Here is a 57,671-nt window from a genome sequence, read left to right as displayed (position 1 = left end):
AGCTTGAAATTTCATCCAATAGTCGGCTGAAATACCTAAGGCTTTTTCTAGTAAGATTGCCATGTCGGCAGTAACAGGTCTTTTGCCTTTGATAATTTCATTTAAAAAAGAGGGTTTTACACCAAGTTCGTTTGCTAATTCCCTTTGATTTAAGTCGGGTCTGGCATCTATTTCATCCTTGATTAAGATACCCGGGTGAGTCGCCTGTGCCGGTATTAATATGTTTTCTTTTGTTTTCATTATTTTCGGTTTTACTTGTAATGATTGCTTAATTCAATGATTGAGCAAATGGTAATAGTATCAGGTTCATTCCCTTCTACAGAACTGATAAATTCTATTCGGTATTTTTTATCTACTCTGACCGATTCAAGGCCATTTTTGTCACCGGAAAGTTTTTCATAGTTCAAACTTTTAATAGGGAATAGTTCTTCAATGCTGTTAGCTACCCTTAATTTGTCGATGGTTTGTATATACTTTTTTATGACTCCCGGTTGAAACCGATACTTTTTATTTCGGGATTTTCCGTCTTCGTATAGTTCTTTTAAGTATTCTTTTTTAAATACAATTTTCATTTTTGTAAAAGTCGTAGTGCAAATATACGAATAATAAAGATTAAAAAATTCACTATTTAAGTGAATTTTGATGATTTCCCGGAGATGTAACTGATTTGATATGTGGGAAATAATTTAAAAATTTCTTTTTGGTTGTCAATTGAGCCCAATACCTAAAAAAATATTCCTGTTATAATGTGGTTAAAGCTCCGATAATCAAAGGGTTTAAAGAGATGGGGTTTCAAATTAAAGGAAATCGGCGGCTGAAATAGAATCTGTAAAATTACAGGTCGAAAAATCCCCTAACACTAAATTGAAAAGAAGTATCGTACCTCAGTCGTTCCTGACAGAACCGGATGACTCACTACATTTGCATTAGGAATTTTGGGTTCAGGAAATGTCTATTTGGGGGTGGCAAAAAGGGGGAGGGGTACAGGGTTATAATACCTTTTTGTGGTAAAATAAATTCCCGAGGTTCAATATCTTTTGTAAAAGAGGTTGTTTAGAAAAATGGAACAATCTCTATCAAATGATGTAGCCTCTTTTATTATATTCTTCCTGTTCCCTCATTCATTAATCTCAAATTGAAATTCCTCTTACCTTTTTGTCGTATAGGTCGTTAAACCATAATTGTTTAAACATTGTATTGGCGCGATCTTCGGAAAGTTTATTGTAAAATTCAAGTTTGGTATTGATGAAATTGAGTAACTCACTATCTATCTCTTCATTGAATTTTTCCTGAATATTTTCTTTCGTGTTATTAGGATTAAAGAAACTCATTAATTCTTCGTTTGAATAGATGTTATCTTTCATTTTTTCAAAATCCACACGGTCCTCCTCTGTTAAATCTAACCCAAAGGTGTCGTTCAACACTTTAATGATATTTGTTAACAAGTCGTATTCTTCTTCAGGTTTTCGACCTCCACCGCCGGGAGTCATGCCTTTCATTTCACCATCCCCAGAAACCAATTTTAAATCAGTGGTGTATTTGTGTTGAATTTTATAGCTGTGTAGTTCCACTTCGCCTAATACATCTAAAGGCATACTTGATTTGATGTAGGGAAGTTTCTTTATTAATGCCGTTAGGAAAACGTAGTACTTTTCTAATTCCACATCAGTGAAAGTAATGATACCCCTTAAAAAGCGATATAGCTTGACAAAAGACTTGGCATCGCCCTTAAAGCCTGCTTGTTGGTCGTCGTCCAATTCTTCCTCGTATCGGCGGCATACCTCATTTAAAATGGGTTGTAATTTTTCGTAGTTGTCACCTTTACGGAAAAATATATTAGCAAAAGCATCAATCTCTTTTTTATACAACAAATTGTAAGAGTCGATTTTGTTTTGGACATCATACAAGGCATTAGGGTCGGTTTGATGTTCTTCTTCCATGTAGTTTTTACCATAAAACCTTTGAAAATCCTCCAGAACCATTTCCGGGTCGTTTACAAAATCAAGCACCATTGTTGAGTCTTTCCCTACGGTAGTTCTATTTAAACGACTGAGGGTTTGTACCGTACTTGTACCACCCAATTTTTTATCGACAAACATAGTATGCAGTAAAGGTTCATCGAAACCAGTTTGAAATTTATCGGCTACAATTAATATGCGGTATTTGGGTAATTTCAGGGCTTCCGGAATACTTATTTTACCTTGTAGATTATTCATGTTAACCTCGGTATAATCTTCGCCTGTTTCATCGTCACGAACGGTACCCGAGAATGCCACCAAAGCGTTGTACGGTAATTTCATCTCGCGCATGATATCATCAAACTTGCGTTTGAATCTAACGGCATGCAAGCGAGAACGAGTAACCAACATTGCCCGTGCTTTGCCCTGTATTTCATTTTGGGTTTGAGACACAAAATGTTCTATCATTATTCGGGCTTTTTTCTCAATGGCATGGTCTTGTAAATCGACATACGAACTTAATAGCTGCACTGTTTTTTTCTTCTCGTATTCTTTATCGGGTATTTCGTTCCGCTTAACAATTTTAAAGTATCGTTTAAACGAAGTGTAGTTCTTTAATACATCAAGGATAAAACCCTCTTTAATCGCTTGCTCCATTGAATAAATATCAAAAGGCGCTTTTGAACCATCCTCCTGAACAGTCCCAAATAGTTCTATTGTTTTGGGTTTTGGCGTAGCGGTAAAGGCAAAAAAGGAGATATTTTTTTGAATACCTTTACTCTTTATTTCATCGGCAATAATTTCGTCTAAATCTTTATTTTTTGATTCCAGTTCTTCGGCAACTTCCAGGGAAAGGGATTTACGTAGATGTCCGGCAGCTTCGCCCGATTGCGAACTATGCGCCTCATCAATAATTACCGCATAATTTTTATTGGGCAGTTTGGTAATGGTGTCGGAAATAACAGGAAATTTTTGAAGTGTTGTTACGATGATACGTTTCCCTTCAAGAATTGCCTGTTTTAAATCCTGGGCAGATTTTTTCTCGTCAATATAAGCCACCACACCCGGGGTGTTGTCAAGTTGTCTTATGTTTTCCTGGATTTGAGAATTAAGCACTCTTCGGTCGGTAACCACAATGGTAGAATCAAATAGCGCTTTATTATCGGTGTAGTTTTGGTAAAAACCCGATAAACGATAAGCCAACCATGTGATACTATTTGATTTTCCAGAACCGGCAGAGTGCTGCCCTAAATATTTTCCACCTACGCCATCTTTACGAACCGCTTCTAACATACGGTGAACCACTCTACGTTGATGGAAACGAGGGAATAACAGTTTTGTCGATATTTTTTGCTTTAATGTTTTTGTTTTTTCATCGTAGTAGGTCTCCTTATCGGTTTGAACACTTATAAAGTTCTGAATTAAGTCCAATAAAGAATCTTTTCGCAAAACATCTTCCCACAGGTAAGAAGTGGCAAAACCATTGGCGTTACTGTTTTCCAGTCCTTGATTAAAAGGTAGGAAAACGGTGGAATCGCCTTTTAGCTGGGTGGTCATAAATACTTTTTCGGTACCTACCGCAAAATGAACCAAACAGCGTTTAAATTCCAGAAAAGCTTCTCCTTTCGGATTACGGTCTTTGATATACTGTTTTATGGCATTGTGGTGGGTCTGACCAGTAAGCGCATTTTTAAGCTCCATGGTAACCACCGGAATGCCATTGATAAAAAGCACAATATCAATTTTATGGTTGTTTTTGTTTGAGTATTGCAACTGGCGAACAATGGCAAAACGGTTTTTTTTGTACCATTCTTCGTGTTCCGGGGTTTTGTTATTGGCAGGTTTAAAATAAACCATATTCAGCAACTGGCCACGGTCTTTTACCTTGTTGTGAAAAACATGCAGCGTTTTGTTTTTATTCAGATTACGCGCAATATTGTTCACTATTTGCTTATCCACATTAGCACCGTATTGTTCTTTCAATGCCTTGTATTTTTCGTGCTGAGTATCTTTTACAAAAGCAATTATTTCGCTTGGAATTACGCACAACTCTTTACTATATTCCTGAGGCGATATCACATGATATTCTTTTACCTCATTTACCAAATAATTTTCGATATGTTCTTCAAAATGTATCTCTTTTGTTCCTGTAGCCATAATCGTCTGAACTTTTATTTGATATTGGGATTCCCCTGATTTTTTTGTTTATACTTCTTATTTACCAGCCGTTTAAATTGTAAACTTTTTGCTCCGAAATTGTCTTGAACTATGATTTCTCTTGATTGAATGAAAACTATGATTTTGGTTTCATTACCCGTTTGAATTGTAGCTTTGTGCTCCCAAAATTAATTAATAAGCCGATATCAATTTTGTAAGCTTCCAAATAATTAATTGCCTGAGCCAGGTGAACGTCTTCCAATTGTTTAACTGCTTTTATTTCGACCATTATTTTTCCCTCCACAAAAAAGTCAACCCGGCGCGTACCTATATCATAACCTTTATAGCTAAGGGGCATTTCCTTTTCGCGCTCGTGTTCCAGACCTTGTTTATGCAATTCGATGGATAGCGCTCTTTGGTATATCACTTCTTGAAATCCATTTCCTAATATGCGATGGACTTCCATGGCAGCACCAATAATTTTACCTGTCAGTTCAGAATATTTGTATTCTTTTTTAATCCTAGTATTCATGCTCAACATTTAAATCATAGTTCAAACATTTTTCAAAGGTTCAGACATTTTCCCACCCCCTTACATCTATTTTTCCGGTTACTGCTTCGGATATGAGGGATTGGCGATAGAGTTTGAGCTTTTCGATGGATAGCTCAAGTTTTTGAATTGTTTTAAATAGACTGCTTGTTTTATTATCTATATAGTTTGAAATTTCTTTTTGCTCTTTTTCAGGAGGGCAGAAAAGGAATGCTCCTTTAAGTATTTTATTCGTAATGCTAAATACTTTTACGCCTTTTACTTGTTTTCTAATTTGAGTTCTAAATGCTAATGAATCGAAAAAATATGCGAAGTACCGATAATGTATTGAGTTTTTTAATCTTGCAATTATTGTATGGTATCCTGCAAATGTTGGTAATTCTGAATTTAAATAAGTAAAATTACCTGACCCTTCTAAATCCTCTGAAGTGTCAGCAAAGACAAAGTCACCTTTTGATAATAAGGCATTTTCATTCGTTTGAAGAAAATCTTCAGTGACACATCCTAACTTATCTTTCTCAGGGTTCACTTCAAATCCATATTTAGAATGTATTTCGCCATAATTTACACAAGGTATACCCGTTTCACTAAGAGCTTCTTTTGTAATACTTAAACCTTTGGTAAAAGAAAAACAATGACGCATTTGAATCACGTCCCAATGCTCCGGTATTTCACCCAACCACTCAATGCCACTATCTTTCATAGGTACATTAGGATTTAAACCTTTGGTAACTGCCTCGTTAATGATGGCCTGGCGTTGCAGTTTAAGTTTTTCAATGAGTTGCTCTTTTTTCTCAATAAGGCTGTCTATTTGGGCGGTTTTGTGGTCGAGAAAGGAGGCGATGGTGGTTTGTTCTTCTTTTGAAGGTAATATAAAATAACAAGACCTTACATCTTCTTTATTTAATTTTGGTTGAGCTGAAGATGTTGCTTTGTTAAGTAATTGATTATGTAAATAATCAGAAATTAAAGAAATATATGCAAAATTATTATCTAACTTATTTTTAAATCTTAGAAGAAACATATTAGGTCCTAAAGATGCTTTCCCTTGAAAATTCTTAAATACCCATGCCAAACCAGCATAAGCACCAACATTTGCAAGTAAAACTTCTCCTCCGAAAAGTTCAGATTTGTTAAGGTAATTGTGTGAATGTTCGTTTAAATAAATGCCTTTGTTCTCAAAATTAGCTCTTAAATCAGTTAATCTAATTAGTCTTGAATATCCCTCATCTAAGTAGTCAACGTTTTTAGCTAAATCTCCAAAAGAACCGTTGGCAGTATAATCAGTGAGAGTATTAATTAAATACCTAAAATTTACGATTTGCCAATGCTCAGGGATTTCACCAATCCACTCAATTCCACTATCCTTATATTTTTCGTATTTCTTCATTGTCTTTCACTATGATAATTAATGATGAATAGAATACTATGATATTTTGAGTTCATAGTTTATGACAATAAATCGTTTAATAATTTACTAATATCTTGTTCTAATTCGGCAATTTCGGCTTTAATGGTTTCGGAGCTTTCCAAACCTTTATATTTATAGAAATACCTGGTAAAGTTGATTTCGTAGCCGATGCGTGTTTTGTCAAAATCAATCCAGGCATCAGGCACGTGTGGTTTTACTTCCTTTTCAAAGTATTCTTCAATATCGGCGGTTAAAGGCACATTTTCTTTATCGCGCTTTTTGGGGTCGGGTTTGGGTTCTCCTTTCTTATTGGTTACTATGTTGCCATTTTCATCTAACAGGGGCTGTTCAATGGTTAGTTGATAATAACCAAAGTGGTCGTTGTCGAATATTTTGCAATATTCGCCTTCTTCAAAATTGTTATAAATTTCAGCAATTTGGGCAATAAATTGTTCTTCAATGATGTTACGTTTGTTGCCCAAACTTTTTTTCATGGGGTTGGCAAAAATATATTCCACCTTTTTACTACCATTGGTTCCTTTTTCAATGTGGGCCGCTGCATTTATTAACTGTACCTTGCCTTTGCGTTCCGGTCTTTTTTTATTGGTAATAAACCAAATGTAGGTGTTGATACCTGTGTTATAGAACAGGTCCTTGGGTAATGCTATAATACATTCCAGCCAGTCATTTTCGATTATCCATTTTCGGATTTCGCTTTCGCCACTACCGGCATCACCGGTAAATAGGGGAGAGCCATTGGTGACTACGCCAATACGGCTACCATCACGCTCCATTTTAGAAATCATGTGTTGCAAAAATAACAACTGCCCATCGCTGGTACGTGGCAAACCGGCATAAAAACGCCCTGCTGGGTTTAAGGCTTCGTTTTGAATGAATTTTTGGTCTTTCTTCCAGCTAACCCCGTAAGGTGGATTTGCCATCATATAATGGAAATGCTTTCCGACAAACTGGTCTTCTGAAAAAGAATTACCGTGTTTAATATTATTGGCATCTTCTCCCGTAATTAATGCCTCTGATTTGGCAATGGCAAACGATTGTTCGTTTATTTCCTGTCCGTAGGTTTTAATGGTTGGCTTGTTGGGACTATCGGCAAGCAATACTTCTTTAATGTATTTTTTGCCCAGGTTTAACATACCACCCGTACCACAGGCAGGGTCGTAAATGGTTCGGATAATACCGGGCTGACTTAGTTCTTCTTTTTCGGGTGCGAAAATAATGGCATTCATCAAGGCAATAACATCACGGGGGGTAAAGTGTTCTCCTGCTGTTTCGTTGCTTTGCTCATTTGAGATTCTGATTAATTCCTCAAAAATGTAACCCATGCCGTGGTTGTCAATTTTATCGGTATTCAGGTTCACCTTACAGATGGCATCAATCATTTCGTAAAGCAACTTATTTTTAATCAGGCGAGCTACGATTTTATCGAACTGAAAATGGTCCAGTATTTCACGTACATCCGGGTTAAAACCATTCAGGTAATTATTGAAGTTAATCTCAATATTTTGAGGGTCGTCTTTTAGTGATATTAAAGTATGCTTTGAGGTGTTGTAGAACTTTAATCCTCCGGCAGCCTTGCGAAGGATGGGGTCGAGTTTATCTTCTGCTACTTTATCGTGAAAGTCATTGTAAGCTTTACGAACCTTTTCGTTAACAGCTTCTAAAATACAATCCAGGCGTCTGATAACCACAAAAGGTAACAGCACATCGCCTATTTCATTTTTCTTAAAGGCATTCCAAAGAACATCATTGGTAATTTGCCAAATAAATCCTACTTCTACTTTGCTGTTATTGTTATTGACTTCGTTGCTCATATTTTGATTCGATTTCTGTTGTTTCGTTGATAATGCAAATATAGTTTTATGTGTGCGGTGGTGGTGCGTAGGTTAAAATTTTAAAATTCCAGAAATGTAATCTCCTTTAATTTGTTCTGAATCTTTCCCACCTAAGGCATTTTATTAGCCTGAATATCTTCAATTAATTTATTACTCACTTTACTATTTTCATCCTTTAAGTGACTTGAAAGTTGAATTTCACGTCCTTTTGTTATTTTTTCACCTTTACTGTTGAAATGATTTATCGAATCACCTGTGTAAATACGAAAATAGTTTGTCCAAATAGTTCTATCGTGCTCCGAAAATGATTTTTGTCCTCTTACAACTTACTTCTAAAAATCTTACATCTAAACATCTAAACCGTTATGCCGCCCATTCCAGAACCGGTTGGCTCACTGAATAATGTTTATAGATTGTCCTGTAAAATGTAACTATACCGATGGTTTTCAGCTATTTGCCGATACAAAAGTTCTTAAAGATGTTTCCAAGTACCTCGTCTGTAGTGATTTGACCGGTGATTTCACCCAGGTAGTGTAGAACTTCCCGGATATCCTGGGCGATAAAGTCGCCCGAAATGCCATTAATAAGGCCCTCACGGGTGCGGATGATACCTTCCCGGGCTTTTTTGAGGGCTTCGTAGTGACGGGCGTTGGAAACCACGACCTGGTTATTGTCGATGGCGTTTGTATCGACGGTTTGTAACAAATGACGGATTAGGCTCTCAAGGTTAGATTTGTGTTTAGCAGAAACGGGAATGATGGCGTCTGCTCCTGTTGATTTTCGAAATGCTTCTTCAGAAAACCTTTTTTGCAGGGTTTGAGGGTCCACCAAGTCGGTTTTATTAATGATCACAATGAGCTTTTGGTGGTTGGGATTCATGTGGCTTTTGACATCGGAAACGGTAAGATGAATGTTTTGGTCATTATCCTGAACATCCATCATCAACAAAACCACCGAAGCTTGTTTAATTTTGTTGTAAGTAAGAGAAATACCAATATTTTCCACTTTATCGTGCGTTGCCCTGATACCGGCGGTATCGATAAAACGGAAGGTGAGTCCATTGATGTTCATCACATCTTCGATGGCGTCACGCGTGGTTCCCGGCACATCAGAAACAATGGCGCGATCTTCGTTGAGCAAAGCATTCAGAAGGGTTGATTTGCCGGCATTGGCAGGCCCCACGATAGCGACGGGAATGCCGTTTTTTATGGCATTACCAAGTGAAAAGGAACTGATCAGTTTCTTGAGTTCAGAGTCTATTTGATTGACCAAATCGATCAGCTGTTTTCGGTCTGCAAATTCCACATCTTCTTCGCTGAAATCAAGTTCCAGTTCGATTAGTGAAGTAAATTCCAACAACTTGCTTCTTAAATTGACCAATTCGTTAGAAAAGCCTCCTTTCATTTGCTGAAGGGCGACTCTTCGGGCCGATTCGCTACGAGCGGCAATAAGGTCAGCCACTGCCTCGGCCTGACTCAGATCCATTTTCCCGTTGAGGAAGGCGCGTTGCGTAAATTCTCCGGGTTTGGCCATTCTGGCACCGTTGTCAATGAGAAGATTAAGCATTCTCTGTTGAATGTATACAGCACCATGACAGGAAATCTCAATGATGTCGTCGCCCGTAAAAGAATGGGGTGCACGAAAAATGGCGACAACCACTTCATCAATGTCGTTGATGCCGTCGGATATGGTACCGTAAAGTAAGGTTTGAGCCGGCTGATCACTTATTATTTTGTGTTTGGAGGCCGGGCGGAACACTTTTTCGGCGATGCTAAATGCTTCCGGACCGGCAAGTCTGATAACCGCAATGGCACCGGCTCCGGGCGCAGTGGAAATGGCACATATGGTATCCTGGAGTATCATCTACAAATTTTTTTTTGCAAAGGTACTCATAAAAATATGGCCTGATAAAATAGACATCAATTCTTTTTATCATGGTTTTAGCCGAAGCATGGTCTTAAGGCATCCTACTTTTCTTTATAAATATCTCCTTCTTCCAGGTAACCTTCCGAAACCACCGTTAACTTGATGTTTTGACGATTAACGACCTGAGAGGAGAGAAGAACGGCGGGCACCAGCTTAAATCCGTTATTAACCGTTACATTGGTGTTGATAGGTTCATCCTCTGCGAGTTTCATGGCCATATTTACCGCAGTAGATACTAAAGCATCAATGGGTTTAAATATGGTGATGGTTTGATCGCCCGCTACTATGTTGCGTATGGCTTCCAGCTCGGCATCCTGACCAGCCACCAATACTTTTTTCGTCAGGTTGTGTTGCCTGAGGGCTTGAATGGCACCCGCTGCCAGGTCGTCGTTTCCGGCAATAATCACATCCAGTGGTGTATTGGTTTTGGACAAGAAGCTATCCATTATAGAAAAGGCATCTTTGGCATTCCACTCTTTTACATATTCATCTAAAACAAGGTTGATATCTCCCTTTTCGATCAGTGGCTGAAGCACGTTCATCCATCCAAGATGCAGGAGGGTAGCATTATAATCTTTTGTGGAACCACCCAGAAGCGCATAATTGCCGGAAGGTGCCATTCTCGACAGATAGGACGCTTGTTGTTCCCCAATATGAATATTGTCGGTCGAGACATAATAGTCTACGTTGCAGTCGCGGATCATCCGGTCGTATGAAATAACCGGGACATCATTTTTATGGGCCATTTTAACGATATCCCGTGAGGCATGAAGGTCAACAGGAATAACCACCAAAACATCCACTCCGTCATAAAGCAGCTGGGTGGCTTGGTCAATTTGTGTTGGTGAATCGCCATTGGCAACACGTACCAGAGGAATACCATCCATTTTCTCTACTTGTTCTTCGAAAAGTTCTTTGTCTTTTTCCCAACGGTCCAGACTTATTGTATCCATCAAGAAGCCTATTTTCGGCTTGTTGTTACATCCGGCAATTATTGCCAGAAAAAATATTCCGGTTAATAATCTAAATGCCTTCATATGACTAATTTTTAGTTGGTAAATGCTATTAATTTACAACTATTAGAGGCCGACGTAAAGTGTTTTATATTAGTTTTTCCTTAAACAGGTTGGGGATGCCGGTTATTTTGGGTTGTATTATGTGCCAAATCTTTTGTAGTTTTGGTTGTTTTTGAATAACAGGTTTGAGCGGGGCTTGCATTTTAGGTTCTGTAGAACAGGATCTTAAGGTATGCATTCCCGGTTTGATCTGACATCAAAAAAAGAATTTCATGAAGGTAGATTTATCCAAATATGATAACAGTTGGTATCATCCCGGCCGACACATGATTGTAAGGGGGGCGTGGTACATTGTGAATGGGCTGTTTTTCCTAAATCCGTTTTTTCCGTTTTCCGGGTTAAAAAGAAGGATGCTTCGTTTTTTTGGGGCAAAGATTGGTAAGGGGGTGGTAATAAAACCTCGGGTCAATATCAAATATCCTTGGAGGCTGACAGTGGGCGATTATACCTGGTTAGGAGAGGAGGTATGGATCGATAATTTGGCACAGGTGAATATCGGAGCTCATTGCTGTTTGTCGCAGGGTGCCATGATTTTATGCGGCAATCATGATTTTTCGAAGACGACTTTTGATCTGATGGTTGGCCCTATAGTACTGGAGGATGGTGTCTGGATTGGGGCCAAGTCAATCGTTACAGGCAAAACAACCTGTTTGTCACATTCGGTATTGGCAGTGAATAGTGTTGCCGGTGGAAAATTAGAGGCTTATGGCGTTTATCGCGGCAATCCGGCCGAAAAAGTAAAACAAAGAGAGATTAAAAATAAGGGCAAGCATTAAAAAGTGAGTAGGGAGCAACGGGTTAAGGATCGTCATTGAAAATAATCATAATAAACGTTTCGCAATGAAGTGCGGAATGCCAGGTAAAAATAGTTGCCTTTTACGGTTTCCAGATCATTGGACATTTTACGATAGCGCAAACCTACAGTGACATTCATGTTATTTTTGGGATTGATCAGATAAATAACATTCATTTGGGCCTGGGTGAGCTTTGACTTTAATCCCTGACCAATAAAATGACCATAGTCATCCGGTCGAGTAACATTGGGCTTATGGATATTACCACCATAGCTAATGTCATCGGTGGTGTCCAAACCTTTGGTGGCCAGTTGTAGTTTGGTTTCAAAATTCCACCGTTTGTGCCGATACCTTAAAAATGAGACACTCTCACGAAAGTTGGCCCCCAAAGGATGCGCCAGTTCTTGATAAAAATGCCCATAATTGGTGATGGGTTGGTAATGCGAATAGGTATACGGACGAACCTGGCTGTATTCCGAGATGAAATCCAAATTGTTGATTCCAAAAATATTGAATGTCTTTGTGCCCACAAGAAATCCTTGCTTATTGGCCCACCATTTATTGCCGGAAAAGACTTCATCAAATTTGAATTCTCCCAAAACAAATTGTCCGTAAAGTGCAGCATCCTTCCAGAGGATATATTTCATGCTGATTCCCATGGTCATGTTGTCGGGTGAGCCCAGATTATACTCTACCGGTCGCAAAACAACTAATGGTGTAACATAGTTGACATCAATACCTCGATAACCAATAGTGTCTTCGGCTGCCCAAATCACACTTTCAAAAAGTCCCAGATTAAATCGTTTCCCGATATTCCAGCTGAGATAGTGAAAAGCTCCGTATTTACTTTCAAAACGAGGATCTCCCAAGGTTTCATCTCTTTCGAAATGTTTCAGCTCGCTAATCATCAGCATGTATTTGGCACGAAGAAATGTGGCGGTCATTTTTAGATAGGGATAACTATATGCATTATCCGACAAAAAAAGTGAACGATAGCCTTCTCCAATAAAATGTTTTCCAAAACCCATTTGAAAATTAAACCAGCGCCCTGCGTTATAGGAAAGATAACCGGTTGATTGAGAAAAATCATGGGCATCATCTCCAAAATCCTTATGTCGTCCCTGACCCGGAATAACGTCTCTTTGGTCGATAAACGCATCGATGTATTCCGGGAAGGTGGCCTGATTTTCTAATAAATCGACATAAAAAGCCACATTTTTACCCAACGTACCTTCAATCATGGCACCACGGGTGTTGACGTACCAATTTTTGTTGGCCTGATTATCCTTGCCGACCTCAAAATTAAAAAGAGGACTAACAGTTACAGAAACATCGTTGTCATTCCATTTCAACAGATCGTTAGAGAAGAAACGACCAACGATATTCTGATTTGGTCGGGGGAGGGGAAGGCCTCTTTGAATCAGGGAATCCACGTTGTAATAGTTCGCAACTTCATCCAGTCGCATGGGGCCTATGGCGGTATGCAAGTTTTGTCCCGGGCGGTTGCTGATCCGATCGATGGGATTTAATGCATGATGGTTCCAATGACTATAAAGCTGCCCTGTGGCAAGGGGGCTGGCAAAGATGGAAATTACTATCAACAAACATCGGAAACACATTCTTCTCTTTTTTTCAAAGTCTAAAAATTAATGGCCATAAGCAAACAAGGAAGATGCCTTTACTCTTCTTCATAGTAGCCTTTACCATAGGCATATCCATATCCGTACCCATAACGATATCCATATCCGTATCCATATTTCAGGCCTTTTTTCCCGCGTTTAACCTGCAAATCATTAAACAGAACACCAACATTTTTAATCCCTTCTTCTTCCACATGGTTCAGGGTCTGAATAAATGCATCTTTAATGGTGAAGTTTTGTCTTGCCAAAAAGATTAATGTATCGGCCTTTCTGGCAAGGATAATGGGGTCGGCAACGATCCCTAACGGCGGCGTATCCAGAATGATTACGTTATAACGTTTTTTGAGATCATTGATAAGTTCGTCTGTTTTGGCCGACGAGATCAATTCCGACGGGTTGGGGGGAATGACCCCTGAGGGTATGATATCCAGATTTTCCTGCCCTCCACTATAAATTATGTCATCGAGCGTAACTTTTCCCAGAAAATAGTGGGAGAGACCATCGCTTCCGTCCAGATCAAACAATTTGTTAAGTCCCGGTTTTCTCATATCAAAACCCAACAAAACCGTTTTTTTCCCGGAATAGGCAAAAACTGCCGCAAGATTTAATGCGCAGAATGTTTTTCCTTCGCCCGGCATGGAACTGGAGATAGCTATGATAGGTGTTTGAGCCCCGGCAGTCAGATATTCCAGTCGTGTTCTAACGCGTCGGAAGGTTTCGGCAATAACAGATCTGGGATATTTATGTATAATATTGGCAACTCCTTTTTGGCTGTGAATGATATGGCCAATAATAGGTTTTGTAGATAGACGCTCCAGTTCGTCCGGGGTTGTTATTTTGTTATTCAACAATTGCCGCAGCACGATGAAAGCAAGAGGAATAAATACTCCCAAGAATAAGGCTTTCTGGCGATTCGCAGATTTTTGGGGATATACCATCCCGGAATAACGTGGGGCTTCTAAGACAGAATGATCGGAGGTATTTGAGGCTTTCTGAATTTGGGCTTCCGATCTTTTTCTGAGCAGAAAGGTATAAACTTCGTTGTTAAGGTCGAATTGACGTTCAATGCCAAGAAGTTTTCTCTCTTTTTCCGGAAGCCGGTATAGCTGGCGTGTTATCTGTATCTTTTCATTTCTAAGCCGACTGATGGATTCATTAAAAACATCAATTTGATTAGAAATAGCCTCTAATAAAGTATTGCGGGCAACCAGAATTTGTTTGTCCAGTTCATGTTTATAAGGATTCTGTTGACCGTTTAGAGTTAACCTTTCGTTATTGAGTTCAATAATTTTAGTGATCTGTCCGGAAATAATGGGATTATTAACCTCAAAGGTTGCGGGAGCCAGTCGTTTTTGAAGAATGCTGTCGGCTGAAAAATAGTGATTTAAATAATCAAAATAATTAATGATAAGGGTTTTCTCCGAAATTTGGGTAGAAAGTTCCTGAATTTGGTTAAACAAATGTTCGGCTTCCGAGCTTATGTCCTGGATTTGGTGGTGGGTCCTAAAATTACTGAGCTGGGTTCCTTTCCTGGCAAGCGAATCGGATATAATTAACAGTTGTTCTTCAATAAAATTAATGGTATTGGTCGCAATTTGATTTTTCTTTTCAAGGTTGGTATTAATGAAAGTTTCTGATAATTTTTTGAGAAATGCGATGTTTTTTTGATGATTGGAACCCGTAACCGACAGATGCACAATCGTACTGTTCTCTCCGGCTTTTTTGGCCTGAAGAATACTATAATAGCGGGCAGCCAGACTTTCCGGGTTGTTAAAAATAAAGTAATAAGTGTTTTCTCCGGCCGATCCGTATTCGGATCGAACAATACGGGCTTTCAACCAAGGGGTTTCTATTTTGTCACCAAATTTAAATTTTTGAGAGAAGTCAATGTTCCCGCTGTATTGAGCGGTATTTCCCGATTGAAAGTTCAGAACAGCGTAATTGGTGGTCTTAACAGACAGTTCAAAGTGTTGGTCGTCGAGAATGGTAACATTGACCGGAATGCCGGTTATTTGCGATGCCGAAGAATCAAACTCCACAACAAAGCCCGGATTGGGATAAATTTCTGTATCCTTCAGGCGACCGGCCGCAAAATAGCTGATATGAAAATCTAACTGGTCAATGGTTTTACGAATGATATCGCGAGAGGTAAGAACTGCAATTTGGTTATCAAGATTCCGTTCTCCCGGTGTCAACCCAAATCCTTGCATCATATCTTCCTTTGTACGGTCCGAGCCTCGTTCTTCCATAAGAATGGACATAGATGCCTTATAAATAGGAGTAGAGTATCGATGAAGGATGAATACCAACCCGAAAGAGAGGAGAATCGTAATGGCAAAAAGCCACCAAAAGTTTAAAAGATCATGCAGTAACTTCCGATAATCGAGTATGAACTGCGACGATGAATCTGGTTGGGGCCTGTTATGAGAAGTAGTGCTAAGATTGGATACCCTGTTCATTATATCAGCGACTTAACCGTTAAAAAAAGTTATTGTGTTATGGCTCTAATTGTAAGGTATATGGCAAGAACGGAACTGATCATCCCAAAAGAAAAAGTTTCTCCAATTCCAAAACTTTTAGCTTTCATAGGTCTTACATAGATTATATCATTGGGATAAACGTAAAATTGATCGGAGCCAACAATGTTATTATCCGTAATGTCCAGATATAAGGTTTGATATCCATCTTTCCAAGGCCTGACAATCTTTATTTCCTTTCTTTTACCAAAGGTTTTAATATCCCCAGCCAATCCTATTGCTTCAAAGATGGTGATTTGCTCTTTATCCATTTGAATGCGTCCGGGATTCCCTACTTCCCCGAGAATTACGAAGTAATTATTGGCCAGTCTCATTTTTACATGCGCGTCACTAACCATGGGTTGAAGCACTTTTTGCATCTTATATTTGGCCTGTTGTAAGGTGCATCCACGCAAATCAACTTTTCCGACAAACGGAAAGTCGATATGCATACTATCGTCGATCAGGTAGGTATAAAGCGATTGACTGAGTTGGCTATTGCTTCCTGTTGAACGATTGGGGTTAAAAAATTCAGAGATTTTCGGATTACTCGTTGTAACCTGGATATACAATACATCATTCGGCCTTAAGACATAACGCTCAGTTAATGAAGTGAGGTCGTTATAGGGATTTTGGTAGTCTTTGTCCTTTTCATAATTTTGGAAATAAATCGTTTCTTTTTGCGGGATACACCCTTGAGTCATACCAGTGACGATCACGACATAAAGCCCAAGACGCAAGAAGCGACGGTACCGTTTTGGAATTGAAGTGAGATATCTCAACATAAATTAAATTTCAAAACATTATTCTACGAAAAATTAATCGGGTCAAAATCATACCCGGCTGCTGCTATTATTGATGTGATTAATATAAATTATTTAAAGTTAAGAGTATAAGGTTGTACGATATGATGTTACCCATAAATAGACTCCTTTTATCGCCCAAATTTATGGTTTTCTTTTTACAATTTAAACATCAGGAAATTTAAGTTTGTCGAAAGGTTTCATAAATTTGTACCGGAAAATGATTGTGAAACAATAACAATGAATGATTATACTACAATTTTAATAATAGCCCTAGCTTGCTTATTGTCATTTTTAGTGGTTTTTTTATCCATCCCAACGATTCTTAGGGTATCCTACTATAAAAATTTGTTTGACGAACCTGGTAAGCGCCATGTCCATAAAGAGAAAATTCCGAATTTAGGGGGACTGGGCATTTTTATCGGCTTCCTGTTTACTTATTCTATTTTTCTGGATTGGTTCCATTTTACGCCTATTCCCTTTCTTGTGCCTTCATTGTTGGTAATTTTTTCTATAGGAATCAAAGACGATATTTTAATAACGGCTCCAATGATGAAACTTTTGGGGCAAATTCTGGCAGCTTTTATAATCGTAGGATTTGGTGATATAAGAATAACTGAGTTTCACGGTTTTTTTGGCCTTCAACCCGATTATTTTACCAGTTTTTGTATCTCCCTACTGTTTGTGATTTTTATCATCAATGGATTTAACCTTATCGATGGGGTTGATGGGCTAGCGGCGATTAGCGGTATTATTTCCACCTTAGCTTTTACCATTTGGTTTTATATTAACAATGATATTTATGAGACCATAATAGGAGTCATCATTACAGGCTCCCTGCTAGCATTTTTATATTATAATGTATTCACCAAAACCCAAAAAATTTTCATGGGCGACACCGGTTCCATGTTGATTGGTTTTCTGCTTGCCGTGCTGGCCATCCGATTTATGGAATCGAATGCTCCCAACCTAAGGGCCTCATTGGCTGTTACTATGACTTCGGCCCCGGCCGTGGTTGTTGGTATTTTAATTGTCCCAGTAATCGATACACTTCGTGTTTTTTTCCTAAGGTTGTCGCACGGAAATTCGCCATTTATTGCAGATAAAAACCATATTCACCATCGATTGCTAACATTAGGATGTTCTCATATTCAGGTGGCCCTAATTTTGGGGGTGGTCAATATCCTTTTTATTGCTGTTTCCTTTTTGCTCAAAGATTTTGGAATGTTGAAACTTCTGGTAATGAATTTCGTAGTAGGCTTTGTGATATTCTACATTCCTGCTTTGTTAATCAGAATTAAAGCGAGAAAATTACGCAACAAATAAATACGGTACATCTTTGTAAAAAGTGATTATTAACAATGGTACCAGATGAATAAAAAAATCTCACTAATTACCGTAACCTATCAGTCTGCTAAGACTCTAGAGTCTACTATTGAGTCGGTACGCAATCAAAATTTTGTAGATTTAGAATATATCGTTGTGGATGGTGGCTCAACTGATGCCACCATTAATATTTTAAAAAAGAACGAAGATATCGTTAATCAATGGATCAGTGAACCGGATAAGGGGCTATATGATGCCATGAATAAGGGGATTCAAATGTCAACAGGTGAGGTAATAGGGTTTATTCATGCTGATGATGTTTTGGCAACCCCTGATGTGTTATCCCGGGTGATTGATCGATATGTTGAAACTGATTTTCAGTTGCTTTATGGCGATTTGCAGTATGTTAGTCCCAATGATATAAACAAAGTGGTTCGTTATTGGCGAAGTGGATCCTTTCGTCCACAACGACTTCAATGGGGCTGGATGCCGCCACATCCAACAGTTTACTTCAGTCGTCAATTACTCGAATTGGTTGGCACTTTTAATATTGAATACCGAATTTCTGCAGATTATGAATGGCTTCTTCGGGCACTTTCGGTGCCATCATTGCGCGTTGAATACCTGCCTGAAGTTATGGTGCGAATGCGAACAGGAGGCTTAAGCAATCGTTCGATTAGAAACGTCATTGCCAAATCGAGCGAAGATCTTAGGGCGCTTAGAACTAACAATGTAGGAGGTATGCGCACCTTGTTTTTTAAAAATGCTTCCAAGTTGACGCAATTTGTTCGTCGAAATTGATATTTGGGATTTTATATTTAAGAACAGGGGTTGTTATGGATTCAAAACCTTTTCATAAATCTACTATCTTGTGTTAGTTTATATATTATATTCTTATATTTTTGTTCCGTATAAACAAAACCCGTCAAAATGGCTGTATCCCCCAAAGCAGATTCTCCCTATCAGCGGTATAGATATTCGGGAAAAGCCGATAGTTTTTCAGATGTAAAAAAGCTTGCCCGTTTGGTTGGGCGAAACTGGAAGTTGTTTGCTATTACGGTTCCCTTCTTTTTGTTTTCCGTTTATCTGTATCATCGATACTCATCGCCTCTTTATAAAGGGGCAGTAACCATGTTATTCAAAAGCGATTCGGAAAAGATGCTGAATGAGGTTAACTTGATGGATGGGTTTGGGCTATCGGCCGAAGTTCGGAATATTGAAAACCAATCTTTCATCATCCGTTCGCAAAAAACCATAAATGAAGTTATTCGAAGACTCGATTTTAATATTTCTTATTATGCTGATGGAAGATTTAAGGATACTGAGCTTTATCAATCGGTACCATTTGAAATTGAGATAGATAAAAAACATCCGCAAATTTTGGATGTTCCGGTATACATTTCGATTCTTACAACCGGAAACTACAGGGTTTCTTCTTCCTCCGAGGAGGGCCGTTTGCATCGATTTGATCTTTCTCAGGATGTTTCGCATGTCGCTCCATATACATTTGAAAAGGAGGTAAAACCAGGAGAATGGATAAAACATAAAAACTTTTCATTTAGGATCCTGTCTAAACATTCTGTTCAAGCTTCGAAAGGTAATTATTATATCAAGTTTAATTCCAATCAGCAACTGACCGCTAGGTATCGATCACGCCTTTCAATCAACACTTACAGGGAAGGCTCTTCAATTGTTTTTATTTCTATAACAGGTCAAAATCCACAAAAAATAATCCGGTTTCTAAATGTTTTATCGGAAGTGATAGTGGAAACCAACCTGAAAAGAAAAAACGACATGGCTACCCGTTCCCTTGAATTTATCCGTAAACAATTGAAGAGTGTGGAGGATACATTGAATAAAACGCAGGAACAATTAATGGATTTCCGTAAGCGAAACAGGTTTATGGTACCGTCCGATTATGCCACTCAGTTGGCCGATGATTATTTGGAGAAGGAGAAGGAATTAAGATTATTAAGGATAAAATATGACTATCTGAACCAATTAAAGATGAAATTCATCGACGGCCGATTGGAAGATGATTTTTTGCTCACGGCCTTCGCGGATGAAAATGCAGGTTTGATATCCCGTCTGGTAAACAAATATTTGGATACCTGGTCGGAAATGAAAACAATAATTCATTCAGCCGGAAAAGATAATCCATATTATTCTCAGTTAAATGAAAGTTTGAAAGTTGTTGGTGAAACACTGGTCCAAGCCATTGATAAACGTATCGAGACTTTAATAATTCAACAGAATGAGATTCGAAGTCAGATAAATAATTTATCGATTCATATGAATCGACTGCCTGAACTGGAAAAAGAATATCTGGAACTGGAAAGAGCTTTTAAATTGAACGACGCCATTTATACCTTTCTGTTACAAAAGAATTCCGAAACTCAAATTGCAAAGGCATCAAATATTCCCGACAATGAAACGCTTGATCAGGCCTCTATAACAGGGATTGTTTCGCCGAATAAAAAGAGTAATTACGGCAAAGCGGCTTTACTGGCATTGATTCTACCTGCCGTCGTTATCGCTTTAAAAGAAACGTTTAATAATAAGATCAGAGATCGGGAAGAGATGGAGGCTATCACTAAAGATATTCCTTTTATGGGTTTCATCGCGCGTAGTAAGGCCAAATCAGAGAATGTTATCACCCATATGCCTTACTCCCTGATTGCGGAATCGTTTCGGTCATTAAGGACCAAAATCAAATTTATGTCGTCCGAAAGGAACAATCAGGTTATCTTGCTAACGTCAAACAATACAGGAGAAGGCAAAACCTTTTGTGCTTTAAATTTGGCTTCAGTATTTGCCATATCCGGTCGGAAAACCGCTTTGGTGGGATTTGATATGAGAAAACCGAGGCTTTCCGAAATATTTGATAAGCAGAGGGATGCAGGAATCTCCAGCTATCTGATTCGCCAAAATCGCTTTGATGAAATTGTTTATTCTTCGGATGTGGATAACCTATGGTTGGTCCCGGCAGGGGTGACTCCCCCCAATCCGTCAGAATTGATTTCGGGAAGTCGGATTAAGAAGCTTTTTGAACACCTTAGGAACAGATTTGATATTATTATTGTGGATACGCCGCCCATTGGATTGGTGGCTGATGCCCGTTTGCTGATGCAATATTCCGATAGTAGTCTCTTTATTGTGCGCGCAGGAATAACAAACAAAGAACATTTGGCGGTCACCATTGACGAACTGATTAACGATGAAATTAAACACTTAGGGGTTTTGCTAAATGATGTTAATCCAAACGATAAGGGGTATGGTTATTATAACACAGGCTATTACGGGCAACCTTCAGATAGTTTAAATAAAGGATCATAAAGACGGATTTTCAATCTTTTGTATTGACGTATGAAGCTTTGAAGGTACGTATGTTATAAAATGTGGTAAGAATTATCTGCATCAACAATTTATTCAGGTCATCCTTCTTACTTATAATATTACGCTTCATGTATAGATATTTGCCCAAAAGCAGGGGCATTTGTACGAACAGCGTTAAATTTGTCCTATAAAATATTTAAAAGTCGATTGAATGGAGTATTATAATCATTATCCCCTCCAAGATTATACCACCTTCGGGGTTGTCGCATATACCCGCAAGTTTTACAGATTTGACACCCAAAAGGAATTAAAGCAATGGCTTGAAAAGGAGAGTGATAAGCATCCGAAAAAACTGGTTCTGGGTGGTGGTAGCAATTTATTATTTACAGGCGATTTTGATGGCACAGTTCTATTCCCTGCGTTTAAAGGGATTGAGTTGCTGGAAGACAATAAGGATACAGTTTTAGTTGACATTTCAGCCGGTGAAAATTGGGACGATTGTGTTGCATGGTGTGTTGAAAGGGGATTGGGAGGAATAGAAAATCTGTCCTATATTCCTGGAAATGCAGGGGCTGCAGCAGTTCAAAATATAGGGGCTTATGGCGTGGAACTCGCTGATGTAGTAGATCGGGTGGAGGGATTTCTTTTGGACAGTGGAGAAGTCTTTTCTATGGATGTTAATGAGTGTATGTACGACTATCGATACAGTATTTTTAAAGGGCCACTTCAAAACAACGTTGTTATAACCAATTTGGTGTTGAGATTAAGTAAAAAACCGAAATATCTGTTAGATTACGGACAGGTTAAAGAAGCGGTGGAAAAGCGTGGGCCGGCAAATTTGAAAAATATAAGAAATGCCATCATTGACATTCGGAAGTCGAAGCTGCCCGATCCCAATGAACTTGGCAATGGCGGGAGTTTCTTTAAAAACCCAATAGTGGAAAAGCCGCTTTTTGAAACTCTAAAACAAAATTATCCGGATGCTGTGGGATATCCACATGCACAAAACCGATTTAAAGTGGCAGCCGGTTGGCTGATTGAGAAGGCCGGATGGAAAGGTAAATGTATTGGGAATGCCGGAGTTCATGACAAGCAAGCACTTGTGCTCATCAATAAAGGGGGCGCAACAGGAAAAGAAATTGCCGACCTTGCCTGTGAAATTCAATCGGATGTATTAGAGAAATTTGGAATTAAGCTGGATCCTGAAGTTAATATTCTGTGAATGACACCAAAAGGTTAACGCCAGATTCGTCTTTGCCTTAATGCTCTTCGATAGCGAGCTGCATTGATATTATGCTGGCGCAGTGTTTTGGCAAAGTTATGATAGCCCGAAAAATCATCTTTTGCACACATATATAGATAATTATGTTTCTCAAAATTTAATACCGCTTCGATACCTTTCACTGAAGGAAAACGGATGGGCCCTGGAGGTAGACCCGCATATAGATATGTGTTGTAAGGGGAATCCAATTTTAAATCTTTTGAAAGCACTCTGTTAATTGAAAAGTCACCCAATACGAATTTGATGGTTGGGTCTGCCTGTAGGCGCATATTGCGTTTTAGACGGTTGATATAAAGACCTGCAACGGTCTTTTTTTCATCTTCCATAACGGTTTCTTCATCCACAATGCTTGCCAAGGTGGCAACTCCAATAGGAGAAAGTCCAGCTTGTTTGGCTTTTTCCAGTCTATTGTCTGTCCAGAATTTATTGAATTCTCGATGCATGCGTTTCAGAAAGTCAAGAGCATCACTGTTCCACCACATTTCGTAGGTGTTTGGAATGATCATGGCATAAACTGTGGCTGTGTCAAATCCAAATTCAGATAAAATGGAATCATTACTAAGAACTGTTGCAATGGAAGCAGAGTCTGCCTCAATAACATTTGACACAATACCCGCCAGTTGTTGTTTGGTGCGAACATTGCTGAACGTTAAACGAACAGGGGTTTGAAGTCCCCCCCTGAACATGTTTACCAGTTCGTTATTGTTCATCCCATTTTTCAAAACGTAGTGTCCAGGTTTTATCTTTTCGGGATAGCCTTTTTTCTCTGCCAACCAATTGAATGATTCCAGATTTTTTACCACCCCTGATATTTCCAGTAATCCGCTGACATCGGAATAGGTAGCTCCTGTGGGAATATAAAAGCTATAGGTGTTACCCTCTTGTATTACTACGTTTGGCGCAAATATTTTGTGTTTGAGATTATAAATTGCGTAGATTCCAATGCCGACAACCATTACAGAGACAATAAAATAACGCAACAGGTTGCGACCGATATTTTTGTTATTTTTTTGTTTTATCGCCATGCCTTTTAATTTGATCTTGCTGGATTAAAATAATTTATGTTTTCTAGACTAAATGTTGCAATTGTGTATAATTGCGAGTTTATTTGTTAGCGATTAGATTACAATCTTTATTATATGCAGATGTGAGTGATGCATAAATAAACATCTTTGTAAACGAATAAACCTGTTTAAGCTTATTCGGATAAGGTAATTTTTGTTGGCAAATATAGGTTTTTATTGGTATTATCAACTTACTCTTTTTTTTGATCTCACCGATTTTTTTTTGCAATTTTGATGCCGTTAAAAGCGAATTATCTCATCTTATTGGGAGTATAAATCATGATTAGAAAAGTTTTGTTATTGGGCGCCATTGTTTTGGTCTTTGGATCATGTAGCTCATTGCGCAGGGGATCATCTCGTATGAATGAATCGCCCTTTGCAGAAGGAGTGAAAGAAGACGGCATTGAAATCAGAGAAGAACATAATTCCGGAACCACGAAAACAGATCAAAAAGAACAACCTGCAATTGTGGTGAGGGAGGAAAAAGTACGCACGGTAGATGTGAAGGAAACAAGTGAGAACATTTATCATTACTATGTGATTATCGGTTCTTTCCGTTATCTGGAAAATGCAAAAAATTACAAAGAAACGCTTATCAAAAAAGGATTTGTTCCGATTGTCCTTGAAAATGAAAAGGGATTGTTCAGGGTTTCGGTCGCCGCTTACAATGAGGAAGATCCTGCTCGACGGAATATCGGATCTATTCGGGAGAATTATCCTGAATATAGTGATGTATGGTTACTAATCAGAAAACAATAATAAAAACAAAATAAAAGATGTATCAACCTATTCGTTTGTTTGACGATATTTTCTATGTGGGGGTAAACGATCGTCGCACCCATCTGTTTGAAAACATGTGGCCTTTACCTAGGGGGGTGGCCTATAACTCATACCTGATCAAAGATGAAAAGATAGCTCTTATTGATACCGTGGAGATTGGTCAGGTGGAAAAGTTTATAAATAAAATTAGTGCCATTATTGGTGATAGAGCTATAGATTATTTGATTATTAACCATATGGAACCTGATCATGCAGGGTCTGTCAGTATAATCCGTAATTTATATCCCGAAATAAAAATTGTAGGAAATAAAAAGACCTTGCCAATGATAGAGGGCTTTTTTGGAATCCATGATAATGTGTTGGAGATTAAGGAAGGGGATGAGTTGGATTTAGGATCGCATAAACTTCAGTTTTATATGGCTCCAATGGTTCACTGGCCCGAAACGATGGTGACGTATGAAGCTTCCAAAAAGGTTTTGTTTTCGGCCGATGCTTTCGGTAGCTTTGGGACTTTGGATGGCGCTGTCTTTGATGATGAAATGGATTTTTCTTATTTCCACGATGAGATGCGTCGTTATTATTCCAATATTGTCGGTAAATTTGGAAGTCCTGTCCAAAAAACCCTTGAAAAACTTAAAGGGTTAGATATTAAAGTGATTGCTGCGGCCCATGGGCCGATTATCCGTAGCCATATTCAGGAGGTTATCGATTGGTATCATCGCTGGAGTAGTTTTGATACAGACCAAGGTGTGGTGATTGCTTACGCTTCTATGTATGGAAATACCGAAGATATGGTGGAAGTTACTGCCCGGGCTTTGGCTGAAGAGGGTATAAAAGAAATTAGAATATACGATGTTTCCAAAACACATTCATCGTTTATTATTTCTGATATATTTAAATATAAAGGGGTTGTTTTGGCCAGCCCTACTTATAATAATGGATTACATCCCAATATGGAAGCATTAGTCAATAAGATACAACATATGGGGGTAAAGAATCACTGTCTTGGAATATTAGGATCTTTTACCTGGGCTGGAACCGCTACTAAGAGATTGAAAGAGTTTGGGGAATCCCTGAATTGGGAAATTATTGATCATCCGGTAGAAGAAAAACATGCTCTAAAGAAAACTAAATACGACGAATGTCGTATGTTAGGAAAACTATTGGCCGAGAAATTAAAAAATTAAATGTCTATAGATTGTTGGAATTTTCTCCAAAAAGTATTTTAAGAGTTTATCTTGCATCTGTAGATTAACCACTCCAAGAACGAGGAAATAACAAAGTATTTTTTTCTTTCCTTTATGACCAAGGCTGTCTCTGAATCAGGGACAGCCTTTTTTTGAATAAAATCCCCTACGGAAATCTTTAATGTAAGCCTAATTCTTCAACGTCTTTCTGCAACCTATTAAGTGCTTTTTTGACAGCATGATTGGCCGCTTCTCCGGCATTTTCAATAACTCGTCTGCCCAATTCAAAAGAAGGGGCATTGGGAGGAATTTGGGCTGCAGAAGTGTTAATAAGCCTCGCAACTTCCTCACGGGCTTGTCGAATGAGTTCCCAGGTTTCAGCGGGAAGGTAAATTTGCATGGCTAAGTTGTGATTAAATTCCGAACGGATACTTTTCAAAAGTTGATTTTGCAGTTGAAAAGCATTCATGTCTTTTCGTTGCTCTCTTAATACCAGAGATTCAGGAGAAATTCGTTGCAAGAACAGAGCCAGGCGTTCAAATGCCTGTAGGCGGTGCTTCAATATGGTTTCTTCCGCTTTCAGCATAAACTCCTGTTTTCGTCTGGATGCTTCTTGATTGAGAAACCATTTAACCAAAACCAGTGTAAATACAGATATTATTACTGTAGGACCAATACTCCAAATGAATTCTGTTGTTTCCATCCTAAGAAATTAATTTGTCGTTTTTAAAATGTGTGACGTTTGTTTTAATTAGAAATATAGCGCTATTAGTACAAAAACTATACTATTGGATATTTTAGATTGCCATTTGGGACAAATCTAATCAACGTTTGCTTAATCAAAGTTATTTTATCTCTGTTTTTTTGCGCGAAAACATATTTTCCTTAATATGATCTATGTTATTGTTACCACTGGAAAAAAGTCTATTTTTGTGTTTTTATGGCAGGAGAAAAGCTGAAAAACAGGAATGTCGCAAAATATAGGGCCATCTTAAGAAGGGCTGTATTTATAACGAAATTCGGCGGCTAATGCTTTGAAAACCTTGAATACAATGTATTATCTATTATTCATTTATTTCAATAGATTAAATGGATGCCGAATTGAGATATTTTCAGGAAAACGAGGAACGGTAAGTTTACAACAAAATTATTCCATCCATAAGGAATCAGGAGAATCGTTACTTTTAAAAAGAGATTTTGGACTTATTACCATTATAAAAATAAAAGAAAAACGAGCATGGCAACTGAGTTTGCCATAGCTAGTCCCGATTTTTGGGAAAATAGGATGTATGAAACTTAGGAATGTGAGTTCCATTAGACTAATGATTTAGAAAAACTTTTATACTAATGAACAGCAATTTGTCAAATCGGCTTGCCCGTTTGCCTGAGTCGGAAACAATAGCCATGTCGCAGCGTAGCCGCGAGTTACAAAGTAAGGGGGTTGACATTATTAATCTTAGTGTGGGAGAACCCGATTTTCCTACTCCTGAGCATATTAAAGAAGCCGGAAAACAGGCCATTGATGATAACTTTACGCACTATCCGCCGGTCCCTGGCATTCCAGAACTGAGAGAGGCCATTGCACAAAAATTTAAGAGAGATAATAATCTGGATTACCAACCATCGCAAATTGTAGTCTCAACAGGTGGTAAACAAGCATTGTCTAATGCCATCTATTCATTGGTCGATCCGGGGGATGAAGTAATAATTCCTGCGCCTTATTGGGTGAGCTATCCGGCGATGGTGCAATTGGCAGGTGGCATCTCGGTCTTTATTCATGCCAATATTGAGCAGGATTTTAAAATTACTCCTGAGCAGTTGGAACAAGCAATTACCCCTAAAACGAAAGTGCTGTTGTTGAATAGTCCCTGTAATCCTTCCGGGAGTGTATATTCGCAGGAAGAGCTTAAGGGTCTAGCGAGGGTACTGACCAAACATCCTCGCGTGTTTGTAATTTCTGATGAGATTTACGAGTATATCAATTACGAGGATAAGCATTATTCGTTGGCTTCCTTTGAGGAGATGAAAGATCGGGTAATTATCGTTAACGGGGTTTCAAAAGGTTTTGCTATGACGGGGTGGCGTTTGGGGTATATCGCAGCTCCTCAGTGGATTGCCTCGGCATGTTCTCGTTTACAAGGCCAATACACTTCTGGAACCAGCACTATTTCACAACGGGCCGCTTTGGCAGCAATAAATGGCCCTCTGGATGAAACCTTAAAAATGGTAGATGCCTTCAAACGACGTCGTGACTTAGTGCTGGAACTGGCTAAAGATATCCCGGATCTTAAAATAAATAAACCCGCCGGAGCTTTTTATTTATTTCCTAATATTAGTGCCTTCTTGGGTAAATCATATAATGGCAAAATCATTCAAAATTCGAAGGACCTTAGTTTTTATCTTCTTGAAGAAGGACATGTTGCCACAGTGTCCGGCACGGCCTTTGGAAGTGATAATTGCATCCGGTTTTCTTATGCCAGTGATGACCAGTCATTAGTCAATGCAATGAAAAGGATTAAAGAAAGTTTGGCAAAACTCAAATAGTATATAGTTTTTTGATATGTCCAGACAGCAAATTACCTTTATCCAAAGTCAATAACAGAGATTATTAAATTATGGGGAAAGAAACTCTTCCGGTTGTAAATAACCACGGCAATATTATCGAAATCAATGATGGTTTGGTTCGCCAACGGGAAAACATCATCTTGCGAGATGTGAACTTGCACATTAAACCAGGTGAATTTGTTTATCTCATTGGCAGAGTCGGAAGCGGAAAATCAAGCTTGTTAAAAACGTTTTATGGCGACCTGCCTTTTAAAGAGGGATATGGTTTTGTGGCCGGATATCGTTTGAAAGATCTTAGAAGCAGAGATCTGCCTTATCTCAGACGTCGTATGGGGATTGTTTTTCAGGATTTTCAGTTGTTGACCGATCGCAATGTATATGATAATTTACTGTTTATTCTGAAAGCCACCGGATGGAAGAATCAGAAAGAAATGGATCATCAGATCCGTGATGTATTATCGAAAGTTGACCTGGTACACAAAGGATATAAGATGCCGCATCAGTTATCGGGAGGGGAACAACAAAGGGTCGGGATCGCCAGAGCTTTGCTGAATCAACCCAATTTAATTCTGGCTGATGAGCCTACTGGAAACTTGGATCCTGATACATCCGATGAGTTATTAGAACTCCTGCACAATATCTGTAGTGAAGGAAAAACCGTTGTTATGGCGACCCATAATTACGGTTTAATAAAGAAATTTCCAGGGCGAACCATCCGTTGTCAGAATACTCGATTGTCGGAGTTTGTCGCCGAGGAGATTGATTTTAATCAGTTGGATGAGTAGAAATTTTAAGTGTTTCTCATGAATTCTTTTTGAAGGAATTTGATTTAGACTAAAAATCTCTGTTACTTTGCTGCTCAATCAATAATAAAACATAAAGAAAGTCAGAATGGAAATTGGAAAAAACAAATTTGTATCGCTTTCATATCAGTTGCGTCTCAATGGTGCGGAAGGTGATCTGATTGAAGAGACCGGTGATGGTAATCCCCTTCAATTTGTATTTGGAGCCGGTAAAATGATTGAGATGTTCGAAAAAAAACTGGAAGGCCTTAAAGCTGGTGATAGTTTTGATTTTGTACTGAAATCTCATGAAGCATACGGTGAAGTTAACGCCGACGCAATAGTTGATCTTCCAAAAAATATTTTTGAGGTTAACGGACAAGTTGATGAATCATTGCTCAAAATAGGCAATATGGTACCTATGCAAGATGCACAGGGAAATCGCCTGAATGGAATGGTTCTGGAAGTTACCGATGCGACCGTTAAAATGGATTTTAATCATCCTTTGGCAGGTGATGATCTTCATTTTTCTGGTAAAGTAATGGAAGTCAGAGAAGCCACCGAACAGGAATTAGTTGAAGCTGTGGGTGGTAGTTGTTCCGGTAGCTGTGGTGACGGTTGTAGTTGCTAAGATAAAGAATTACTACTTAGTGAGGTGTTTCATTAATGATGGAACACCTTTTTTTTGCTCATGTTGAGGTGATCCGTTATTTTTATCCCATTCAAAAAGATTAAAAAATGGCAGGCAATACATTTGGAACTTTGTTTAAGCTGACTTCCTTTGGTGAATCCCATGGAAAGGGAATTGGCGGTATTATTGAAGGGGTCACACCCGGTTTGGTGCTTGATTTGGATTTTATTCAGCAGGAGTTGGACCGCCGACGACCCGGGCAATCCAATATTACCACTCCTCGAGATGAAAAAGATCGGGTGGAGTTTATTTCCGGAGTATTTGATGGAAAAGCAACAGGAACTCCCTTGGCTTTTGTTATCTGGAATAAGGATCAAAAATCAGCTGATTATGATAATCTTAAAGATTTATATCGACCTTCTCATGCCGATTATACCTATGATGCAAAATATGGTATAAGGGATCATCGGGGAGGTGGGCGTTCTTCCGCCAGAGAAACCATTGCAAGGGTTGTTGCCGGAGCCGTAGCCAAATTAATGTTGCGTGATGTCGGACTTGAAATTATCGCTTTTGTATCACAGGTGGGAGAAATTGCCTTAACAGGTATTCCTTCAAGCCTTTCGACCATTGAATCGACTCCGGTTCGGTGTCCTGATCCCAACACTGCTCAACGTATGATCGACTATATTAATGAAGTCAGGAAACAGCAGGATTCAGTAGGTGGTGTTGTTAGCTGTATAATTAAAAATGTACCTGCTGGTTTGGGAGATCCGGTTTTTGATAAGCTTCATGCCAAGCTGGGACAAGCAATGCTTTCTATTAATGCTGTGAAGGGATTTGAATATGGAATGGGGTTTCAGGCTGCGTCCATGCGTGGATCGCAGCATAATGATGAATTTTTTTCGCATGAAGGAAAAATCAGAACTAAAACCAACCGTTCGGGAGGTATTCAGGGAGGCATCTCAAATGGTGAAGATATTGTTTTTAGGGTCGCTTTTAAACCGGTGGCAACCATCCTGAAAGATCAATTTACAGTGGATAAACAGGGTAATGAAGCAATTATGAAAGCCCGAGGGCGGCATGATCCCTGTGTTGTGCCTCGTGCTGTGCCTATCGTGGAAGCAATGGCTGCGATGGTCATCGCCGATGCCTGGTTGATGAATAAAACGTATCAATAATTTCAAATTATAGAATAAAAAGAAGATAGAATTTTGGGTTATTAAGATGAATGAAACGAGCATGACCAACTAAATTTGTCACAACAAGAAAACGTATAAATAGTGGTCATACGAGTTCCATCCAACAAATAACGTAGATAAAAGTTGTAGGAATGGAAGAGGAGGTCTCTGTTCGAAGTTGTTTTTGATTCCGATTTTAACACTTCATAATAAATAGGATGCTTAAGAACTTACCGCTGCACTGGAAAATTATCATCGGACTTATTTTGGGTATTATATGGGCTGTGCTAAGCAGCTGGTTTGGGTGGACACATTTTACGGAAAGTTGGATTGCCCCATGGGGGCGGATATTCATAAGTCTTCTCAAGCTTATTGCCGTTCCCCTAGTTTTATTTTCCATAATGGGGGGAATAGTAAGTCTGGGGAATCCTAAAGATTTGGGAAGGTTGGGAGGGAAAACTCTACTTCTCTATTTGGCCACCACCACTATCTCTGTTTCCGTAGGTTTGTTGCTGGTCAACGTTGTTTCTCCCGGAAAAACGATGGATGAAAATGCTCGTGTTGAAAACAGGTTGGGATACGAGTTATGGCTCATTGATCAGGGGCAAGCCCCCAATGATGGCCGTTGGTTATCACAGGATTCGGTATATGCAGAAGTGTTGCAACAAGTAGCTTCACGACGAGGATTTGAAGAGAGTGATGAAGTCAGAAACCAACTGGAGTCAGCACAGAAAGCCGAAGCGGAAGGTCCGTTGGTTTTTCTGGAAAAGATGGTGCCCGACAATCTTTTCCTAAGTCTGGGTGATAACAGAAATATGCTTCAGGTTATTTTTTTCGGAATATTCTTTGGGATTGCTATTCTATTTGTAGAAAAGGATAGTGTAACCCAATTGAAAGGCATTTTGGATGCCATAGCGGAAGTGTTTTTAAAGATGGTGGATTTGATTATGAAAGCCGCACCATTTTTTGTCTTCGCTCTTATGGCCGGGATGGTGAATCAAATGGCCGGAGATAATCCTGCTCGTGTTCTGGAGCTGTTTAAAGGCCTTACCTGGTATGTTTTGGTGGTTGTTGCGGGGTTGCTGATTATGGCGTTTATAGTTTATCCTGCCTTTATGGGATTGTTTGTAAGAGGACTTTCTTTTAAAGATTTTTTAAAAGGAATTAGTCCTGCCCAAATGTTGGCTTTTACAACCAGTAGTAGCGCCGCCACCTTGCCGGTCACCATAGAATGTGTAGAGGAGAATCTTAAGGTTGATAAACGGATCTCTAGTTTTGTGTTACCTATAGGCGCTACCGTCAACATGGACGGAACAAGCCTTTATCAGGCAGTTGCAGTGATTTTTTTAGCGCAAATGCACATGGTGGATCTTAATCTGGGGCAGCAATTGACGGTTGTCTTAACTGCAACTCTTGCAAGTATTGGAGCTGCTGCTATTCCCGGGGCCGGTGTGATTATGCTTATGGTGGTGTTAAGTTCCGTTGGATTGAATCCTGCATGGATTGGAATCATTTTGCCGGTTGATCGAATATTGGATATGTTGCGAACGGTGGTTAATGTTACCGGAGATGCAACGGTCTGTTCGTTGGTTGATAAAACTACACACTTTGATCATCAAAATGCCTTGTCGGACGAAAAAGTGAAATAATGCAAGTTTTTATTCTACGAAAGGCGTATTAACATGTCTTTGGTAATTTCATTGATTTATTTGTCTGAGGCCAATAAACACTATCTGCCTGATTAATATTTAGTAGTTCTACGAATCCCGGATTTGGCTTTATTTTTTTCGGCATTTCTTGAAAAATAACATGGAAATTTAACGGCATTTTTATAAAAAAAGCATATTTTTGTGCCCGAATTAAGAAGCATTGGAGCTTCGGGGTGTAGCGCAGCCCGGTAGCGCGCGTCGTTCGGGACGACGAAGTCGTGGGTTCGAATCCCGCCACCCCGACAATTTTTAATAACTATCTTGCTTACAGTGTGTTGTAAGTGTATTGGAAATTGAATTACCTGCCTTTTTGTCTTTGCATTGATTTTAAGGATTTTAAGCGTTGGCGGACGCATAAACAAAAAATCAAATGAGAAGAAAAAAGATGGTAATCCTGCCGAAGCTTCATGCTCCGGCAGGCAAAAAATGGTTTGTTTACTTTTCCGTTAGGGATCCGCGTTCTGACAAAATGGTCCGCTTTAAACGCAGTGGAAAGTTAAACAGTATCAAATCAGCAAAAGCGAGACGAGCAGAGGCGGAAAGACTTATTGAAGAGTATAGGCAAAAGTTACTTTCAGGATGGACGCCTTTTGTTGACGAGACTGAGGTCATATACGAAGATTCACTTCAATACAAAGGATTGTCCGATATCTATTCAAAGCGCAGATCTTCAAATCGAACTCTCAATTATTATTCAAACAAGTTTCTTGAAAGCATCAAAGGTAAGGTAAAACCGGCTACACTGCAGAGCTATACCAGCAAGGTTAGGACTTTTAATGCTTGGGTAGATGCAAGGGGGGAATCTGGAAACGATATTTCAGCCATATCAAATAAATTAATAATAGAGTTCTTTCGGTTTCTGATTGACGAACGTCAATTGTCTGGAAACAGTATTGGTAAGTATAAACAGATTTTATTTTCTCTCTTTGAATTTGTTATAACAAATGAGGATTTAAGAATAAATCCGGTTTACAATATTCCGGAATGCAACAGGATTAATGATGAAGCTCCTCGACCGGTTTTTAGTTCCGACATTGAGGCGTTTAAAAAAATAATTCCAGAGGCAGATCCGCAGCTTTGGATGGCTATTGAATTTGAGTTTTATTGCTATTTACGCCCAGGAAGAGAATTGAGGCTACTTAAAATTGATGACATAGATTTTGCCAGGGGATTAATTTTTATTGACCGGAATCATTTCAAAACAAGAAGGGAAAATGTAAAAGAAATTCCGAGACACTTCCTGGCTAAATTACGGAATACATATAAGCTTCATACTTTCCCTCGGCATTATTATGTGTTTGGCAAAAACGGCATGCCCGGACCGCAGCATTTGGGTAAAAATAATTTAAGATACAGGTTTAATAAATTTAGAGACGCCCTTCAAATGCCACGCGAGTACAAATTATACAGTTGGAAACATACCGGCGGAACATTGGCCAGCGAAAGCGGTATTCCGGTTAAAGATATTTCGGACCAAATGGGACATACAAGTCTGAGTACAACTTCTGCTTATTTGAAACGCAAAGGGGGCAGGAGGATAACTTCGATACGAGACCATTACCCAGAATTATAACGCATAAAAAAAGGAGTGTGGCGGCACTCCTTTTTTTATGCGTTGGCGGACGCTCCGATTAATCACCATCGGCATAATTGCGCAGATGCCTGGGTAATTTTAGGTCTTCAATTTCTCTAATAAATAATGACAAACGACTTGCAATGTCATCGATGCGTTCTTTGGAAGGCGGTTCGGGTGTCATATCGCCGCGGTCGGAGAGAAGAAGGAATAAAAGAACCTCTGAGATGTTTTGCTGCACTCTTGACAAGTAATCGTCTTCCTGGAACGACTTCATTCTTTCAATCATCTCAGTTGTTAATTTGCAGCCATTTACTTCAATATGGTCGGAGTTATGTTGAATTTTTGCATTCATGACTCACCTCCTTCCTCGGCATATTCGGGAAAGGGGATAGTAAACTGCCGTTTTTCGTTTAACCATTCATGAAAACTTATTCTGCGTACCTCTTCCAGTGCTTCATTGGCTTTTTTTAGTTCTTCTTTGGCATGGTTAAACTCGGCTCGTATTTTTTTTACGCGTTCCAGGTGGGCATCTATGGCCTTTTGTCTTTGTTCCAGGAACTCGTTTTGAGCAGCAAAGTGGTTATACAGGGCATCGTAACATGCCAATTTGTATTTGGTAACAGTTTCGCGGGCCTCGGGCCTTACGTTTTTGGGGTTGATGGTAAACAACCATCCAAATACATATTTGAAGGGTATGGTTACCATTTTGTAGGTTTTTCCATCCGATCCAGTTGCGGTGCTCAGCACCGTAACTGAACTTAGAATTTCATCTTTTTGAAGTTTCTGTCTTTGGCTATCGATATCTATTCCCAAAGCCTCACAAATAGGTTTAATGGCTACCCGTTTTTCGCCATTTTCAATTACAACGATTTTTACATCGTTTACTTTTGCCACCACCGTAGAAGTGGCTTCATGTACTTGTTTTCTCATGGTGTTAATGCATTTAAATTATAGATACAGAAAAGCGGCGTATCTGACCCGCTGCATTAACACCAATTAAGGGGCTTGGAATGGCCATTACAACCAATCCACGGGAGATACGCCGCCGTATCTTGCCAATTACATCATAATAATGTAATGACTATAAAAATATCATTAATTTAAAAGAACGTTGCCAATTTTTGGATATAAAAAAACCACTATCGGCAAGACAGTGGGCATCTCTGCCCCCTAATTGAATTGTTAATGCATTACAAAAGTACGAATGATTTTTTAAAATGCAAAAAAATGATTTGATGTTATGGCATTATTCGGGTAATTACAACAATTTAAGCCTGTTTTAATAGGTTAGTTTTATGTTTTTGAATTTTACATTCTCGCCTTTCATCGCTTTAAAACAAATGGCAGTTACCAAAGCATCATTGGCAGCATCGTGCATTTTGGGTAATTTCTTAAGCTTCCAATCGCCTGTTACAAATTGATATAATTCCTCCAGTTTCGGGTATTTATACCCTCTTCCGAAATCGCTTGGTATTTTGCAATACTTAGTACCCTCAATCATTGTGCAGTGTATTTTTTTTATGTAAACAATGCTTTGACCGTAAGCATGACGTTTAAATTCCGATTCCATTACAGAGACATCAAACACGGCATTGTGACAAACAACCGTGCTGCATTTATCCAAATCTTCAATAAATATTGGAAAAACTTCATTTACTGACTTCCCTTCAGCCATGGCTTTTTCGTGAGTAATACCATGGACTTTTGCCGCTTCTTCAGGGATTTTAAATTTATGTGGTTTAATAATGTGAGATTCCTGTTTTATGATAGCTAATTCAGCATCCAATAATATCCAGGATACTTGAACAGCTCTAGGCCATGCTCTGGTATTTGATGCTTTGGCTTGTCTGAATCGTGGTAAACCTGATGTTTCTACGTCAAAAATAAAATATTCAGGTTCCCCGGTTTTGGAATCGGTAATCAGAGTAGTTGATGGTTTTACTTTATTAGTGCTTCGAGATTTAGGTTTAGTTAATTTGTTGATTATCATTATTAATAAGATTATGGAAAATGCTAATAAAAACAACATAGAGCGATAATTTTTTGCAACAGCCTCTTTAAAACTGTTGATGAGTAAATATCAAATAGGGAAGAGTTAAGGAGTGAAAGATTGGGATAACCGATTATATGGTTTTAAAATTCAAAAACAAAAGTAGCACCGTATTGTGTTGGTTTAATAGAAGCTCTTTTTAGCCATTTTTCAGCAGATAATGATAGTGTCCAGCTAATAAAGCCAAATGCACCACCAACTCCAGAAAGAAAAACACCGGTATCTTCTTCCATGCTTAAGCCTATTAATACCAATGAAAAGCCTGTATATCCGACAATTCTGGAAGCCTTTCGTAATCGGTGAAACTTGTTAATACAAAAATTAGTGTGTGCCAACTGTGCGGCAAGTTGCTGGGTGCTATATTCACCATTAACGGTGTATGACACCCCGTGCTTTTCGTACTGTACATCGGGCAATTCTTTGAACTGACTAAAGGCTGTCGAGCCCATCATCACAAGGAATAGGATTAAAAATAAATGTTTCATAATAACAATTTTTAAGTGAATGATGGGATAAATTTAAAAAAGATTCTTTTTTTCCCTTTTATTTCACTTTGCCAATTGTCCCCCTTAAATCATCTTCATTAGTTTGCCGTTTAAGTGTGTTGTAATTAATAACAGCCTGGCGATTTCGTGGATCGGACATAAAAGCCTTTAATTCTCTCATATCTTTTGCCATTTGCTTCATTGCTGCAATTGTTTCTGTATCGCTGACTGTTATAGTTGTTTGGGCTGAGGGAGTTTCTATTGCCGGAGCTATATTGGTATATCCGCCTTTTTCGAAAGCCGGAACACTTTTTTTGATTTCATCCACATTAGGCTGTGCCGGTGCAAAGATGCTTGACGGCACTTTTCTTTGTCGAATATCTTCCAACATTCGGATAATGGGACCCGTGTAAGGGTCCATAAGCATGTCGTTGCTGGCTATCCACTCTCTTCCTTTTTCACCCGCTCTGTAAATTCTGTCACCTCGTGTATATCCGCCTTCGGCATACTCGGGAAGCGGCTCGCTGGCTATTGCTGCAATTTGAGCGGCTCCGGCCGCACCCACTAAAATTGAAAGAGGGATGTTTGGCAAAGCTTCAACCACGGCAGCTGCCGTATTTATTGTAGCTTCGAAAATGCGAAGCCTTTTTTCTCGTTCGGCTTGTTTGGCAGCCATTTCCTCCCGCTTTTCTTCCAAATTGGCGTCTAAATTGGCAACCCTGGCATTATATTGTTCCTGGCTTATTAATCCTTCTTCAAGACGATCGTTTAAAAGTTGTTTTTGTGCGTCAATGTTTTCTTCATATTGATTAAAAGCCTGTTGTTCTTTGTTGCTTTGAATTTGATTTATGCTGCTCCAAATACTGCCAATTTGGTCGATGTATTGCATGGCAGTTCTCAAATTATTATGAAGCTCTTCCCATTTATCGGGCGTTTGTCCAAGTGCATCTCTACCATCTTCATCCAAAGCATCAATTTCCTCTTGCATTTTTTTATATAACTCTTCTGTGGCAAGCCCGGCTTTTTCTGCTTCTTCGATGACAGTTGTAAACTTTTTCCGGATAGCGGCTTCTTCTTTTTCTTTTCCTTCCAGTAACAATTCCTGTATTTTTTCTTCCAGCTCACGCCTGGAATCGAGCCTCTTCTTGTTCCATTTTTCCTCGTGTGCAGCTATTTCTTTCTGTTTGAGTTCGGTTACGTCTTTTTTATAATCCTCCCAAAATTCATGCTGTTCTGCCTCTTCTTGTAATTCATTGTATTTTTCTTCAATTAATGCACGTTCACGCTCCTGTTCGCTCATGGCATCGAGCTCAAGTTCACGGCGAATTTTCTTTATCTCTTCTGCCAGTTGTTCTTCAAGCTCTCTTTTTCTTTCATATAGTGCTTTTAATTCGATTTCTTCCTGTTCATCTGTAGATGTTTTATCATCACCAAATGTGTTATTATTGGCTTCATTAGTCACTTCTTCTATTTGTTGATTTAGGCCAAGAATTTCTCTTAATTGAGCTACTCTTTCAGAATAATTTGCCGTTTTTTCTTCAAGCTCATTTCTTTCTTTAATGGCATTGTTTAACCATGTTCTGTAAGTTAACAATTTTTCAAGGTCTTTTTGCTCCTTGGTCCTCGTGTCCCTTGTTTGTGTAGAACCCCCATAGGAAGTATATGAAGTTCTTTCTCCAGCAATACCGGCTTCTTCCTGAAGTTTGACTTCTTCCTTTAATTTATCTATAATTTTATTTAGCTTTTCCTCACGTGTCCCTTCCGATAAGGCAATTTCCTGGTTAATTTTAACCATTTCTGTTTGTATCCTCAGCCATTGTTTAGCTTCAGATACTCGTGCCTGGGCAAGTTCTGCCATTGCTTTTTCTTCTTCTTCCTGAAGGTTGGCAATTATAATTCTATTAGTTAATTCTTTATTATAAGCTTTGATGTTTTCCTGCAGTTTGCTATAGTTTAGGTTTTCAGCTTCCAATCCTTTGACAATTGTAGGTGAAATATCTCTTAATTTTTCCAATAATTTTCGTCTTTCTTCAGTTGTTGTATTAGCATCGGTTAATCGTGATGCAAGAATATTCACCTCTTTTTGTTCTTCTCTAATTTTCTTTTCGATTCCGGTCTTTGTCCATGCCGTAAATACATCTACAACCTTGCTTGCCCCTCTGACAATGCTGGCAAGGAACCCGGTGAAATTTGAATTTTGACTAATTCCGAGGATAAGTGCGTTTACTTTATTTAAAAATTTTGTCCAGGCACCGGAAAGGTTGTTAGTTTGTTTAATTTGTTGTTCGTAAGCAACGGATGTTCCTGTTACCGATTTTGTGTAGCGCTCAACCATATCGGCATTTTCTGTCAGAATTTTCGCTGCTACTACATTTTCTTTTCCAAAACGTTCAGTCATTTCGGCAGAAGAAAGGTTCTGTTCTGCTAAATTTTTGAGAGCGGTACTTAATCCGACAACAGCCGGGTTTGTGTCATCAGCACCCTTCTGAAGTTCAAGAAGTACGTTTCTTAAATTTGTACCAGCTTCCGACCCAACAATACCTTTTTCGGCCAATGTTTCAATTAACCCAACACTTTCTTCTACACTAATATTGGCACTATTGGCCACTGTTCCAAATTTCAAAATAGCAGATGTTATATCCGGGATTGCAGCAGCACCCTCTTTGGAACCTGCCGCTAAGACATTAATAAGCTTTGCTGATTCACTTGCGGGCAAAGAAAATTGATTCATAGCCTGGGTTAAGGCTTTTGAGGCCTCAGGCATCGAAAGACCTGCTGCCTCGGCAAGCACAATGGTTTGTTCCGTTACTTCGGCAAGTGCTTCTTTATTTTTTAACAAATCAGGTTTTGCAGAACCAATAAGCTCCATGGCTTTAACAACCTGTGTCGCACTTTGAGTAGAGGCTTGCCCTAATCTTATCGCTTCGTCTGAATAAAAGGACAAATCTCTGCCAGTTGCCCCTGTAATAGAAGACAGGGAGGAAAGGGCATCTTCAAATTCTCTTGATTTTTTTGTTATAGTTCCAAAAACTTTAGCAACGGCGGTTCCAATTGCAGCAACAGCAATAGTTTTAAATGCCTTGACCTTATCGCTTAATAATCCCCATCGTGTTGTTGTTCCATAAATTTCTTGTTTGTGTTGCTTTAATGTTGCATCTAATTCTTTTATTTTTTTGCCGGTATTGACGTACTCTGTGCTGCCAATTGTCATTTTCTTTTGGGCTGCAATTAGTTTTTGCATTTCATTTTCAATGCCGGCTATACTGTTTTTATTTCCTATAAAACTGGACTTGTCACTTTCAGCTTGTTTGAGTTTTTCAGAGAGCTCGTGATATTCTTTTAATTTTTTGTTATATCGTTCCGACCCAACCTCTAAACTTTCTAAAGATTTTCTTGTTTCTTCAAGTCTTTTTTTATAATCACCAATTGAATTTTTGGCATAATGCCATTGTTCACCCGTTTTGTATAAACTGTCTCTATGTTTTTTTAAAATGGCATTTAACTGGATTATTTTTTGGCCAGTCTTATTATATTTTTCGCTACCAACAACCATATTATTTTGAGAAGCGATAAGTTTTCGCATCTCTTTGCGTATCGAAGCGACATTATTTTGAACTTCTTTACCATTAATGTAAAGGTTTATCCTTCGAGTGTAGGTTGCATCTTTTCCGCTTTTAGCCATGATTTTAAGGATATGTAATTATTTAATTTTCAAATGTGCTAAATTGATTGCTGCTTTATCGGCTTTATGTTTTGCCACTATATCAGCGAGTTCTGAAGTTGTTTTGTCAACAGTACTGTTAAACCAGTCTTTTGGTTCTCGGTTAATGGTGCCACCGGTGAGTGTCACTGTTTTGTTGTTTTTTATTCCTCTTACAACACGGCCGTTTTGCATTACGTGTCCGCGGCCAACGCCTTTGGCAAAGAAAATACCGTATCTGGGGAATTTGTATGAGATACTTTCTATTTCTCCGTCAGGTTTTCGATAATTGGCCCCAATCTTCTTGGCTAAACTTCCCGTACCTTTTGTGGCCATACTTTTTACATTGCTCTTCAATAGGGATTTTACCTTATCACCCCATTGTTTTACTTCGCGGTTAAAATCGTCAATGCCTTTATAAATAACCTCTACATCCATTTTTATTCTTTTGAGTTTCTAACAATTATTATTTCGGCTTCTTTAATGTTTCCGTAAACATCGATGATAAATGAAGCTTGTTTCGGAAGGCAAGTCGTTCCTTTGTAAGCAATCCATCTTGGTTGCGGGTTTTGACTGTTTGTTGGCCGGTTCATTTGCATTATTTCAAGCATTTCCCAGATACCGATACCACCCAACGGCACGGTTATTTCTTCTTTATCCTCCTGCCATTTGGCAAATGGTGAAACAAATTCATCGAGCGAATTGGTTTTATTAAAGTTGAAGCTTGCATTCCGGAAATCGTACGGTATTGAATCTTCATGGTAGTGAAGCGACACACTTCTTGATATAGGCGCTTTATTGTCGGACTTATGTGAATAAAAACCAAGGAAAATAGGAATTTCGTCTGCCTCTTCCACATTATAAGGGCTGCTTCCAATACCTGGCAAATAGGGCATAACATCGAAAGCAGGCTCGGGAATTTGAACAAAGGGATCACTTATCTGTGAAATGGAAACAAATGATTTGTTGCCGGTATATCTAAACATATTTGATGTTTGTTGCGGCTCCCTTATGGTTATATATCTGGCCGTAAACTGTCCGCCTTCGTGCCTGGAAACATTTAAATTAACTCCTTTATAATACAGCGAAAAAAACACACTGTAGTATAAATTGTAGGTGTTTGTGTAAGGTGTTTTTTGAGGATTGACATGGAAATAATGATCCCACCATGAAGGGTCGGCCGTTCCTTCATCTGTAGTAGCTGTCCAGGAATATTCCACACCGCCATACGTAAAAGCAAAAATATCGCCTTCCACGGGATTGCTTTTCAATACAATCATTATTCCGGAAGGAATGTCTTTAACTTCCTTGCGGAACCAGGTCATTCGTACCGGAGCGATTTCAAGTTTCACATCTGTCACGTCATCACCTTCCGCATCTTCGTTGTATATGTTATTCAGATGGGAAACATTTTCAAACTCGACTGCATTGCCTGATATTTTGCTTTTGTAAACAGCATCCTCTTTTGTTGCGAGAGCATATATATCTTCTTTGTAGTATAGTTCTGAGAGCTGATAACCGAATTCTTTAATCCAGTAGAAATTGTTGCTTTCAGCTTCTTCCGAAAAGGATAACTTAACCGGTGTGCTGTCTTTTAATTCGCTCTCGGTTTCCAAAGCCAGGACAAATTTGTTGATATCATAAGCCTTATTCCTGTCTTTCAGAATTGAATTTAGGGTAACAAGTTCCACTATTTTGTTGGCGGAATCGAAAAAAATGGTTGCACCAAAGGCGTTTCGCAGGTCGTTTAAGAACGTTAAAACTTCGATATCCGGCATGTGTTTATTGTACACCACATCGGTATATTCATTTATTCGTGGATATTTTTTTCTTATTTCAACATAGGAACCTGAAAGAATTCTTGGAACATTATGCAATGGCGGATCATGGGTGTCATCGTAGTACCATGAATAATATTCACTTTTTGTCTCGAGCAGTTTAATTTGAAGCTGAATGAGGTCACCTTGATAGGCATAAAATGAAGTTTCAACCTCGGCCGATTGGTTTACTTCTTCTTGAGGTACCCATGTTGTTTGAACAGTGTGTTGAACATTTCCGTTTTTGAGTACCTGTAATTCGCTTATGTATTCCATGTTTGGGATCTGAAGGTAGCCCATGGCATCGTTGGCCATGTCTATTATTCCGGAAACAGAATAAATGCCGTCTTCCGGGACCAAAAAGCCGTAACTGTCATAACATCTGTCAACATCCTCGAGTACTCTGTTAAATCGCATTATTGCAGTGGCATTTTCCGAAGCTGAGATGTTGTTATAAGAATCATCGGAAAAGCTAATCCTTAAAAGGTGATCCAAGAACTCTTTGTCGATTGATACATTGTTGTGAACGAGCAGTTGGTTAAACATTGACTCGTCAAGAAGATTGCCTTTTAGCCGCCATTTTTTTAACTCAAGGGCGAGTATTAATGCATCTTTTACAAAAAACTGAGGACACAGTGTGTTGAAATGTTTTCCATCTTCATTTTCGATGAATTTTTCGTTTAAGTAATCCCAATTATTAAGTATCCCAAGAAAATTTGAATTATATTTTCCTTCACCTACATTATTTAATTCTCCGTAAAATTCTGGTGCATAAATGGCCGGGAAGCGGAATGGTGCCTCAATATTGCCGTTGTTTATTTCTTTGGCGTTTAGTATTCTTTCTTCCTGGCTGCTTCCAAGAGAGAAAGAACCATCGCAATCATTCATGTTAATGCCGTCAAAGTCAACTCCAAAATCATTTAAAACAACGGAAACCCGGTATTGTATTTCACGGGCATAAGACAGTGTCAATTTACCTTTAGCAATGGGGATGCCGTTTATTTTTATAGATGCATCGTACAGCCTAATTTTCCCCCGAACATTGACATAATTAGCATAGTTGAATATTTTTTCATTGGTTGGAGTAACGGGCACATCAAAATGCCAAACAACTCCGGATTGTATACCTTCGTAGTCAAAGTATGGGAAGTTTTCTTCCACCCTTATTTCTGTATCTCCATAAAGGTCAATGGCCTGATTGTCTACAATAATTTGGAGCATGGGTCAACGGTCAAAAATTCATGGTTAAAACTTCTGTTTTTGTTTTCTTGGGTTTCTTTTGTTTACCCCCGTAATAGGTGATAGGGGTTTTCATATTTAATTTTTCGCTCATTCTTATTAATAATTAAGTGAAAGTATAGTATCTATTAATTTTTTGAATGGTTGCCTCAAATGGCATTTCATTTCTGTATTTTTCACACTGATTAATTAGAACGGATGAGCCCGAAAACACCACAAATTTTTCATTTTGATTTTCAGTATATGAAAATTGAATTGTAAGGCATTTATCTGAGCTTCCTTTTTTGAATTTGCTTTCTTTTATTCTATAATCGTAGACAATAATTGGAATGTTTAGCAGCTTCTCAATTTGTATTTTGTCACCAGTGAATGCTGTATCTTCTTGGGCAAAGTCTGAAAATTTTTTCATTGCTGAAAAAACTGATTTGCAATTGTTTTACACTCTATTCTATATGACTGATATTCGTTGTATTCGTCAATATGCTCCTGTTCCCCGTCCTGATAATTATTGATTAATGCCAATTCTTTGTCAGTAGTGTATTTACGACGAATCAAGGCTGTAATTAACGAATCCCGGTTGTTGTCGCAAACAACAAATTCATATTCAAAAATGGTTCCGTCATCTGTGTCTATTTCTTGAACGTTGAAATTGAATCTCTTTTGTTTCCCCAAATCTTCAATATCCGGAGGTCTTTTAGTTGCTTGTGCTTTCATTAAAATATTTATTTTTTAGGTTAAAACAATTTGCATGTTTCATCCATCCTGTATAGCTCGGAATAGCTTTTTTATTGCCTTCTTTTAGGGCTTTAATCATATTCAATTTTATTCTTTTCCTTAACAACGTATAGCCATGGAAAAATCTATATCCCAAAAAATCAATGCCGCGAGCATCTACCGGAAAAACTTGATAATTTGATTTCACAGACAACTTCAGTCTATCATTTAGATACTCCCTCATTTTCTTAAAACATTCGTGTAAAAACTGCTTTTCTGATGCTAACACTACAATATCATCACAATATCTGAAGTAGTATCTTATTTTAAGAACCTCTTTGCAATAGTGGTCAAATCCTGATAGATACAAATTTCCGAACATTTGACTCAATAAATTGCCAATTGGCAAGCCTTTTTCTTTGTCAATAATTTCATCCAGTAACCACAGTAGGTCGTGGTCCTTAACTTTCTTTCTTATTATTTGTTTGAGAATTGTATTATTTACAGATGGATAGAATTTTTTGATATCTAATTTTAAACAAAATCGTGTATTGTTGAAGTCTTTTAATGCCCTTTTTATACGAGCAACACCTTTGTGTATGCCCCGTCCTTTGATAGAAGAATATGTGTCATATATCAAAGTTCTTACCCAAATTGGTTCCATAATGTTCATTATAGCGTGATGAATTATTCTATCAGGATAATAAGGTAGTTTATAAATTTCTCTGATTTTCTCTCCGCATTTTTTTGTAATTATTTCATAGTCCGAACATTTATAATTTTTGTTTATAAGGCAATCCATTATATCAGTGATACATTTATCGATGTTTTGGTTGACATATTTAACCTCCCTATAATGGGACTTGCCTTTTCTTGCTTTAATATGTGCTGCAAGGATGTTTTCTTTTGTTACAATTTTTTCAAATAAGTTTCCGTATCTCTTCATGATTTGCTTTTATAAACTTGGAGCTTTCGCGATAGCTACCAGCACCATTTGTTGTGCTTTTGTTTTTTGCCAAGTGGCACGGTTAAAAGACAAGGGCTTTTTTGTATAAAAGCTAAGGTGAGCCCCGATATTCCAATTCGCCTTGCTCGAATCGTTCGCCGCATTCAGGTTTGAGACGCCAGCATTCCCAGCGTTATTCAGATTGCCGCCCGAAAAACAAACCCGCCAGCAAACGAGGCCTTTTAACCTAAAAAATGTTAATTTATGTTTTTAGCTCGGTTGCGCTCTGCGCTTTAAAAGCAAAGGCGAGCCCCGAAAGACCAAATCGCCCGGCCCGAATCGAGCGCCGCATACAGGTGCGAGACGCCAGCATTCCCAGCGTAATACAGAGCGCCGCCCGAAAAACAAACCCGCCAGCCCAAAGCTCGAGAAACATAATCACAATAGTTATAAACACTACCTCCGCCTGTCGTCTTGGGCACGATCGCCCCAGCTATCGCGTGTATTGTGTTAAAATATGAATTTCCTGGAATTTCCACGCCCAAATCAGTATATCCTGAATGTGTGTCAGATGCCAATGCTGATTTATTATTAGTTACATAAACATTATAATCAAGAACATTGATGCCATCCAGACACTTCCACATATGCCCCCACAAATTCTCTATTCCCCGATAGCTCATTGCCACAATTTTATTCTCTCCCCAATCTGTGCTGTCTACAATATCTGAATCATGCCATGAATCGGCTTCTACCGAAATGCTCGAATTACCTGCATGTAATGTTCTTCCTGTTTTTCTTTTCCAAGATGAGCTGGATTTCCCATAAACATATCCAGGTATTCTCAAATCTGAGTTTAGATCAGCATATTCTGTAAAGAATAATAATTGAATTAAAGACCTGTACCAAAACATTTCAAGTTGCCAGCCTGTTCCCCTTGCTTGAGCTAAAGTTCTGAATGTCGGTAATGCCTTTGAATGCGATGGATAGAATCCTGGTAGAGATACAAGACCGACGTTGTCTTCGCTTGCCTCGAATCTAGCAATGTAAATAGCATCAACTTCATTATTATTTCCATCAATAAATGCAGGATGAACCGAAAATCCGGAATACGGGTATAATGATACTCCAACGCTGACCTCATATTTAGATGAATTTACAGGAGAAGCATTGTATGTTTGGAAGAAATAAATTTTTGGAATTTTGACCATTGCCTGACCATCCACTCCGTCAAATCTTGCCGTACAAAGTTCAAATGTATCACCCACATCGAAGACAGCAGAGGTTTCAGAACCATTTTTTGGATCTTCTATTGTTACGGTATCATCATTTACTTTCCCTGTAATTTTTACATACCTATTTGTCTTTCCGTTGGTGGTATTATGTAGATACCTCCCAAGATATTCATCTTCGTTGCCAGAAAATAATCCTGTGCAACTAACACTTGTATTAGTAGATGCAGTGCATGTGCCAAAAACAGAAGGTGGAACTCCGGCCCTGTTGTGCCCATCGTTAGGGTCAAGATCATAATTTTCAGTGCCATCATCTTTAAGCATCACGCTTTTAATCTTATTATGCACAAACAGAAGGTTCTCAGGAATATTAGATAGAGGTCTTGTGTTAATTCCGTATCCGGTCTCACCATAAGCACCACCTCCCGGATATCCTGACAGTGCGCCTATTCTTACACATCCACTGTTTATGCGGCCTTCATCCCATTTTACTCCATACCATCCAAGATTCTCTCCGTCGGGCGACGGGTTCCCGGGATAATAATTTGCTACGTATTGTTTAATTGTATCTTCTGTCCATTTTTTGGGCACCGGATCATCGTCGTGTGTGGGAGTAAACGGGCCAGATGCTCCGCCCTTTAAAATTACTTCAGACTTGTAAGCAATATTACTGTTTTCCCGAATAATTGTATACCAATAGGTTGTCCCGTCATAAAAAAATTCAATTGTATTCTTGACACCTGCTGTATTATCCCATATCATTGAATCAGGTGCTTGTTTAAACAGTGGATCAAAACCTGGAATATGCTCAGAATTTCCATCGGCAGTTAGGACAACAATACACTTACCCCCTGCAATGGCATTAGTTGTTTCAGGAACAAAGATCAGCTCAGTGTTCGAGGGAGTTTCTGGCATCGAAGTAAGTAATGAATTAAACGGTATATTGACAGAAAAATCGACATCCTGCTTTCTGGTTTCGTTAACTGCCTCCTCTACGCTTTTACCATCAGACATATAAACATCTAAAGCTTGATGGGTATGTCCAACCGTGCTAAAAGTTTTTTTCTTAATTAATCTACCAGGTTCATTACTGTCAATATAATTTGGTTTAATGACAATATCGCCGTCATGTTCCGCAGTGCTTGATGCATCAAACTCATACACATCTCCTGTTTCATAATTCCCCACATCCATGCCGTCTTCCAGCTCTGTCAATTCCATAATAGCAGCCATGTTAGGTTCCCATGTGGACGCAAGTGCGGAACCTCCCAATTCCATCTGATCAACTTTTTCTGCAACTTTCTGAACAGTGTTGTCCTCGCTTGTCAGATTCTTTGAAAAAGATGAAGAATCAACGACGATTGAATCGGCGTTATGAGCATTAGAGGATTCAATGTGATCGGTTATAGCATTTTCTGCATCGTTGGCAGCATTGATAGCGTCTTGAAGAGCGTTTGCAAGCCCTTCTATGTCATCAATGCTAATATCTTTTTCAAACGGTTCAAAACCCCAAGAAACAGGATTCGAAGTTTTACAGTAAATTACTCCGGGACGATTAATAGTTACACCATTCCAATTTAAAGTTTCCGAACCAAGAAAAATATAATAGTCAAATTCTTTGGGAGACGTAGGAGGGATGGCTCCATCGAGAATGACCCCCTTGGCTTTAATTTCTGGAATATCAATATCAACAGATAAATCGAATTCCATTACACTCCATTCATTGCCGTCGAAAACAATAAACGCCGGTAATTTGGCAACCGAAACCCCACCACAATAGTTATATGTTCCTTTTTCCGTGGCGATAAAATAAATAGGATTTGAAAAAGAACCCGGGTTGTCGGATGTTGAAATTTTACCTCCGAATCCGGTGCTTATTATTTCGATTAAAGAATTAATTGTCTGTTTAAGAACAGCGTTATGAAGAGCACCGGTTATTCTATCAGTTCCGGTTTTTGTGTTAATATTTGCATCGATGTAAGCGAGTAAATCTGTTAGATTCATTGATAGTCTGTTTTTAAGTATTCAGAACTATAATCTTCATGTTCCGGTTGCGGCAACTTAATTTCGGAATTTAGCATGTCGCCCGAATAAGCTGCTCGATAACTAAAAGCAACATTTTGCAAATCATCTCCTTCATCTGTGATTTTAAAACTTCCTGCGTCAATAATTACCCTTATCCATCTATCCTCCGATTGAAGAAATACCGCTTCACTTTCAATTAATTCTTTATAATGCTGGGCGTTGGCAATAGGTATTACACCTGTTTCAGCCTCAAAAGTATCAACAAGAGAAATTAATTCTGAGGACACATTTCCATCAAGACGTCGAAAACCTGGAGTAAGATTTTTCAAACTGTTTGATCGCTCAGTGGTGACATTGTTTTCTTGTGAGAATGTGTTAATTGTATCAAAGACGCCAAACCGGTTTTGAAATATAAAAGTCTTGGCATACAACGTCTTGTTTCGAAAGAAATAGTTTTTGGGCCCTGCAAGAATGGTCCCATTGATGGTTTCAAGCCATACCGTTGCATAAATTATTTCATTACCGTATGTTGCTATTACATCTCCTACAGGGAATAGAGTTCCTTGATATTGCTGCAAAACAACATTATCAGACTCATAATTGTTGACTCCTGATTTTGTGTGAAGTTGTATTTTAAATATTACAGTTATTGCATCTGATTCTGTATTAATGTAATATAAATAATGTTTTGAGCCGTGATATGTATAAATACGTTCCGGACTATTGGTGAGGAATTTTTTGTTGTAATTCAGAAAAGTTCTTAAATCAAATCCCGGATAATCTGTTAGATTTATTTTTCCGTTAATAGCTAATAAGTTCCCGGAATTAATAGATCCAATCTCATTATCCCCATCCATTTCAGTAAAGGTGACATTGTATTGTATCACCGTTGCAAGAGTTTTTACTGGCCCTGACATTTCAAAGTCAGGCAAATCAAAGTAACCTTGAAATTTACGTCTAATAACATTACCTATATCATATAGTTCAACCGTACCGTCAGAATAAGGATCGAGTCTAAACTCAGGGAGTTCGAAATATGTCCCTGGATTGGACAAATTTTCCACAAAAATTTTAGCTCGAATATGGTAATCGTCATAAGAATTTCCATCAGTTGATGAAACAAGACGAAAGAAAAGAGGGTTTCGAGCAAAATCGATAACTCGAGGTTGTGAGACAATGCTTAAACTCATAGATCATTCCATTTTGATGGTTCCGGATCATTTGCCCTGATACTGTTAATTCTTATTGTATAACTTGTGCCATAAAGTCCACCAATACCGACATCTACAGGCACTCCCTTTACATTGTCCAAGTCGAATCCATTTACTACATTACTTCTTCCGTTTCGTTTGTCATCCTTCATTCGCACAATAAATTCATCTCCAATTTCTTCAGTTCTTTCCCATACTTCGTAAACATCTTTGGTTTCTCTGGTTATTTTGTCAAGGATCATAAACTCAATTTCCCTCACTTTATGAAGATTATCCGCTTTGTTGTCAATAAAAGAGAAGTCATAATCTTTAATCAAAACACACGGAAGGTTTTTAATTTGATTTCTTGCAGTTGCCTTTTCATTTTCAGCCTCATAAAAACGGATGAAAGCAGGGTGGGAATCCCTATTGTGTTTAATATCCGTATTGTGTGAGGCAAGACCTTCGAGGTATTCAATAAATTCTGTCAGAGTTGTTTTCATTTCTTTTTATGCCTTAATTTTCTACTCTCAATAATTTTTTTGTTCAAAAACCTTAATACCTCCATAACCGGCTTTGATGCATATTCATCTGAATGAACAATGTCATCTCCGACGATACTGTCAAAAACATCCACCCATCCATTACTTTTTGATTTTCCATTTTTTTGTTCCGTAAAAACAGCCGGATATGACTTTTCAAGCCAAGTTCTAATAAGGCCATAATTCAATATGGCAGCGTGCATTTCCCATAATTTTACTTTTTGGGTCCATTTCCAATCTATATTGCCATCGAATTCCGGTCGTTTGCCTTTTTTATGCCGTCGAAACAGGTGGCCGACAAATTTTCTTAACAAAACAGTATCATTTTCAGATTCAGAATAATCGGCGAACAAAGTATCAACGAACATAAATTCAGCAAAAGAAAGATCCTTTAATCGCTTTTCAGGTGCTTTTCTCCCTTTTATTTTTTGAATTATAAACCTGTCAACAGGCTGCTTTATGGAAATAAAACTCATCAAATCGCTTAACTTGTATCTTGCATAATCGTCAAGCTTTTTGACTATTCTCCTCGGACATGAAAGGAATATTGACAGGAGTTTATCTTCTTTTATTTCACCTGTCAGCAATTTCGCTATGGCTTTCATCTGCTTTGGTGTGACCTCTTCCCATTTTGAAGGATGTGAGAATCTGTGGATCCTCTCTCTTTTCCACCACCACGGGCCGGAATCAGTAATAGCAATGTTAACCATTATTTTTCCCTTAAATTACCATCATTAAGCCGATATAAGAATTTTGCCACTCTTCTGTCGCCAAACCACCAGGTAACCACAGAAACAGTTAAATAAATGACGATATTGACGACATTATTAAATACTTCCATTGCCATTTCAGCCGACAAAAGTTCCTGTTTTGCCTGAATAATTAATGCAGCTTCGTAAGTAAGCCAGCTGGTTAAAAAAACAAGATATCCGGTTAAGCCGGGACGCATAACCTGCTTCAAGAAATCTACAATTCCCAAGAGGAATGCCAAAAGAACCCCTATCGGCATGGTCCATTTGTTATCAAATAATTTTTGCAGCAAAGAGCTTTCCAGTGCTTTTTGTTGCCCTTGCTTTTGGGACTCCTGGTATATTTTGGCGTCATTGATCTCTAACTCTTTCTGCAATTCAACTTCTGATACACGGATGTTAGCTTCTTTTTCAGCGATCATTGCAGATGTTTCTGCCTTTATGAGCTCAATCTCGTGTTTGTTTTTCTCTCTTTGTGCTTTAAGATTAAAGAACGAGGTTAAAATGTTACCAATAAATCCGGTAGCAACACCAAGAACACTTTCAAGTATCATAATATTATTAGTTTAAAAGGTTCGTATTTCATTAAGCGCATGAAGTTTTTCACTGTAATTCTACTGTTTAAAATTGCTTTTTGGCCACTGAGAACCCCAATGCTTTTACCAAGCAAAATGCACCCTTGAGTGTGAGTTTTAAATCCAAGTTCCACATCACCGGCTAAATTGCCCCAATGAATAAGAATGTATGATCGGCCTTTTACATTTGTAACATGAAATATTGTTCCGTACTTAGGCGACTGAAAAATTTTAACTATGTATTCTCCGGGGGGGATACACGAGACATTTCGTCTGTTGTTTTTCCAGGGCGGTTCAGCCGAAAAGCAACTGAAACCTACTTCAGGAACAGACAACACTCCAAAAGTCCCATATTTCCCTGTATTATCCCTTCTCAGATAAGCTGTAAGCATAAGACTTCAACCTTTCATTTATTTTTGTGATTTGTGAAGCATTGTCTTCGTGACCTTTTTTTAGAGCAACAATTTCTTTGTCCACTTTTTTAAATTGTTCTGACGTGTGTTTTTGATGGTCGTCTAATTCTTTATCAATTCTTTTAAATTGTTCAGTTGTATGCCTATATCTCTCTGCTTGTAATGTTTTTTGAGTTGCAGAGTTAACCCGAAGGCTTGCAATCACATTTTTTAGCTCTTCGACCACTGTTAAAAACTTGTCAGATTGTTGCCTCAATTCAGAAGAAAGAGCATCATACTTTTTGTCCTGTTGCAAAAGGTATCTCCTGAGAAAAAATCCAATAATTGCGATAAAAACAGAAGGAATAACCCAGTCAGGTAAAATCATACGAAAAAGGTTTTTTTCCCGGCATTATCACGCCGAAAAGGGTTAGACTTAATTGTATCATTCAGCTGAGTAAATTCAGGGTATTGCTCGGAATTTGATCTCAAATATTCAAAGAGCATTGCTTTATATGAATTACCCGTATTTTTTACCCGGTTGAATATTTGTTCTTTTAATTCGTTGCTCGCCATAGTGGTTTTAATATTACTATCAGACCCACTTTCTTCCGTTTCAAAAAACATCCCTTTTTCAGTTAGTTTCAATCCAAGCTCGTTAAGGCCATAAGCTACAGACAAAAACGCAAGAGTTTTCTTTATGTAAGGGACCAGTTTTAAAATATTTTCGTCCGGATTATCCTTTTTTATTTCTTCTTTTATCTTATTGAAAAGAGCTTGGCCGGTTGTTGGAATAATCTCAAAATCAATAACACGATCAAAAAAACGTGAGATTTGAAGGAAGACGAGGCGGCTATTATTAATGTTGTATATTTTATTAAACTCGGAAGTCGTTTTAAAAAATGAGTCACTTGTTTCGATATAAAATTCTGATTCTTTGAATTCTGAGAAATCGGAGATGTTGTTTTGCAAATATTCAATGAGACCATCGAGGTGATCAAAGGCATCATTTTTAAAACGGGATTTAAGGTTTTCTTCCTGGTATCTATATAATCCAGAATCTTTATCAGATCTTAGGAATCCCGAGTCATCAAACGTTACATTTAGCATGTCAAATCCATGCCACATTGCATAATTAGCCACAGCATAAATACATTTCTTCACAACAACTGCTTCCTTTTCATTCGGATCTTCAAGATCATCTAATCGTTTATAGAATAATTCACCCAGAACAGGTTGCAGGAATTTTTCTTCTGCAAGAATTAGGTAAGGTCGTAATGTTGAAAATTCGACTCTTGCATTTATTGGTATTACTTCTCGAACTTGATCTATGTTGGTAACAATCATTAGCTTAATGTATTTTGGGTTCCTGAGCCTGTGTCTAATGTTGTGAGAATGGTATTTCTAAACCTTAATTCAATATCCTTGATGCCGTTAAACTCAAGCATCAATTCAAGCGGATCGAGTATATTCTGTCTGTCAAGCCAGGCGAGTGCAATATTGACCAGGAATGCTTCACGGATATTGCTTCCTCCCTGATTCCCGGCATAAGTTCCTCCTGGCATTCCTGCCCCGAATACGTTTGGGTTTATCATCAGCGCAAATAGAATTTCACTGTTCGCGGCTGCTGATGTAACAAGGTTTTCTGTAGGTTTATTCTTATCAGCAAGGTTCTCAATTTCCCATTGCTCTTCTGCACGTCCACTTGGATTTACTTCGAACATAGAGAACAAAGCTTTGTGGGCATTTTCAGGGCCAGTGAGGTTTTCTTCGATGCTATCCATCTCAGCCTGTATTGCAGCCTGTCTGTCTTCCAGACTTTTGAAGTTGTTTTCAGGATATCTTCTTTCCCAGTAGGCGTATGGGATTTTTATATGCCATTTAAAGCTTATTTGGTTCTCATACATCTTCATAAGGAAAGAAGGCACCTTTTGTGCTATTGAAGTCCATCCGGCCACATGGGCACTATGCCATAACGGAACAGGGTAATATTCATTATTGCTCCATTCGTTTCTGAGCGGATAAATAAATGTCTTTCCTTTTATTTTCTTAAGAATACGAAGACCATTTAAGTGAGAAAAGGGGTCGAAAGGATCAAGAAGATCTATTGTTTTGTAATCCGAAGGAGAATCCGGCCAATCACCGGAAACGATAACTCCGGGTATAATTCCATTTTTCTTTTCAAGATACCTTGCAAATAAGGCGTTTTTAACGTCAATGCCGACGATTTGTGATGCATCAATATTGGGAATTACTTCAGGGAAAGCAACGCCAAATTTCAGGTAATCTCTCAAAGCATTGGCCATATATCTACGCACCATCCTTGAGGAAACAAAAGAAGTTATTTTGGGGTCGTTAACCACTTTTAAAACCTCATTCCCGTCATCGTCGTATCCTTCCACCTTACAAGGGAATATTCCCTGCCCAAGCGTAAACCTCTGAATAAACTGAAGCCCGGTATTAAGAACTCCCGTTTTGTTAATTATTTTTTCGGCTTCATTAGGGAAATCATTATTATCACCCCAAGAGGCTACTGTTTTTGTTCCAACAGTTACGGTATAGTCGAGATCGGGAGATACTGTTGACACCTGTTTCCTGCTGACAGAGTCTAATCCGGTTGTGGTTGCCATAAACCCACTACCATGTGCCAATAGAGGACGCCCATTCGGATCGAACAAAATTTCAGCCATTACAGGTAAACTTTTTCTCCGTTAAACTCAACTATTCTATCAATGCTAACAGGGGTTGGATGCCCTATTTTTTTATAATTATCATCAACAGCAAGAACTCCTCTCATTCTGTTTGCAGACATATTCATTTTTAGCCCAACTGAAATGGCTTTTGGGAAAAAAATGAGTTCGCCGCTATGTTTGGTCCTAAATTTTATGGAAAATACGTTGGGACGCCCACCGGATATTTCTTTGATATCAAATTCTTTTAAAACATCTCGTCGTTTCATTATTCTGATTTTTACACAAAAGAATATTTAATCACAGATGAAAAAAAGGACAGTTTTTTATGATGACTTTGTCCAGTTTATTTTTTTGCAAAACATGATAAATCAATGGTTTATATTCTGATTTTTTAAATTCTTGACAAAACAACACAGCCGAAAGCCCGCCCCGCCCTAAGGGGAAAGGAAATTGCTTTCTCTTTTTTGCAGGAAATATGATGGGGGATAGGTCTGTAAATTGTTCAAGAAACAAAAAAGCAACTGCCTTAGGCAATTGCTTTTTTTAAAATTAGAAAGAAGGGTTAAAGTCTTGCCGGTACAAACACAGAAGATCTTCTGTTTAACAATTTGCTGTATTTTGTCCAAATTCTTTTATCGGCCGCATCGCCAAAATGTGTGGCCTCCTCGGGGAGTATGGAATTCTTGCGCTCGCTTGATTTGTCTTTCTCAAATTTTCCATTCTTATCAATAACCCGGGTATTATTCATCGAAATAAGTGTGTATTTACATTTCTGGCCATTGAATCTAATGTTGGGGTAAAAGGTGTCTGAAGGTTCCTTTTTGAGGATGTTAGACCATAGCAGGTATTTTTCATGCTGCGGTGGTTCCATGCCTTTGTGATGTTTGCTATAAACTTTCCATCCATGTTTCTTAAATCGCTCTATTGCCTGTTGGTTATAAGTGGTTGAATTCCTTGCATTGGGCTGTTTGTGGTCGCCATATTTGTCGTGATAGTATATTATATCTTTGCAGGCGTGATAGCGGTAGTATTCACAGAATTTATCAACCAGCTCGTTTATCATTACCCCCTGTGACTGTTCCGGCTTGATAAAGAATTCATTTATAAAGTTATCGGTTGGTATAGCTTGACGACTCGCAAAATCGTAATCCCTTTCTTGTCCCACAACAAACAGAGCGATTTTAGCACCCCAGTCAGGTGAAATTTCAAGAGGTTTATTGGGATCACAATCTAAATCAAACCTGGAATCCGGAGTTCCGAGTTTCTGAAAGTTCCACCCTGTATTTTCCGCATAATCTCTTAAGAAGCTTGTATTATATGAATCATAGTATACGTGAATCTTGCTATCTATACTGTAATAGCAATCTTCCACAACATCCAATACCATATTCATTATTTCGACCAGAAATGTCATTAATGGTTGCTTCTCATATTCCCGGATTATGTATGAAAATCCAACGTTTTCAATATTATCGAGAGCATTGGCAAGCGTAAACAAAGTACCATTTTTTGATACAAAAGGAGATATCTGTCTTTTTAATCTTATTGTTTCGTTGTAAATATCACGAAACAATGAAACATTGTTTTCCTTTCGGGCATCTATTAATTGAAGCTGAAGCTTTACTATTCTGTTCCATATTTCAAGGATTCTGATTCCTCTTTCTTCTTCATAATACTTGGCATAGTTGAGCAGCCATTTTTGTTCGTTCGTATATGGCATGGAAGATACATAATGAAAACCGTGGTGCCAAGGGACCGGGTTTCTTGATTTCTTTCCCCATTTTTCTTCATTGCCTCTGTTGGTAGGGCTTGTTTCTTCATCATATCGCTGCTTATTAATTGTCAAGGCTTCATCCAATATTTCATAATCCACGTTCGGGCCTCTGGCCGATCCGGCTCGGTCTTGGGATAAAAGGAGTATTGCATTCCCATTTGCGAAGGAAATAATATTGTCGTGTTTCATGATTTCTTCGTATGGGCGCAAAAAATGTGGAGGAGGCTTTTGTCCTATTACATAATTGCCAGGATCTTTTTTGCTAATATGCTGCTTGTATCCTAATTTTTGAAGAAATTTAAAAGTTGATGGAAGTGTCCTGGTTAGCAACTGCCCGAAAGTAGTTCCCGTAACAGAAGTAACAGCCCGTGGCATAAGTCTGTTTACCAGGTTTACATCCCAACCAACCTGGTAACTTTTACCGGTTCCCCGGCCTTCAATGTTTACTTTGTTTTTTGGTGCAAGTAAGATAGTGCGTTGCTGAGCGGCATTTAAATAGATATGTTCAGCATTTTCAATTCTTAAATCTTCATTGGCTGTGGTGCTCATGAATTCATTATTCGCTTAGCTTCGTTGTCATTAATTTCCTGGTCAAGTGCTTTAGTGATTACCTCTCTGGCTTGTACTGGTAGTTTAATAAAGTCATTGTAGTCGATATTGACTGTTTTGTTATTTATTTGTACAGCAATTGTTATTGGATGTTTCTCAACTAGCTTAGGATCAATATCAGTTTCCGGGCGTTCACCTAAAGCTTTTATCAGGTTTTTGTGCCCCATAGCCCAAGCTTTCAAATCAGGTTTAATACCTTCTTCTTTGTTACCCTTCGCTACTGCTATCATTTCTGCAATGTCCTGAAGTAACCAGTGATGCCACCAGTCATAATCAAATTTATGAACAGAATTAAAAATTCTCATAGCCCTTCGGCAATCCTCATAAGCCTGTGAACGTGATATGTGAGGGTACTTGGCTCGAAGGATGGGGACAACGGTTCTCTGACTCGGGTTTTTATCAAGTAATTTAGCCGCTTGTATTGTTCGCTCAAGAGTCTCCTGAAGGTAATCTGGAAGTGGAGAAGCTTCCGAATCTAAAATAGCACTTTTAATCGCTTCAAATTTTTCGTCCTCCAGGGCTTTTTTACTCATAAATTAAAGTGTTTAAGGAGACTGTTTTATGCTCTTGCACTATTTTATTTATTATTTAGGAAGTCATCAATTGCTTTTAGCTCTTCATTTTTTTTCTTCAATCTTTCCTCAATTTTCCTTCTTTTTTCACCTTCCGGCATTGGGTTTTCTTTCTCAAGCTTCGTGTCAGACTGATATTTTAGCTTGTTTTGGTCTTTTGTAATACTTGAAACAAGATTCCCTCTTCGCCTCATGATGTCAGCTGCCGACATAGATTGTAGTCCAAACGGATCGTCTGATTTGCTACTAGGATAGAGTTTTTTTTCG

General features: G+C 38.5%; 49 protein-coding genes and 1 tRNA gene (2 of these 50 cut by a window edge). 14 read left to right on the top strand and 36 right to left on the bottom strand.

Annotation, left to right across the window (positions count from 1 at the left end; genetic code table 11):
- From ACT29H_RS09635 to ACT29H_RS09600, 8 genes are all read right to left on the bottom strand, one after another.
- Nucleotides 1-240 carry the start of a HigA family addiction module antitoxin gene (locus ACT29H_RS09635; protein ID WP_444821413.1) on the bottom strand. Its footprint begins 858 nt before the window's first position, so 240 of the gene's 1,098 nt are visible here — the first part of the coding sequence; its start codon is at nucleotides 238-240; its stop codon lies off the left edge, out of view.
- An 11-nt stretch (nucleotides 241-251) separates the two neighbouring features.
- Nucleotides 252-572 carry a type II toxin-antitoxin system RelE/ParE family toxin gene (locus ACT29H_RS09630; protein ID WP_444821412.1) on the bottom strand — a complete coding sequence of 107 codons (321 nt, stop codon included), beginning with the start codon at nucleotides 570-572 and terminating at the stop codon, nucleotides 252-254.
- 558 nt (nucleotides 573-1,130) lie between these two features.
- Entirely contained in the window at nucleotides 1,131-4,115 is a 2,985-nt protein-coding gene (locus ACT29H_RS09625) for a type I restriction endonuclease subunit R (RefSeq protein ID WP_444821411.1), read from the bottom strand.
- 136 nt (nucleotides 4,116-4,251) lie between these two features.
- On the bottom strand, nucleotides 4,252-4,647 hold the full coding sequence (locus ACT29H_RS09620; protein WP_444821410.1) for a GxxExxY protein: 396 nt from the start codon (nucleotides 4,645-4,647) through the stop codon (nucleotides 4,252-4,254).
- Between the two features lie 40 nt (nucleotides 4,648-4,687).
- A complete protein-coding gene (locus tag ACT29H_RS09615) occupies nucleotides 4,688-6,055 on the bottom strand; it encodes a restriction endonuclease subunit S (RefSeq protein ID WP_444821409.1) in 1,368 nt (455 codons plus the stop codon).
- A gap of 59 nt (nucleotides 6,056-6,114) precedes the next feature.
- Nucleotides 6,115-7,908, bottom strand: a complete 1,794-nt coding sequence (locus tag ACT29H_RS09610; RefSeq protein WP_444821408.1) for a type I restriction-modification system subunit M — start codon at nucleotides 7,906-7,908, stop codon at nucleotides 6,115-6,117.
- A gap of 471 nt (nucleotides 7,909-8,379) precedes the next feature.
- Nucleotides 8,380-9,792: a tRNA uridine-5-carboxymethylaminomethyl(34) synthesis GTPase MnmE gene (gene mnmE / locus ACT29H_RS09605; RefSeq protein ID WP_444821407.1), complete on the bottom strand. Its 1,413-nt coding sequence runs from the start codon at nucleotides 9,790-9,792 to the stop codon at nucleotides 8,380-8,382.
- A 104-nt stretch (nucleotides 9,793-9,896) separates the two neighbouring features.
- Entirely contained in the window at nucleotides 9,897-10,892 is a 996-nt protein-coding gene (locus ACT29H_RS09600; protein ID WP_444821406.1) for a D-xylose ABC transporter substrate-binding protein, read from the bottom strand.
- A gap of 251 nt (nucleotides 10,893-11,143) precedes the next feature.
- Between ACT29H_RS09600 and ACT29H_RS09595 the strand changes: the two genes are divergently transcribed.
- The gene (locus tag ACT29H_RS09595; RefSeq protein ID WP_444821405.1) at nucleotides 11,144-11,707 is read left to right on the top strand and encodes a WcaF family extracellular polysaccharide biosynthesis acetyltransferase; all 564 of its coding nucleotides are present in this window, start codon (nucleotides 11,144-11,146) and stop codon (nucleotides 11,705-11,707) included.
- 32 nt (nucleotides 11,708-11,739) lie between these two features.
- Here ACT29H_RS09595 and ACT29H_RS09590 read toward each other — a convergent pair whose 3' ends face one another.
- The 3 genes from ACT29H_RS09590 to ACT29H_RS09580 are packed head-to-tail and all read right to left on the bottom strand — an operon-like array spanning nucleotide 11,740 to nucleotide 16,666.
- Complete coding sequence (locus ACT29H_RS09590; protein ID WP_444821404.1) at nucleotides 11,740-13,344, bottom strand: hypothetical protein; 1,605 nt, start codon at nucleotides 13,342-13,344, stop codon at nucleotides 11,740-11,742.
- 59 nt (nucleotides 13,345-13,403) lie between these two features.
- Nucleotides 13,404-15,824: a GumC family protein gene (locus tag ACT29H_RS09585; RefSeq protein WP_444821403.1), complete on the bottom strand. Its 2,421-nt coding sequence runs from the start codon at nucleotides 15,822-15,824 to the stop codon at nucleotides 13,404-13,406.
- A 29-nt stretch (nucleotides 15,825-15,853) separates the two neighbouring features.
- Entirely contained in the window at nucleotides 15,854-16,666 is an 813-nt protein-coding gene (locus ACT29H_RS09580) for a polysaccharide biosynthesis/export family protein (RefSeq protein ID WP_444821402.1), read from the bottom strand.
- A 258-nt stretch (nucleotides 16,667-16,924) separates the two neighbouring features.
- On the opposite strand from ACT29H_RS09580, the gene ACT29H_RS09575 reads away from it, so the two are divergent.
- The 4 genes from ACT29H_RS09575 to murB all read left to right on the top strand — a co-directional run bounded on the left by ACT29H_RS09575 (nucleotide 16,925) and on the right by murB (nucleotide 22,568).
- The gene (locus ACT29H_RS09575) at nucleotides 16,925-18,010 is read left to right on the top strand and encodes a glycosyltransferase family 4 protein (protein ID WP_444821401.1); all 1,086 of its coding nucleotides are present in this window, start codon (nucleotides 16,925-16,927) and stop codon (nucleotides 18,008-18,010) included.
- A gap of 45 nt (nucleotides 18,011-18,055) precedes the next feature.
- Nucleotides 18,056-18,811, top strand: coding sequence for a glycosyltransferase family 2 protein (locus ACT29H_RS09570; protein WP_444821400.1), 756 nt, complete (start codon nucleotides 18,056-18,058; stop codon nucleotides 18,809-18,811).
- 129 nt (nucleotides 18,812-18,940) lie between these two features.
- Nucleotides 18,941-21,346, top strand: coding sequence for a polysaccharide biosynthesis tyrosine autokinase (locus ACT29H_RS09565; RefSeq protein WP_444821399.1), 2,406 nt, complete (start codon nucleotides 18,941-18,943; stop codon nucleotides 21,344-21,346).
- 211 nt (nucleotides 21,347-21,557) lie between these two features.
- A complete protein-coding gene (gene murB, locus ACT29H_RS09560) occupies nucleotides 21,558-22,568 on the top strand; it encodes a UDP-N-acetylmuramate dehydrogenase (RefSeq protein WP_444821398.1) in 1,011 nt (336 codons plus the stop codon).
- A 14-nt stretch (nucleotides 22,569-22,582) separates the two neighbouring features.
- Here murB and mltG read toward each other — a convergent pair whose 3' ends face one another.
- Nucleotides 22,583-23,653, bottom strand: a complete 1,071-nt coding sequence (gene mltG / locus ACT29H_RS09555) for an endolytic transglycosylase MltG (RefSeq protein WP_444821397.1) — start codon at nucleotides 23,651-23,653, stop codon at nucleotides 22,583-22,585.
- Between the two features lie 318 nt (nucleotides 23,654-23,971).
- Here mltG and ACT29H_RS09550 point away from each other — a divergent pair, with 318 nt between their 5' ends.
- The gene (locus ACT29H_RS09550; protein ID WP_444821396.1) at nucleotides 23,972-24,451 is read left to right on the top strand and encodes an SPOR domain-containing protein; all 480 of its coding nucleotides are present in this window, start codon (nucleotides 23,972-23,974) and stop codon (nucleotides 24,449-24,451) included.
- A gap of 17 nt (nucleotides 24,452-24,468) precedes the next feature.
- Nucleotides 24,469-25,659 carry an FprA family A-type flavoprotein gene (locus ACT29H_RS09545; protein ID WP_444821395.1) on the top strand — a complete coding sequence of 397 codons (1,191 nt, stop codon included), beginning with the start codon at nucleotides 24,469-24,471 and terminating at the stop codon, nucleotides 25,657-25,659.
- 178 nt (nucleotides 25,660-25,837) lie between these two features.
- Here ACT29H_RS09545 and ACT29H_RS09540 read toward each other — a convergent pair whose 3' ends face one another.
- Complete coding sequence (locus ACT29H_RS09540) at nucleotides 25,838-26,362, bottom strand: DUF7935 family protein (protein ID WP_444821394.1); 525 nt, start codon at nucleotides 26,360-26,362, stop codon at nucleotides 25,838-25,840.
- A 644-nt stretch (nucleotides 26,363-27,006) separates the two neighbouring features.
- Between ACT29H_RS09540 and ACT29H_RS09535 the strand changes: the two genes are divergently transcribed.
- From ACT29H_RS09535 to ACT29H_RS09505, 7 genes are all read left to right on the top strand, one after another.
- Nucleotides 27,007-28,203, top strand: a complete 1,197-nt coding sequence (locus ACT29H_RS09535; RefSeq protein WP_444821393.1) for a pyridoxal phosphate-dependent aminotransferase — start codon at nucleotides 27,007-27,009, stop codon at nucleotides 28,201-28,203.
- A gap of 71 nt (nucleotides 28,204-28,274) precedes the next feature.
- Entirely contained in the window at nucleotides 28,275-29,009 is a 735-nt protein-coding gene (locus ACT29H_RS09530; RefSeq protein ID WP_444821392.1) for a cell division ATP-binding protein FtsE, read from the top strand.
- 106 nt (nucleotides 29,010-29,115) lie between these two features.
- Nucleotides 29,116-29,637: an FKBP-type peptidyl-prolyl cis-trans isomerase gene (locus tag ACT29H_RS09525; protein WP_444821391.1), complete on the top strand. Its 522-nt coding sequence runs from the start codon at nucleotides 29,116-29,118 to the stop codon at nucleotides 29,635-29,637.
- 107 nt (nucleotides 29,638-29,744) lie between these two features.
- Nucleotides 29,745-30,815, top strand: a complete 1,071-nt coding sequence (gene aroC, locus ACT29H_RS09520; RefSeq protein WP_444821390.1) for a chorismate synthase — start codon at nucleotides 29,745-29,747, stop codon at nucleotides 30,813-30,815.
- Between the two features lie 218 nt (nucleotides 30,816-31,033).
- The gene (locus ACT29H_RS09515; protein WP_444821389.1) at nucleotides 31,034-32,464 is read left to right on the top strand and encodes a dicarboxylate/amino acid:cation symporter; all 1,431 of its coding nucleotides are present in this window, start codon (nucleotides 31,034-31,036) and stop codon (nucleotides 32,462-32,464) included.
- Nucleotides 32,465-32,693: 229 nt separating this feature from the next.
- A tRNA-Pro gene (locus tag ACT29H_RS09510) sits at nucleotides 32,694-32,767 on the top strand.
- Between the two features lie 127 nt (nucleotides 32,768-32,894).
- A complete protein-coding gene (locus ACT29H_RS09505) occupies nucleotides 32,895-34,097 on the top strand; it encodes a tyrosine-type recombinase/integrase (RefSeq protein WP_444821388.1) in 1,203 nt (400 codons plus the stop codon).
- A 58-nt stretch (nucleotides 34,098-34,155) separates the two neighbouring features.
- Here ACT29H_RS09505 and ACT29H_RS09500 read toward each other — a convergent pair whose 3' ends face one another.
- The 23 genes from ACT29H_RS09500 to ACT29H_RS09390 all read right to left on the bottom strand — a co-directional run.
- Entirely contained in the window at nucleotides 34,156-34,452 is a 297-nt protein-coding gene (locus ACT29H_RS09500) for a hypothetical protein (protein ID WP_444821387.1), read from the bottom strand.
- Entirely contained in the window at nucleotides 34,449-35,030 is a 582-nt protein-coding gene (locus ACT29H_RS09495; RefSeq protein WP_444821386.1) for a phage antirepressor N-terminal domain-containing protein, read from the bottom strand. The genes ACT29H_RS09500 and ACT29H_RS09495 overlap by 4 nt, the downstream gene beginning before the upstream one ends.
- 349 nt (nucleotides 35,031-35,379) lie before the next feature.
- Nucleotides 35,380-36,129 (bottom strand): 3'-5' exonuclease, encoded by a 750-nt coding sequence (locus ACT29H_RS09490; RefSeq protein ID WP_444821385.1) that lies wholly within the window; start codon nucleotides 36,127-36,129, stop codon nucleotides 35,380-35,382.
- A 104-nt stretch (nucleotides 36,130-36,233) separates the two neighbouring features.
- On the bottom strand, nucleotides 36,234-36,635 hold the full coding sequence (locus ACT29H_RS09485; RefSeq protein WP_444821384.1) for a hypothetical protein: 402 nt from the start codon (nucleotides 36,633-36,635) through the stop codon (nucleotides 36,234-36,236).
- Between the two features lie 58 nt (nucleotides 36,636-36,693).
- On the bottom strand, nucleotides 36,694-40,317 hold the full coding sequence (locus ACT29H_RS09480; protein WP_444821383.1) for a phage tail tape measure protein: 3,624 nt from the start codon (nucleotides 40,315-40,317) through the stop codon (nucleotides 36,694-36,696).
- An 18-nt stretch (nucleotides 40,318-40,335) separates the two neighbouring features.
- Entirely contained in the window at nucleotides 40,336-40,773 is a 438-nt protein-coding gene (locus tag ACT29H_RS09475; RefSeq protein WP_444821382.1) for a hypothetical protein, read from the bottom strand.
- 2 nt (nucleotides 40,774-40,775) lie between these two features.
- Nucleotides 40,776-43,373, bottom strand: a complete 2,598-nt coding sequence (locus tag ACT29H_RS09470) for a hypothetical protein (protein ID WP_444821381.1) — start codon at nucleotides 43,371-43,373, stop codon at nucleotides 40,776-40,778.
- Nucleotides 43,374-43,497: 124 nt separating this feature from the next.
- Nucleotides 43,498-43,800, bottom strand: coding sequence for a hypothetical protein (locus ACT29H_RS09465; RefSeq protein ID WP_444821380.1), 303 nt, complete (start codon nucleotides 43,798-43,800; stop codon nucleotides 43,498-43,500).
- The gene (locus tag ACT29H_RS09460; protein ID WP_444821379.1) at nucleotides 43,797-44,105 is read right to left on the bottom strand and encodes a hypothetical protein; all 309 of its coding nucleotides are present in this window, start codon (nucleotides 44,103-44,105) and stop codon (nucleotides 43,797-43,799) included. Before ACT29H_RS09460 ends, ACT29H_RS09465 begins: the two co-directional genes overlap by 4 nt.
- A complete protein-coding gene (locus tag ACT29H_RS09455; protein ID WP_444821378.1) occupies nucleotides 44,086-45,051 on the bottom strand; it encodes a reverse transcriptase domain-containing protein in 966 nt (321 codons plus the stop codon). The genes ACT29H_RS09460 and ACT29H_RS09455 overlap by 20 nt, the downstream gene beginning before the upstream one ends.
- Before the next feature lie 293 nt (nucleotides 45,052-45,344).
- Nucleotides 45,345-48,287 (bottom strand): hypothetical protein, encoded by a 2,943-nt coding sequence (locus ACT29H_RS09450; RefSeq protein WP_444821377.1) that lies wholly within the window; start codon nucleotides 48,285-48,287, stop codon nucleotides 45,345-45,347.
- Nucleotides 48,284-49,498 (bottom strand): hypothetical protein, encoded by a 1,215-nt coding sequence (locus ACT29H_RS09445; protein WP_444821376.1) that lies wholly within the window; start codon nucleotides 49,496-49,498, stop codon nucleotides 48,284-48,286. The genes ACT29H_RS09450 and ACT29H_RS09445 overlap by 4 nt, the downstream gene beginning before the upstream one ends.
- The gene (locus tag ACT29H_RS09440; protein ID WP_444821375.1) at nucleotides 49,495-50,001 is read right to left on the bottom strand and encodes a hypothetical protein; all 507 of its coding nucleotides are present in this window, start codon (nucleotides 49,999-50,001) and stop codon (nucleotides 49,495-49,497) included. Before ACT29H_RS09440 ends, ACT29H_RS09445 begins: the two co-directional genes overlap by 4 nt.
- Entirely contained in the window at nucleotides 49,998-50,750 is a 753-nt protein-coding gene (locus ACT29H_RS09435) for a hypothetical protein (protein ID WP_444821374.1), read from the bottom strand. Before ACT29H_RS09435 ends, ACT29H_RS09440 begins: the two co-directional genes overlap by 4 nt.
- The gene (locus ACT29H_RS09430; protein ID WP_444821373.1) at nucleotides 50,750-51,343 is read right to left on the bottom strand and encodes a hypothetical protein; all 594 of its coding nucleotides are present in this window, start codon (nucleotides 51,341-51,343) and stop codon (nucleotides 50,750-50,752) included. Before ACT29H_RS09430 ends, ACT29H_RS09435 begins: the two co-directional genes overlap by 1 nt.
- A complete protein-coding gene (locus tag ACT29H_RS09425; RefSeq protein WP_444821372.1) occupies nucleotides 51,340-51,756 on the bottom strand; it encodes a DUF5675 family protein in 417 nt (138 codons plus the stop codon). The genes ACT29H_RS09430 and ACT29H_RS09425 overlap by 4 nt, the downstream gene beginning before the upstream one ends.
- Nucleotides 51,728-52,144 carry a hypothetical protein gene (locus tag ACT29H_RS09420; RefSeq protein ID WP_444821371.1) on the bottom strand — a complete coding sequence of 139 codons (417 nt, stop codon included), beginning with the start codon at nucleotides 52,142-52,144 and terminating at the stop codon, nucleotides 51,728-51,730. Before ACT29H_RS09420 ends, ACT29H_RS09425 begins: the two co-directional genes overlap by 29 nt.
- Nucleotides 52,141-53,103 carry a DUF6712 family protein gene (locus ACT29H_RS09415; RefSeq protein ID WP_444821370.1) on the bottom strand — a complete coding sequence of 321 codons (963 nt, stop codon included), beginning with the start codon at nucleotides 53,101-53,103 and terminating at the stop codon, nucleotides 52,141-52,143. Before ACT29H_RS09415 ends, ACT29H_RS09420 begins: the two co-directional genes overlap by 4 nt.
- Nucleotides 53,103-54,446 carry a hypothetical protein gene (locus ACT29H_RS09410; RefSeq protein WP_444821369.1) on the bottom strand — a complete coding sequence of 448 codons (1,344 nt, stop codon included), beginning with the start codon at nucleotides 54,444-54,446 and terminating at the stop codon, nucleotides 53,103-53,105. The genes ACT29H_RS09415 and ACT29H_RS09410 overlap by 1 nt, the downstream gene beginning before the upstream one ends.
- On the bottom strand, nucleotides 54,446-54,715 hold the full coding sequence (locus ACT29H_RS09405; protein ID WP_444821368.1) for a hypothetical protein: 270 nt from the start codon (nucleotides 54,713-54,715) through the stop codon (nucleotides 54,446-54,448). Before ACT29H_RS09405 ends, ACT29H_RS09410 begins: the two co-directional genes overlap by 1 nt.
- 296 nt (nucleotides 54,716-55,011) lie before the next feature.
- Nucleotides 55,012-56,772, bottom strand: coding sequence for a hypothetical protein (locus ACT29H_RS09400; RefSeq protein ID WP_444821367.1), 1,761 nt, complete (start codon nucleotides 56,770-56,772; stop codon nucleotides 55,012-55,014).
- Nucleotides 56,769-57,365, bottom strand: coding sequence for a hypothetical protein (locus ACT29H_RS09395; RefSeq protein ID WP_444821366.1), 597 nt, complete (start codon nucleotides 57,363-57,365; stop codon nucleotides 56,769-56,771). The genes ACT29H_RS09400 and ACT29H_RS09395 overlap by 4 nt, the downstream gene beginning before the upstream one ends.
- A 44-nt stretch (nucleotides 57,366-57,409) precedes the next feature.
- Nucleotides 57,410-57,671, bottom strand: partial view of a hypothetical protein gene (locus ACT29H_RS09390; RefSeq protein ID WP_444821365.1) — the 3' end only. Its footprint extends 449 nt past the window's final position; only the last 262 of its 711 coding nucleotides appear in the window; its start codon lies off the right edge, out of view — the gene reads right to left on this strand; its stop codon occupies nucleotides 57,410-57,412.

This window comes from Thermophagus sp. OGC60D27 (assembly GCF_052400625.1).
Lineage (GTDB): Bacteria > Bacteroidota > Bacteroidia > Bacteroidales > Marinilabiliaceae > Thermophagus.
The sequence above is the reverse complement of the archived record's forward strand: the minus strand, read 5'-3'. Positions and strand labels throughout refer to the sequence as shown.

Coding starts and splice junctions, on each gene's coding strand:
- ACT29H_RS09630 (WP_444821412.1), bottom strand. CDS start 572: ATGAAAATTGTATTTAAAAAAGAATACTTAAAAGAACTATACGAAGAC.
- ACT29H_RS09625 (WP_444821411.1), bottom strand. CDS start 4,115: ATGGCTACAGGAACAAAAGAGATACATTTTGAAGAACATATCGAAAAT.
- ACT29H_RS09620 (WP_444821410.1), bottom strand. CDS start 4,647: ATGAATACTAGGATTAAAAAAGAATACAAATATTCTGAACTGACAGGT.
- ACT29H_RS09615 (WP_444821409.1), bottom strand. CDS start 6,055: ATGAAGAAATACGAAAAATATAAGGATAGTGGAATTGAGTGGATTGGT.
- ACT29H_RS09610 (WP_444821408.1), bottom strand. CDS start 7,908: ATGAGCAACGAAGTCAATAACAATAACAGCAAAGTAGAAGTAGGATTT.
- mnmE (WP_444821407.1), bottom strand. CDS start 9,792: ATGATACTCCAGGATACCATATGTGCCATTTCCACTGCGCCCGGAGCC.
- ACT29H_RS09600 (WP_444821406.1), bottom strand. CDS start 10,892: ATGAAGGCATTTAGATTATTAACCGGAATATTTTTTCTGGCAATAATT.
- ACT29H_RS09595 (WP_444821405.1), top strand. CDS start 11,144: ATGAAGGTAGATTTATCCAAATATGATAACAGTTGGTATCATCCCGGC.
- ACT29H_RS09590 (WP_444821404.1), bottom strand. CDS start 13,344: ATGTGTTTCCGATGTTTGTTGATAGTAATTTCCATCTTTGCCAGCCCC.
- ACT29H_RS09585 (WP_444821403.1), bottom strand. CDS start 15,824: ATGAACAGGGTATCCAATCTTAGCACTACTTCTCATAACAGGCCCCAA.
- ACT29H_RS09580 (WP_444821402.1), bottom strand. CDS start 16,666: ATGTTGAGATATCTCACTTCAATTCCAAAACGGTACCGTCGCTTCTTG.
- ACT29H_RS09575 (WP_444821401.1), top strand. CDS start 16,925: ATGAATGATTATACTACAATTTTAATAATAGCCCTAGCTTGCTTATTG.
- ACT29H_RS09570 (WP_444821400.1), top strand. CDS start 18,056: ATGAATAAAAAAATCTCACTAATTACCGTAACCTATCAGTCTGCTAAG.
- ACT29H_RS09565 (WP_444821399.1), top strand. CDS start 18,941: ATGGCTGTATCCCCCAAAGCAGATTCTCCCTATCAGCGGTATAGATAT.
- murB (WP_444821398.1), top strand. CDS start 21,558: ATGGAGTATTATAATCATTATCCCCTCCAAGATTATACCACCTTCGGG.
- mltG (WP_444821397.1), bottom strand. CDS start 23,653: ATGGCGATAAAACAAAAAAATAACAAAAATATCGGTCGCAACCTGTTG.
- ACT29H_RS09550 (WP_444821396.1), top strand. CDS start 23,972: ATGATTAGAAAAGTTTTGTTATTGGGCGCCATTGTTTTGGTCTTTGGA.
- ACT29H_RS09545 (WP_444821395.1), top strand. CDS start 24,469: ATGTATCAACCTATTCGTTTGTTTGACGATATTTTCTATGTGGGGGTA.
- ACT29H_RS09540 (WP_444821394.1), bottom strand. CDS start 26,362: ATGGAAACAACAGAATTCATTTGGAGTATTGGTCCTACAGTAATAATA.
- ACT29H_RS09535 (WP_444821393.1), top strand. CDS start 27,007: ATGAACAGCAATTTGTCAAATCGGCTTGCCCGTTTGCCTGAGTCGGAA.
- ACT29H_RS09530 (WP_444821392.1), top strand. CDS start 28,275: ATGGGGAAAGAAACTCTTCCGGTTGTAAATAACCACGGCAATATTATC.
- ACT29H_RS09525 (WP_444821391.1), top strand. CDS start 29,116: ATGGAAATTGGAAAAAACAAATTTGTATCGCTTTCATATCAGTTGCGT.
- aroC (WP_444821390.1), top strand. CDS start 29,745: ATGGCAGGCAATACATTTGGAACTTTGTTTAAGCTGACTTCCTTTGGT.
- ACT29H_RS09515 (WP_444821389.1), top strand. CDS start 31,034: ATGCTTAAGAACTTACCGCTGCACTGGAAAATTATCATCGGACTTATT.
- ACT29H_RS09505 (WP_444821388.1), top strand. CDS start 32,895: ATGAGAAGAAAAAAGATGGTAATCCTGCCGAAGCTTCATGCTCCGGCA.
- ACT29H_RS09500 (WP_444821387.1), bottom strand. CDS start 34,452: ATGAATGCAAAAATTCAACATAACTCCGACCATATTGAAGTAAATGGC.
- ACT29H_RS09495 (WP_444821386.1), bottom strand. CDS start 35,030: ATGAGAAAACAAGTACATGAAGCCACTTCTACGGTGGTGGCAAAAGTA.
- ACT29H_RS09490 (WP_444821385.1), bottom strand. CDS start 36,129: ATGTTGTTTTTATTAGCATTTTCCATAATCTTATTAATAATGATAATC.
- ACT29H_RS09485 (WP_444821384.1), bottom strand. CDS start 36,635: ATGAAACATTTATTTTTAATCCTATTCCTTGTGATGATGGGCTCGACA.
- ACT29H_RS09480 (WP_444821383.1), bottom strand. CDS start 40,317: ATGGCTAAAAGCGGAAAAGATGCAACCTACACTCGAAGGATAAACCTT.
- ACT29H_RS09475 (WP_444821382.1), bottom strand. CDS start 40,773: ATGGATGTAGAGGTTATTTATAAAGGCATTGACGATTTTAACCGCGAA.
- ACT29H_RS09470 (WP_444821381.1), bottom strand. CDS start 43,373: ATGCTCCAAATTATTGTAGACAATCAGGCCATTGACCTTTATGGAGAT.
- ACT29H_RS09465 (WP_444821380.1), bottom strand. CDS start 43,800: ATGAAAAAATTTTCAGACTTTGCCCAAGAAGATACAGCATTCACTGGT.
- ACT29H_RS09460 (WP_444821379.1), bottom strand. CDS start 44,105: ATGAAAGCACAAGCAACTAAAAGACCTCCGGATATTGAAGATTTGGGG.
- ACT29H_RS09455 (WP_444821378.1), bottom strand. CDS start 45,051: ATGAAGAGATACGGAAACTTATTTGAAAAAATTGTAACAAAAGAAAAC.
- ACT29H_RS09450 (WP_444821377.1), bottom strand. CDS start 48,287: ATGAATCTAACAGATTTACTCGCTTACATCGATGCAAATATTAACACA.
- ACT29H_RS09445 (WP_444821376.1), bottom strand. CDS start 49,498: ATGAGTTTAAGCATTGTCTCACAACCTCGAGTTATCGATTTTGCTCGA.
- ACT29H_RS09440 (WP_444821375.1), bottom strand. CDS start 50,001: ATGAAAACAACTCTGACAGAATTTATTGAATACCTCGAAGGTCTTGCC.
- ACT29H_RS09435 (WP_444821374.1), bottom strand. CDS start 50,750: ATGGTTAACATTGCTATTACTGATTCCGGCCCGTGGTGGTGGAAAAGA.
- ACT29H_RS09430 (WP_444821373.1), bottom strand. CDS start 51,343: ATGATACTTGAAAGTGTTCTTGGTGTTGCTACCGGATTTATTGGTAAC.
- ACT29H_RS09425 (WP_444821372.1), bottom strand. CDS start 51,756: ATGCTTACAGCTTATCTGAGAAGGGATAATACAGGGAAATATGGGACT.
- ACT29H_RS09420 (WP_444821371.1), bottom strand. CDS start 52,144: ATGATTTTACCTGACTGGGTTATTCCTTCTGTTTTTATCGCAATTATT.
- ACT29H_RS09415 (WP_444821370.1), bottom strand. CDS start 53,103: ATGATTGTTACCAACATAGATCAAGTTCGAGAAGTAATACCAATAAAT.
- ACT29H_RS09410 (WP_444821369.1), bottom strand. CDS start 54,446: ATGGCTGAAATTTTGTTCGATCCGAATGGGCGTCCTCTATTGGCACAT.
- ACT29H_RS09405 (WP_444821368.1), bottom strand. CDS start 54,715: ATGAAACGACGAGATGTTTTAAAAGAATTTGATATCAAAGAAATATCC.
- ACT29H_RS09400 (WP_444821367.1), bottom strand. CDS start 56,772: ATGAGCACCACAGCCAATGAAGATTTAAGAATTGAAAATGCTGAACAT.
- ACT29H_RS09395 (WP_444821366.1), bottom strand. CDS start 57,365: ATGAGTAAAAAAGCCCTGGAGGACGAAAAATTTGAAGCGATTAAAAGT.